This window comes from Actinomyces oris (assembly GCF_006546825.1).
GTDB classification, from domain to species: Bacteria; Actinomycetota; Actinomycetes; order Actinomycetales; family Actinomycetaceae; genus Actinomyces; species Actinomyces oris.
In genome coordinates this window covers 1-56268 of the sequence record NZ_VICC01000006.1, presented here as the reverse complement: position 1 = coordinate 56268, position 56268 = coordinate 1, and the positions used below count along the sequence as shown (strand labels likewise).

At 67.7% G+C, this 56268-nt stretch carries 55 protein-coding genes and 1 tRNA gene (1 of these 56 only partly in view); 17 read left to right on the top strand and 39 right to left on the bottom strand.

The genetic code is table 11. The annotated features are described in order from the left end of the window. A protein-coding gene (gene aspA / locus FK267_RS07730; protein WP_141406850.1) for an aspartate ammonia-lyase crosses the window boundary here: on the bottom strand, window positions 1-837 show its 5' portion. 642 nt of this gene lie to the left of the window's left edge; only the first 837 of its 1479 coding nucleotides appear in the window; its start codon is at window positions 835-837; its stop codon lies off the left edge, out of view. A 264-nt stretch (window positions 838-1101) separates the two neighbouring features. On the opposite strand from aspA, the gene FK267_RS07725 reads away from it, so the two are divergent. The 4 genes from FK267_RS07725 to FK267_RS07710 all read left to right on the top strand — a co-directional run bounded on the left by FK267_RS07725 (window position 1102) and on the right by FK267_RS07710 (window position 4752). Beyond that, window positions 1102-2301, top strand: a complete 1200-nt coding sequence (locus tag FK267_RS07725) for a PucR family transcriptional regulator (RefSeq protein WP_198498147.1) — start codon at window positions 1102-1104, stop codon at window positions 2299-2301. Between the two features lie 261 nt (window positions 2302-2562). Further along, on the top strand, window positions 2563-2814 hold the full coding sequence (locus FK267_RS07720) for an acyl carrier protein (protein WP_070513247.1): 252 nt from the start codon (window positions 2563-2565) through the stop codon (window positions 2812-2814). 8 nt (window positions 2815-2822) lie between these two features. Continuing rightward, complete coding sequence (locus FK267_RS07715; RefSeq protein ID WP_141406848.1) at window positions 2823-4076, top strand: beta-ketoacyl-[acyl-carrier-protein] synthase family protein; 1254 nt, start codon at window positions 2823-2825, stop codon at window positions 4074-4076. A 175-nt stretch (window positions 4077-4251) separates the two neighbouring features. After that, window positions 4252-4752, top strand: a complete 501-nt coding sequence (locus FK267_RS07710) for a DUF3145 domain-containing protein (protein WP_004564722.1) — start codon at window positions 4252-4254, stop codon at window positions 4750-4752. A 97-nt stretch (window positions 4753-4849) separates the two neighbouring features. On the opposite strand, the gene def is transcribed toward FK267_RS07710, so the two are convergent. The 5 genes from def to FK267_RS07685 form a co-directional block, all read right to left on the bottom strand. Further along, window positions 4850-5341 carry a peptide deformylase gene (gene def, locus FK267_RS07705; protein WP_004564721.1) on the bottom strand — a complete coding sequence of 164 codons (492 nt, stop codon included), beginning with the start codon at window positions 5339-5341 and terminating at the stop codon, window positions 4850-4852. A 165-nt stretch (window positions 5342-5506) separates the two neighbouring features. Further along, window positions 5507-5581, bottom strand: a tRNA-Asn gene (locus tag FK267_RS07700). A gap of 90 nt (window positions 5582-5671) precedes the next feature. After that, window positions 5672-6238, bottom strand: coding sequence for a hypothetical protein (locus tag FK267_RS07695; protein WP_004564720.1), 567 nt, complete (start codon window positions 6236-6238; stop codon window positions 5672-5674). 50 nt (window positions 6239-6288) lie between these two features. Further along, window positions 6289-8304 carry a DNA primase gene (dnaG, locus tag FK267_RS07690; protein WP_141406847.1) on the bottom strand — a complete coding sequence of 672 codons (2016 nt, stop codon included), beginning with the start codon at window positions 8302-8304 and terminating at the stop codon, window positions 6289-6291. Between the two features lie 68 nt (window positions 8305-8372). Beyond that, complete coding sequence (locus FK267_RS07685) at window positions 8373-9692, bottom strand: deoxyguanosinetriphosphate triphosphohydrolase (protein ID WP_141406846.1); 1320 nt, start codon at window positions 9690-9692, stop codon at window positions 8373-8375. 189 nt (window positions 9693-9881) lie between these two features. On the opposite strand from FK267_RS07685, the gene FK267_RS07680 reads away from it, so the two are divergent. From FK267_RS07680 to FK267_RS07660, 5 genes are all read left to right on the top strand, one after another. Then, a complete protein-coding gene (locus FK267_RS07680) occupies window positions 9882-11108 on the top strand; it encodes a glycosidase (RefSeq protein WP_141406845.1) in 1227 nt (408 codons plus the stop codon). Window positions 11109-11220: 112 nt separating this feature from the next. After that, window positions 11221-12507 (top strand): sugar ABC transporter substrate-binding protein, encoded by a 1287-nt coding sequence (locus FK267_RS07675; RefSeq protein ID WP_081379390.1) that lies wholly within the window; start codon window positions 11221-11223, stop codon window positions 12505-12507. Between the two features lie 90 nt (window positions 12508-12597). Then, a complete protein-coding gene (locus FK267_RS07670) occupies window positions 12598-14172 on the top strand; it encodes an ABC transporter permease subunit (protein WP_141406844.1) in 1575 nt (524 codons plus the stop codon). Between the two features lie 27 nt (window positions 14173-14199). Beyond that, window positions 14200-15129 carry a sugar ABC transporter permease gene (locus FK267_RS07665; protein ID WP_070513228.1) on the top strand — a complete coding sequence of 310 codons (930 nt, stop codon included), beginning with the start codon at window positions 14200-14202 and terminating at the stop codon, window positions 15127-15129. Window positions 15130-15327: 198 nt separating this feature from the next. Beyond that, window positions 15328-16341 carry a LacI family DNA-binding transcriptional regulator gene (locus FK267_RS07660; protein WP_075379005.1) on the top strand — a complete coding sequence of 338 codons (1014 nt, stop codon included), beginning with the start codon at window positions 15328-15330 and terminating at the stop codon, window positions 16339-16341. 43 nt (window positions 16342-16384) lie between these two features. Here FK267_RS07660 and FK267_RS07655 read toward each other — a convergent pair whose 3' ends face one another. Together FK267_RS07655 and FK267_RS07650 are read right to left on the bottom strand one after the other, a co-directional pair. Continuing rightward, window positions 16385-17635 (bottom strand): glycerate kinase, encoded by a 1251-nt coding sequence (locus tag FK267_RS07655; protein ID WP_141406843.1) that lies wholly within the window; start codon window positions 17633-17635, stop codon window positions 16385-16387. 40 nt (window positions 17636-17675) lie between these two features. Then, window positions 17676-19064: a dipeptidase gene (locus FK267_RS07650; RefSeq protein ID WP_141406842.1), complete on the bottom strand. Its 1389-nt coding sequence runs from the start codon at window positions 19062-19064 to the stop codon at window positions 17676-17678. A gap of 41 nt (window positions 19065-19105) precedes the next feature. Here FK267_RS07650 and FK267_RS07645 point away from each other — a divergent pair, with 41 nt between their 5' ends. Next, a complete protein-coding gene (locus FK267_RS07645) occupies window positions 19106-19714 on the top strand; it encodes a DUF3043 domain-containing protein (RefSeq protein ID WP_075379002.1) in 609 nt (202 codons plus the stop codon). A 43-nt stretch (window positions 19715-19757) separates the two neighbouring features. Here FK267_RS07645 and FK267_RS07640 read toward each other — a convergent pair whose 3' ends face one another. Further along, complete coding sequence (locus tag FK267_RS07640; protein WP_004564709.1) at window positions 19758-20813, bottom strand: quinone-dependent dihydroorotate dehydrogenase; 1056 nt, start codon at window positions 20811-20813, stop codon at window positions 19758-19760. Between the two features lie 150 nt (window positions 20814-20963). Here FK267_RS07640 and ypfJ point away from each other — a divergent pair, with 150 nt between their 5' ends. The 3 genes from ypfJ to FK267_RS07625 all read left to right on the top strand — a co-directional run bounded on the left by ypfJ (window position 20964) and on the right by FK267_RS07625 (window position 22992). Beyond that, entirely contained in the window at window positions 20964-21872 is a 909-nt protein-coding gene (ypfJ, locus tag FK267_RS07635) for a KPN_02809 family neutral zinc metallopeptidase (protein ID WP_004564708.1), read from the top strand. Between the two features lie 192 nt (window positions 21873-22064). After that, a complete protein-coding gene (locus tag FK267_RS07630; protein ID WP_141406841.1) occupies window positions 22065-22574 on the top strand; it encodes a flavodoxin family protein in 510 nt (169 codons plus the stop codon). A gap of 58 nt (window positions 22575-22632) precedes the next feature. Beyond that, window positions 22633-22992, top strand: a complete 360-nt coding sequence (locus FK267_RS07625) for a hypothetical protein (RefSeq protein WP_141406840.1) — start codon at window positions 22633-22635, stop codon at window positions 22990-22992. 96 nt (window positions 22993-23088) lie between these two features. Here FK267_RS07625 and FK267_RS07620 read toward each other — a convergent pair whose 3' ends face one another. The 5 genes from FK267_RS07620 to FK267_RS07600 form a co-directional block, all read right to left on the bottom strand. Then, the gene (locus FK267_RS07620; protein WP_141406839.1) at window positions 23089-24615 is read right to left on the bottom strand and encodes a polyamine aminopropyltransferase; all 1527 of its coding nucleotides are present in this window, start codon (window positions 24613-24615) and stop codon (window positions 23089-23091) included. Window positions 24616-24625: 10 nt separating this feature from the next. Next, a complete protein-coding gene (locus FK267_RS07615; RefSeq protein ID WP_075378997.1) occupies window positions 24626-24871 on the bottom strand; it encodes a DUF350 domain-containing protein in 246 nt (81 codons plus the stop codon). A gap of 52 nt (window positions 24872-24923) precedes the next feature. Then, entirely contained in the window at window positions 24924-25682 is a 759-nt protein-coding gene (locus FK267_RS07610) for a hypothetical protein (protein WP_141406838.1), read from the bottom strand. Then, window positions 25679-26026 carry an S-adenosylmethionine decarboxylase family protein gene (locus tag FK267_RS07605; RefSeq protein ID WP_141406837.1) on the bottom strand — a complete coding sequence of 116 codons (348 nt, stop codon included), beginning with the start codon at window positions 26024-26026 and terminating at the stop codon, window positions 25679-25681. Before FK267_RS07605 ends, FK267_RS07610 begins: the two co-directional genes overlap by 4 nt. Before the next feature lie 111 nt (window positions 26027-26137). Further along, entirely contained in the window at window positions 26138-26887 is a 750-nt protein-coding gene (locus FK267_RS07600) for a hypothetical protein (RefSeq protein WP_141406836.1), read from the bottom strand. A gap of 190 nt (window positions 26888-27077) precedes the next feature. Here FK267_RS07600 and FK267_RS07595 point away from each other — a divergent pair, with 190 nt between their 5' ends. Together FK267_RS07595 and FK267_RS07590 are read left to right on the top strand one after the other, a co-directional pair. After that, entirely contained in the window at window positions 27078-27917 is an 840-nt protein-coding gene (locus FK267_RS07595; RefSeq protein WP_141406835.1) for a MerR family transcriptional regulator, read from the top strand. 74 nt (window positions 27918-27991) lie between these two features. Then, complete coding sequence (locus tag FK267_RS07590; RefSeq protein WP_141406834.1) at window positions 27992-28387, top strand: DUF488 domain-containing protein; 396 nt, start codon at window positions 27992-27994, stop codon at window positions 28385-28387. Between the two features lie 28 nt (window positions 28388-28415). Here the strand turns inward: FK267_RS07590 and FK267_RS07585 are convergent, their stop codons facing one another. The 11 genes from FK267_RS07585 to FK267_RS07535 all read right to left on the bottom strand — a co-directional run bounded on the left by FK267_RS07585 (window position 28416) and on the right by FK267_RS07535 (window position 39834). Continuing rightward, a complete protein-coding gene (locus FK267_RS07585) occupies window positions 28416-28811 on the bottom strand; it encodes a metal-sulfur cluster assembly factor (RefSeq protein ID WP_004564698.1) in 396 nt (131 codons plus the stop codon). Between the two features lie 51 nt (window positions 28812-28862). Then, a complete protein-coding gene (sufU, locus tag FK267_RS07580) occupies window positions 28863-29339 on the bottom strand; it encodes a Fe-S cluster assembly sulfur transfer protein SufU (RefSeq protein ID WP_009406112.1) in 477 nt (158 codons plus the stop codon). 2 nt (window positions 29340-29341) lie between these two features. Next, window positions 29342-30694: a SufS family cysteine desulfurase gene (locus FK267_RS07575; RefSeq protein ID WP_141406833.1), complete on the bottom strand. Its 1353-nt coding sequence runs from the start codon at window positions 30692-30694 to the stop codon at window positions 29342-29344. A gap of 161 nt (window positions 30695-30855) precedes the next feature. Beyond that, window positions 30856-31605, bottom strand: a complete 750-nt coding sequence (sufC, locus tag FK267_RS07570; protein WP_004564695.1) for a Fe-S cluster assembly ATPase SufC — start codon at window positions 31603-31605, stop codon at window positions 30856-30858. Window positions 31606-31673: 68 nt separating this feature from the next. Next, window positions 31674-32933: a Fe-S cluster assembly protein SufD gene (gene sufD, locus FK267_RS07565; protein ID WP_141406832.1), complete on the bottom strand. Its 1260-nt coding sequence runs from the start codon at window positions 32931-32933 to the stop codon at window positions 31674-31676. Between the two features lie 92 nt (window positions 32934-33025). Then, complete coding sequence (gene sufB / locus FK267_RS07560; RefSeq protein ID WP_004564693.1) at window positions 33026-34465, bottom strand: Fe-S cluster assembly protein SufB; 1440 nt, start codon at window positions 34463-34465, stop codon at window positions 33026-33028. Next, entirely contained in the window at window positions 34462-35196 is a 735-nt protein-coding gene (locus FK267_RS07555) for a helix-turn-helix transcriptional regulator (protein ID WP_009747484.1), read from the bottom strand. Before FK267_RS07555 ends, sufB begins: the two co-directional genes overlap by 4 nt. Before the next feature lie 413 nt (window positions 35197-35609). Further along, a complete protein-coding gene (locus FK267_RS07550) occupies window positions 35610-36530 on the bottom strand; it encodes a glycoside hydrolase family protein (RefSeq protein ID WP_141406831.1) in 921 nt (306 codons plus the stop codon). A gap of 20 nt (window positions 36531-36550) precedes the next feature. Then, entirely contained in the window at window positions 36551-37723 is a 1173-nt protein-coding gene (locus tag FK267_RS07545; RefSeq protein WP_232622566.1) for a glycoside hydrolase family 32 protein, read from the bottom strand. Between the two features lie 295 nt (window positions 37724-38018). Then, window positions 38019-38990 carry a carbohydrate ABC transporter permease gene (locus FK267_RS07540; protein ID WP_232622565.1) on the bottom strand — a complete coding sequence of 324 codons (972 nt, stop codon included), beginning with the start codon at window positions 38988-38990 and terminating at the stop codon, window positions 38019-38021. Between the two features lies 1 nt (window position 38991). Continuing rightward, window positions 38992-39834, bottom strand: coding sequence for a carbohydrate ABC transporter permease (locus FK267_RS07535; RefSeq protein ID WP_232622564.1), 843 nt, complete (start codon window positions 39832-39834; stop codon window positions 38992-38994). On the opposite strand from FK267_RS07535, the gene FK267_RS13645 reads away from it, so the two are divergent. Then, on the top strand, window positions 39833-39970 hold the full coding sequence (locus FK267_RS13645; protein ID WP_232211259.1) for a hypothetical protein: 138 nt from the start codon (window positions 39833-39835) through the stop codon (window positions 39968-39970). The two genes, FK267_RS07535 and FK267_RS13645, sit on opposite strands and share 2 nt — an antisense overlap. A 57-nt stretch (window positions 39971-40027) precedes the next feature. On the opposite strand, the gene FK267_RS07530 is transcribed toward FK267_RS13645, so the two are convergent. The 14 genes from FK267_RS07530 to FK267_RS07465 all read right to left on the bottom strand — a co-directional run bounded on the left by FK267_RS07530 (window position 40028) and on the right by FK267_RS07465 (window position 55538). Further along, window positions 40028-41302 carry an extracellular solute-binding protein gene (locus FK267_RS07530; protein WP_249039342.1) on the bottom strand — a complete coding sequence of 425 codons (1275 nt, stop codon included), beginning with the start codon at window positions 41300-41302 and terminating at the stop codon, window positions 40028-40030. Between the two features lie 100 nt (window positions 41303-41402). Then, on the bottom strand, window positions 41403-42467 hold the full coding sequence (locus FK267_RS07525) for a LacI family DNA-binding transcriptional regulator (protein ID WP_249039341.1): 1065 nt from the start codon (window positions 42465-42467) through the stop codon (window positions 41403-41405). Between the two features lie 216 nt (window positions 42468-42683). Beyond that, on the bottom strand, window positions 42684-43388 hold the full coding sequence (locus FK267_RS07520) for an NUDIX domain-containing protein (RefSeq protein ID WP_075378988.1): 705 nt from the start codon (window positions 43386-43388) through the stop codon (window positions 42684-42686). Window positions 43389-43470: 82 nt separating this feature from the next. Beyond that, entirely contained in the window at window positions 43471-44628 is a 1158-nt protein-coding gene (locus tag FK267_RS07515; RefSeq protein WP_141406827.1) for a glycosyltransferase family 4 protein, read from the bottom strand. After that, window positions 44625-46271: a murein biosynthesis integral membrane protein MurJ gene (murJ, locus tag FK267_RS07510; protein WP_141406826.1), complete on the bottom strand. Its 1647-nt coding sequence runs from the start codon at window positions 46269-46271 to the stop codon at window positions 44625-44627. Before murJ ends, FK267_RS07515 begins: the two co-directional genes overlap by 4 nt. Continuing rightward, a complete protein-coding gene (locus FK267_RS07505) occupies window positions 46271-47188 on the bottom strand; it encodes a hypothetical protein (protein ID WP_141406825.1) in 918 nt (305 codons plus the stop codon). The genes murJ and FK267_RS07505 overlap by 1 nt, the downstream gene beginning before the upstream one ends. Before the next feature lie 104 nt (window positions 47189-47292). Next, entirely contained in the window at window positions 47293-48228 is a 936-nt protein-coding gene (locus tag FK267_RS07500; protein ID WP_141406824.1) for a copper transporter, read from the bottom strand. Between the two features lie 58 nt (window positions 48229-48286). Beyond that, a complete protein-coding gene (steA, locus tag FK267_RS07495) occupies window positions 48287-49492 on the bottom strand; it encodes a putative cytokinetic ring protein SteA (RefSeq protein WP_141406823.1) in 1206 nt (401 codons plus the stop codon). Then, window positions 49489-51297: a DNA repair protein RecN gene (gene recN, locus FK267_RS07490; RefSeq protein WP_141406822.1), complete on the bottom strand. Its 1809-nt coding sequence runs from the start codon at window positions 51295-51297 to the stop codon at window positions 49489-49491. The genes steA and recN overlap by 4 nt, the downstream gene beginning before the upstream one ends. After that, complete coding sequence (locus FK267_RS07485; protein WP_141407168.1) at window positions 51294-52253, bottom strand: NAD kinase; 960 nt, start codon at window positions 52251-52253, stop codon at window positions 51294-51296. Before FK267_RS07485 ends, recN begins: the two co-directional genes overlap by 4 nt. Window positions 52254-52378: 125 nt before the next feature. After that, window positions 52379-53251 carry a TlyA family RNA methyltransferase gene (locus FK267_RS07480; protein ID WP_075378982.1) on the bottom strand — a complete coding sequence of 291 codons (873 nt, stop codon included), beginning with the start codon at window positions 53249-53251 and terminating at the stop codon, window positions 52379-52381. Window position 53252: 1 nt separating this feature from the next. Then, window positions 53253-53507, bottom strand: coding sequence for a hypothetical protein (locus FK267_RS07475; protein WP_141406821.1), 255 nt, complete (start codon window positions 53505-53507; stop codon window positions 53253-53255). A gap of 85 nt (window positions 53508-53592) precedes the next feature. Then, the gene (locus FK267_RS07470) at window positions 53593-54693 is read right to left on the bottom strand and encodes an HAD-IIA family hydrolase (RefSeq protein ID WP_141406820.1); all 1101 of its coding nucleotides are present in this window, start codon (window positions 54691-54693) and stop codon (window positions 53593-53595) included. Further along, window positions 54690-55538: a hypothetical protein gene (locus FK267_RS07465; RefSeq protein WP_141406819.1), complete on the bottom strand. Its 849-nt coding sequence runs from the start codon at window positions 55536-55538 to the stop codon at window positions 54690-54692. The genes FK267_RS07470 and FK267_RS07465 overlap by 4 nt, the downstream gene beginning before the upstream one ends. On the opposite strand from FK267_RS07465, the gene FK267_RS07460 reads away from it, so the two are divergent. Beyond that, entirely contained in the window at window positions 55506-56102 is a 597-nt protein-coding gene (locus FK267_RS07460) for a hypothetical protein (protein ID WP_141406818.1), read from the top strand. The genes FK267_RS07465 and FK267_RS07460 overlap by 33 nt on opposite strands. Window positions 56103-56268 lie beyond the last annotated feature (166 nt).

Below are 56268 nucleotides of genomic sequence, written 5' to 3'. Positions count from 1 at the left end.
CGAGACGTAGGCACCCGTGTCACTCGTGGCTTCCAGCAGGTCATGCGCTCCTCGAATGTCCAGACCGGTGATCTCCCGCAGACGCCCGACAACAGTGCTCTGATAGTCCGGAGGGGTGTTGAGCCCCGTGCCGATCGCCGTGGCCCCGAGGTTCACCTCCAGAAGCAGGGCGGCATTGTTGTGAAGCCGGCTAACCTCCTCCTCCAGCAGAACGGCAAAGGCCTCGAACTCCTGCCCCAGGCTCATCGGAACGGCATCCTGAAGCTGAGTACGCCCCATCTTCAGAACATGGACGAGCTCGGTTCCCTTAGCTCGCATCGCCGCGATGAGTCGCTCGAGCTCCTCGATGAGCGAACCGACGAGGGCGAACAGTCCCAAACGGAATCCGGTCGGGTAGGCGTCGTTCGTCGACTGGGACTTGTTGACATGATCGTTGGGATTGATGATGTCATAACGGCCCTTGGCGTATCCCAGGTACTCCAGCGCGAGGTTGGCGATCACCTCGTTGGTATTCATGTTGACGCTGGTCCCAGCACCCCCCTGGAACTGGTCGACCGGGAACTGATCGAGGCAGCGCTCAGCAACCAGCACCTGGTCACACGCCCACACGATCGCACCAGCGACCTCCGGGTCAAGAGCCCCCAGATCACTGTTCGCTAACGCTGATGCCTTCTTCACCTGCACCATGCCGCGAACAAAGGCCTCTTCGTCGCCAACCACCGATCCAGAGATCTGGAAGTTCTCTATCGCACGTAGCGTGTGGATTCCCCAATAGGCTTCTAATGGAACTTCCCGTGCACCAAGAAGATCTTCCTCTGTGCGGGTTGCCTTCGTCATCCTGAGCCTCCGAGTTGTCTAGCTAGGCACCTGCTTGCGCACATCCATGCTGGCATACGACGTGCACGTTCAGGTCATTGCAGATTCACATACCATGGCTTCCACAATGGTTACGCTATTGTAACCTGCCTAATCCACTCCGCCTCGACGACACACCACCCGCAGTTATCCCCGTATTTTCAACACAAACTCGTGTCGGATCACACGCCGCACCAATCGAGAACCTACTGTCCTCAGGATATTCCAGTCGGTAGCATCCACAGTATGGATGAGTTGAGCGCTCCGGGAGTGTCTGCACTGCGACAGGCGCAGGACACCATTATTGAACACTCACTGGACCGCATCAGTTCGGCCCACGATTTCTACCGCACCCTGCCTGAAGGATCGCGCGACCAGATCGCGGCGGTGGCCCGCCTGGGCGTCACCATGTTCGTCGACTCGGCGGAGAACCCCTCGACACCGCTGACCCCCTCGCAGATCTTCTCCGTGGCTCCTGCTGCCCTGACCGGTGTCATCACGCTGGAGCAGACCCTGGCTCTGGTGCGCACGGTCCTCGACGTTGTTGTTGACGAGGCTCCTCGTGTCGTGCCGGAGGAGGACCATGACACCGTCCGCATCCTCGTCCTGACCTTCGGGCGTGACGTCGGCTTCGCCGCGGCCGAGGTGTACGCCCGGGCGGCTGAGGCCCGCGGCGCCTGGGACGCCCGGTTGGAGTCCGTAGCGGTCGACGCGATGCTTCATGACGCCCCCGAGGATGCCGCGACCCGGGCCGGAACTGCCGGTTGGAACGGGACCGGGCCGGTGGCGGCCATCGCCGCCAAGACCACTCTGGATGCGCTCGGCGTCTCCAGGCTGCGCCACGAGTGCCGCAACCTGGCCAGCGACTGTCTGGTATCCGTACGCGGCGACTCCGTCCTCATCGTCCTGGGCGACAGCCAGGCGGCTCACCCTGGGACATCCAAGCACTCCGGCCGGGAGGCCACCCCTGAGCAGCTGGTGGACCAGGCGGCCATGCAGGTGGCCGGCGGCCTGGGCGGGTCAGCCGTCGTCGGCCCGGTGGTTCCAGGGATCTCGCACGCGGGTCGTTCGCTGCGCTCGGCCCTGGCCGGGCTGCGCGCGCTGCCCGGCTGGGCCGAGGCTCCCAACCCGGTCCACGCCGACGATCTCCTTCCCGAGCGCCTTCTGGCCGGCGATGAGCTCGCCTGTGAGCAGATCCTCAACCTGGTGCACGCCCCCCTGCATGAGATGGGCGACCCCTTCGAGAGCACGGTGGCCACCTATCTGGCCCTGGGCGGCAGCCTGGAGGCCACTGCTCGGAACCTGTTCGTGCACGCCAACACGGTGCGCTACCGCCTGGGCCGGGTCAGCGAGCAGGTCGGCTGGGACGCGACGAACGCCCGTGACGGCCTCATGCTGCACATGGCAATCATCGTGGGCCGACTCGCTGTCAGCCGAGAGGCCTGACGCGCCGCGCCCTAATACGCACCCTCGTCCACTCCTTCACGACCGGACCCGTCCGTCACCCTCGGACAGGTCCGGTCGTGGCGCTATGACCGTGCCCCTGCCGCAAGCCGGCCCCTGTGGCGCATCGATGCAGGAGCACCCCTTCTCATCTGGGACAATGGTCTGACCTGCGGCGCAGCCGCCGGCGAAGCACAACCATCATCGAGTCACTGCGCCGTCACGGAACCTGGATGCTCCGTCACGGCGCCCGAAGGAGCCACCATGGCTGAGCAGAGCAAGGACGACGTCCTGTCCGTCATCACCCAGATCGTCAGTGAGGAGTCCGGCGTCGCCGCCAAGGACATCACCCGCGAGACCGCCTTCGCCCAGGACCTCGACGTCGACTCACTGGGTCTGCTGACCATCGCCACACAGGTCGAGGAGCGTTTCGGCGTAGCCCTGGACGACTCCCTCATCCCGACCCTGCCCACTGTTGGAGCGCTGGTCGACCTGGTGACCTCCAAGAAGGCCTGACGACACACATGAGCCCGGAAGCCGAGTGCCGCCCTGACGACGTCGTCGTCACCGGACTGGGGACCATCAATCCTCTGGGCGCAGACGTCGAGTCCACCTGGAGCGCCCTGAACGAGGGCACCTGCGCGGTTCGCACCCTCGAGCACGAGTGGGTCGAGAGCCATGACCTGCCCGTGCGGATCGGCGCCCCCCTGGCGGTCGATCCTGCCGAATCACTCCCGCCGCGCCAACTGCGCCGTCTCGACCGCGCCAGTCAGTGCGCGCTGCTGGCCGCCCGCCAGGCCTGGGAGCAGGCAGGGGCCCCGCAGGTCGCCTCACAGCGTCTAGCGGTGTCCGTCTCCCCGGGTATGGGGCCGGTCCTGTCGGTCATGGAGGCCTGGGACACCCTGAGGGACAAGGGGCCCCGGCGGGTTCTGCCGACGGCGGTCCCGGCGCTCATGCCCAACGCCCCGGCGGCGGCCGTCGGGATCGAACTGGGGGCCCGCGGCGGCATCCATGCTCCTGTCTCAGCCTGCGCGTCGGGAGCCGAGGCCATCGCCTACGGTGCGGATCTCATTGCTCTGGGGCGGGCTGACGTCGTGGTGGCCGGGGGGACGGATGCGGCCCTCCACCCGATGACCGTGGCCGCCTTCGCTGCAATGCGGGCCCTGTCGACACGCAACGCCGACCCGCAGACCGCCTCCCGCCCCTTCGCCCCGGACCGCGACGGCTTCGTCCTGGGCGAGGGCGCCGGGCTCCTCGTCCTGGAGCGCGCCGCGCATGCCAAGGCCCGAGGAGCCCGGATCCTGGCCGTGATGGCAGGCTCCGGGGTCACCGCCGACGCCTACGACGTCGCACGTCCGGAGCCATCTGGCGCGGAGCAGGAGCGAGCCCTGCGGCTAGCCGTGGAGCGCGCGGGCCTTGACGCCGCCGCCGTTGGGCACGTCAATGCTCACGCCACCTCGACGCCGGCCGGCGACGTCGTCGAGGCCGGTGTCCTGGCCAGGACGGTTCCGAACGCGGCGGTCAGCGCCACGAAGTCCGCCACCGGTCACCTCCTGGGTGGGGCCGGGGGTCTGGAGGCGGTGCTGACCGTCATGGCCCTGCAGGAGCGCTGGGCCCCGCCCACGCTGCTGCCGGCCGGAGTGGATCCAGAGCTGGCCCAGCTCGGGCTGGACGTTGTTGGGCCGCAGGGCCGGGACCTGCCCCAGCTGACGGCGGCGGCCAGCACCTCCTTCGGCTTCGGCGGGCATAACGTCGCCCTGGTCTTCACCCGCCAGTAGCCATGCTCGGGCCGGAGGCCCCGTGCGCCCCCGCCTGTGACCCACGGCGCTGGACCCGGCCGGTGCAGTCAGGCACAATAAGCCGTGCATGCCGCGTACGTCATGACATGAGCCCGGTTGTGGGTCGAGACCGTTGGGGAAGGCGAATCTCGAAACCAACCAGGAGGCGATACTCATGATCGGTGCCTACACCCGCGGTGTACTTTTCGTGCATTCAGCACCTCGGGCGCTCTGCCCCCACATCGAGTGGGCAGCGGCCGAGGTGCTCGGTTCGCGTGTCCACCTGGACTGGACCGAGCAGCCTGCGGCCCAGGGCATGATGCGGGCCGAGACCAGCTGGGTGGGGCCCGCTGGAACAGGAGCCAGCCTTGCCTCCGCCCTGCGCGGCTGGGCGAACCTGCGCTATGAGGTGACCGAGGAGGCGAGTGTCGGCACCGACGGCGGCCGCTGGTCCCACACCCCGGACCTGGGCATCTTCCACGCCCAGACGGATGTTCACGGCAACGTCGTCGTCCCCGAGGACCGGATTCGTGCCGCGCTCGTCTACGCTGCTGATCCTGACAGGATGCGCCGCGAGCTCGACCTGGCTCTGGGCCAGGCCTGGGATGACGAGCTCGAGCCCTTCCGCTACGCCGGAGCCGGCGCGCCCGTGCGCTGGCTGCACCGCGTCGGCTAGGAACGCCGAGCACAGGACGCCTCATCGCCTGCTGAAAGCCGGGTGGGGCAACAGGTCTCGCAACCTGTTGCCCCACCCGGTTTGCGTCCTGGGGACGTTACAGTCCCTGCGCTCGCAGCTCCTTCATCGCCTTGGCCCGGTTCTTGCGGTCGAGGCGGTCGAGGTAGAGGTGGCCCTCCAGGTGGTCGCACTCGTGCTGGATGCAGCGGGCCATGAGCTCCTCCCCCTCGACGACGACCTCCTTGCCGTCCAGGTCCACTCCCTCAGCACGGGCGTACCAGGCCCGCTCCGTGGGGAACCACAGACCCGGCACTGACAGGCAGCCCTCGTCCCCGTCCTGGTACTCGTCCTTGGAGACCTCGACGATCTTGGGGTTGAGGATGTAGCCGATCTCACCGTCGATGTTCCAGGAGAAGGCGCGCAGACCGATCCCGATCTGATTGGCGGCCAGGCCGGCCCGGCCGTCCTCATCGACCGTCTCGAGCAGGTCCTCAACCAGGGCCTTGACGGAGTCGTCGATGTCAGTGATCCAGTCGCACTCGGTGCGCAGGATCGGGTCGCCGATGATGCGGATGTCGCGGTATGCCATGGCGGCATCCTCCCATGACCGCAGCGACGCGGTCATGTTCGACCCATCTCGTGATCTGCTGCTCGCACACCGCACCGGCACCATCGAGAACAGGCCACCTGGCCCCAGGGCCGAGTACGTGAAAAAGGAAGAGTCCCCGGCCTGATCGACCGAGGACTCCCCTGGTGGCTCCTGCGGCTGGACTCGAACCAGCAACCGTCCGATTAACAGTCGGATGCTCTGCCATTGAGCTACGCAGGAATGCGTTTGACGCGCAGTGAACTTTAGCAACATCCCGCGGCGACGTCGAATCCGGTGAAGCACAGGAAACGCTGATATTGCAAGGACATCCTACCGTGTGGGCAGGCCCACACCCTCACGGACGCGGTTTTCCAGCTCTCGAAGCGTGCGGCGATCCTCCGCCTCGTCGACCTGTGAGATCAGTGGCCGGGTGACGGAGTAGAGCTCGCCATCACTGCCCCGACGCACGCTGGCCGTGGCCGTGGCGCCGCTGGGGAGTGTGGCCACGGCGCTGTGGATGATGGCGGCCTCGACCCGTTGGCGCAGGGCCTTGGCGAAGGGGGCCACGTCCGCTGAGGCGTAGGCATCGCCGTTGCGGACTCCGGCCGGGACCTTCAAGGCAAGGTCCTCGCGATTCTGCTGCGTCCACCTCAGGGTGAAGACGCGGTCCTGGCCGTCCCAGCTCCCCTGCTCCACCTCGTCCCAGGGGTGGGTCTCGGGCCCGCTGCGCCCGTTGAAGACCACCAGGGAGCTTGCCGTGGCCACCGCCCATGTCGAGCCCTCCGCGTCCAGGGGAACGGCCCCCAGGGCGGGCTCGCGCAGCTGTTCGCGCATCTCCAGCGGAAGCGTGGCGGTGGAGCGGGTGGATGTGCCTTGACGACGGCGCAGGATCGGCATGACCGCCAGGCTACCTGCACCTGCTCGCCGACGTGGGCCGCCGCCTGGTCTCAGGTCCCCTGCCTGATCTGCATGCGGCGCTGCTCGAGGGCGGCGATCTGTGAGAACAGCTCGCGGTAGCCCTCCTCCTGCGGTGACATCCGCCGGTGGCGTGAGCGCATCTCGACCAGCCGGCGGTTGATGCCCATGACGGCCAGGGAGTCGAGCACGCCCTTGGCGTAGCGCTCCAGACCGGAGGCGTCCACCTCGGTGCCCCGTCCCCGGATCGTGGGCAGGGGCAGCGGTGCCACGGCGAGTTCGGTGATGGCGGCCTCGACCAGGCCGATGGCGCCGTCGCGCACCTGCTGGAGCCAACGCAGCGTGGCCCGGCGCTGCGCCTCCTGCTCCCCCATGCCCGCGGCCACTGCCTGCTGGACCAGCCCCGGCACCTCCCCAGTGCCTCCGGCGGCGGCGACGGCCTCGTAGACGGCCCGGTGGGTGAGCTGGCCGAAGGAGTCGGCCCCCAGCTCGTCTGCGCCGGCTTGGTGGGCCGCCACCGGGAACTGGATGATGACGGCCAGGGCCTCACGCTCGAGCTGCTCAACAGGGTCGGTCACCGGCGGCAGCCCCCGCATGGGGGCGGCAGCATCGGGACCGGCAGTCTCATCGGCGGGCCACTGGCCGCCCCGCGCCGTGCTGGGCTGGGCCCCTCGCCTGCTTGCGGCCTGGACTGCGGCGTGGACCTCGGCATCGGGCAGGCCCAGCCATCCGGCCAGGCGCCGGGTGTACTCGCGCTTGAGCGCCCGGTCCCGGATCCCGGCCACCACCGGCGCCGCCGAGCGCAGCCCCCGGACGCGGCCTTCGGAGGTGTCCAGGTCCAGGTGGGACAGGGAGGTGCGGATGACGAACTCGAACAGCGGCACCCGTCGGGACAGCAGGCGCGGGATGCCCGAATCCCCCTCCTTCATGCGCAGGTCGCAGGGGTCCAGGCCGCCGGGGTCGACGGCCACGAAGGTCTGGGTGGCGAAGCGCTGGTCCTCGGCGTATGCACGCAGCGCGGCCTTCTGACCGGCCGCGTCACCATCGAAGGTGAAGATGACCTCGCCGCCACGGGCCTCGCGCCCCTGACCGGTGACCACCCCCGCTGCCGGGTCGTCCACATCCCCTAGCAGGCGGCGCACGACCCGCACGTGGTCCGCACCGAAGGCGGTCCCGCACGTGGCCACGGCGGTGGTCACCCCGGACAGGTGTGCGGCCATGACGTCGGTGTAGCCCTCGACGACGACGATCCGGTGGGAGCGGGCAACCTCCCGCTTGGCCAGGTCCAGCCCGTAGAGGACCTGGCTCTTGTGGAAGACGGGGGTCTCGGGGGTGTTGAGGTACTTGGGGCCTTGGTCCTCCTCCAAGAGCTTGCGCGCCCCGAAGCCGACGGTGGCTCCGGTGACGTCCCGGATGGGCCAGATGAGGCGGCCGCGGAAGCGGTCGTAGACGCGGCGCCCGTCCTGCCCGCCTCGGCTGCACAGGCCGGAGTCGACCAGCTCGGCCTCGGTGTAGCCGGAGCTGCGCAGGTAGCGGGCGAGGTTGTCCCATCCGGCGGGCGCGTAGCCGACGCCGAAGTGCGCGGCGGCATGGCGGTCGAAGCCCCGGGACGTGAGGAAGTCCCGCCCTGGCTGTGCCTCCGGGGTGGCGAGCTGCTCGCGGAACCAGGCCTCGGCCAGGCGGTTGGCGTCCATAAGGCGCTGCCGAGTGCCCGGCTCGACCCCGCGCCGCACCGCGCCGCCCTCCTCGTAGCGCAGCTGGACCCCGGTGCGGTCAGCGAGGTACTCGACGGCCTCGGCGAATCCGAGGTGGTGGATCTTCTCGATGAAGGTGATGACGTCACCGCCCTCACCGCAGCCGAAGCAGTGCCAGTAACCGAGCTGGGGGCGGACGTGGAAGGAGGGAGTGCGTTCGTCGTGAAAGGGGCACAGCCCCTTGAGCGAGCCGACGCCGGCGCTCTTGAGGGTCACGTGCTCACTGACGACGTCCTCAAGCCTGGCGCGCTCGCGCACCGCCTCGATGTCCTCACGCCTAATCAGTCCCGCCACAGGGCCATCGTAGGCGAGGGCACCGACATCCTGCGCCAGGGCTTGAAGGGGCTCCCCGACCAGTACCGCTAGACCTCGGAGAACATGCCGCACAGCCGGGCGTGCCAGGCCCGCGCGGAGGTGTCCGTCAGGGAGGCGATCTGGTCGACCACCACCCGCAGGCGCGCATCGTCGTTCTCAGCCCGGTGCCAGACATCGAGCAGAACCGGGTCGATTCCCTTCCCGCCGCCGGTCATGAGGACGTCGGCGAGGTCGAAGATGAGAGTGCGCTGGCGCAGGTAAACCGGCTCGTGCTCCCTCGGCTCCATGACGTAGCGCACGGCGATGCCCTTGAGCAGGAGGATCTCCGCGGCCGTCTCCTCGGGGATGACGAGCTCGGCCTCGTAGCGAGTCAGGGGCCCGTCGCCGTAGGTCTGGCGGGTGGCGGAGGCGACCGCGGAGACGAAGCGTCCGATGATCTCGCTGGTGAGGTTCTTCAAGTGCGCGGCGTCGGCCACCGAGCCGTTGTAGGAGCGGATCCAGTAGGGCCGGCCGGCCAGCCTGTCGAAAGCCGCCCCAAGGGCGTCGGCGCTCAGGTCGGTGCCGTACCAGGCCCGGGTGGCCTCGAGCAGCTCATCGACCTCCTTGGGGTCGGTCAGGCAGGCCGGGTCCAGGCGCCCCAGGGCGATCGCGTCCTCGACGTCGTGGACGGAGTAGCCGACGTCGTCGGACAGGTCCATGATCTGTGCCTCGATGCAGCGCCTGCCCTCCGGGGCCCCCTGACGCATCCAGGCGAAGATCTCGGCGTCGTCGTCGTAGGCGGAGTACTTGCGCGCACTGCGCCCGCTCGGTCCTCCCGGCCCCCTCCCCTTGAGCCACGGGTACTTCGCGACGGCATCGAGGCTGGCCCGCGTCAGGTTGACGCCGACCGGCCTCCCGGCCGCATCAAGGGTCTTGGGCTCCAGCCGGGTGAGGATCCGGAAGGTCTGGGCATTACCCTCGAAGCCCCCGATCTGGCGGGCCACGACGTCGAGCGCCTTCTCACCGTTGTGCCCGTAGGGAGGGTGGCCCAGGTCATGGGACAGGCAGGCGGTGTCGACGACGTCGGGGTCGCATCCCAGCGCCTGCCCCAGGGCGCGCCCCACCTGCGCCACTTCCAGGGAGTGGGTGAGCCGGGTGCGCACGAAGTCGTCAGCAGCGGGCCCCAGCACCTGGGTCTTGGCCCCCAGGCGCCGCAGCGCCGAGGAGTGCAGGACCCGGGCCCGGTCGCGTTCGAAAGGGGTGCGCTGGGGATTCTTCGCCTGCTCGTGAACGAAGCGCTCCACGTCCTGCACCCGGTACCCGGACAGGTCAAGGGCGTCTCGTCCGTCGATACGCACAGGTTCGGATCCAGATTTCTGCGCTGACATAGTCACAAGGTAGCGCAGAAGCGGGTTACGATGGTCGTCACCATTCCGACACCTCCGACACCATCCCAGGGGAGCACCGGTACCCGATCCCTCCAGCTTGTGGTCACCACGCACCCTCCTCACATCGATGAATCACTTCTTGGACGTCAAGTCCCCGGGCGCACACCCGGTGGAAGGGAGACACCTGCCGTGACCACCACCACAACCCTCGTTCACCGACCCTACGACGGTCCGGAAGAGTGGTGGCGCCACGCACTGGTCTACGAGATCCCCTCACCTGCCCTGGGAGCAGCCGAGCTGGACCACACCGATCCCATCATCAAGCACGCCCGCTACCTGGGCATGGACGCGGTACTCATCCGTCCGAGTCTGCTCGACATCGACACCGAGATGGACTCGATCCGCCGCTTCGTCGACGAGGCCGGGGAGCAGGGGCTGCGCACCATCGTGCGCATCTCCGGTGCGCTGGGTCCGATCACGGGACCCTACGCCACGCAGACCACCGGCTTCGTCACCGGCCTCGAAGGCGCCGCTGACGACCTGCTGCGCCGTTCGGAGGCCTACCTGCAGGCCGGTGCGGCCGGCATCGACCTGGGCACGATCGTGCCTCCCCAACTCACCAGCGGAACCCGGCTGGATCGACTCAGCACCTACTGCGCCATGCTGCACGGCCAGCTGGCCGAGTACGTCGACGAGGGCATCATCGGTGCCGACGTGACCGCCGACTACCCGGAGTCACTGCGTCATCACCTCCAGGACGACTGGGTGCACCACTTGCGCGACGACTGTCTGACACTGACACGGTGGAACGCCGAGTCGCTCACGTCCCACCTGACCCGGTCGCTGGACGAGCACGACCGCTTCGGGGCACCCCCCACCTGGCGATTCCTGCCTCCCCACATTCTCTCCGAGCACCTGGATCCGGGCGACGGGCAGCGCTGGTACTCCGTCAACCGCGATGAACGGCTGCGTCGAGGGCTCGCCCTGCAGGCCATGATGCTGGCCCTGCCCGGCTCGCTCTACCTACGTCAGGGCGATGAGATCGCCCTGTCCGACTCCGACAAGCCAACCGCTCCCCTGGAGCTGGCCGACATGGTGGCTGAGCACACGCAGGTGCAGTCCTCTCAGTTCGGCTCTCCGACTGCGACCGTGCGCCACGCGGCCCACGTGCGGCACGAGTACAACCTGGCCTGCGCTCCCCTGGCCTTCGTCACCGGGCTGGAGTGGTGCCCGCCCCAGACCCTCTCCTTCCTGGTGCGTGGCGTCCTGGTCGTCGTCAACACTTCCGACTCCCCCGTCACCTTGCCGGCCGAGGCCAAGGTTCTCCTATCCTCCCAGCCCCTGCGCCAGGAGGAGGGGCGTCTACTCGTACCCCCGGCGACGACGACGTGGCTGGAGGCCACAACCGTTGCCTAGGGCACACGGATGCAAGTTTCATTAGTCTCTTGCAATCTTTGCATAAGCCGATTAAATTATGGTGCTAGGCGAGGAACTCCTCGCTGCGGATCTGATTCGAAGGAGAATCCCTGTGGCACCCACCCGCCGATCCTTCCTGACGATGGCCGCTCTGGCCTCCACCGTGCCAACGTTGGCCGCCTGCTCCGGCTCGCGCAATACTGCGGGTACGGCGGCCTCGGGCGGCGCTGCCTCACAGGCATCTGACGCCTCGGCAGGCGACTCCGATACCGATCTGGTCATCTGGGCGGATCAGAAGAAGGCGGACTCCCTCAAGGAGATCGCCAAGACCTGGGGCAAGCAGCAGGGCATCTCGGTGGCGGTCCAGACCGTCGCCAATGACTTGCAGCCCAACTTCATCACCGCCAACCAGGCCGGCAACGGCCCTGACATCGTCCTCGGCGCACACGACTGGATCGGCAACCTGGTGCAGAACAGCGCGATCCGGCCGGTCGTTCTGAGCCCCGAGGCCGAATCCAACTACTCCGACATCGCGCTCAAGGCGGTCACCTACGACGGCCAGATCTACGCAACGCCCTACGCCGTCGAGTGCCTGGGCCTGTTCGTCAACAAGGCACTGACCTCAGTGACCCAGCCGGCCAGCATCGAGGAGATGATCGAGGCCGGCAAGGCGGCCGGAACCGAGCTCGTCCTGTCGCAGGTCGTCGACGAGAAGGGCGACGCCTACAACATGGAGCCGATCTACACCGCCGCCGGCGGCTACATGTTCGGCAAGAACCCTGACGGCTCCTACGATCCCAATGACCTCGGTATCGGCAAGGAGGGATCCATCAAGGCCGCGGAGAAGATCCGCCAGCTCGGCCAGCAGGGAGTCCTCAGGAAGTCGGTCACGGCCGCCAACCACATTTCCTTGTTCACCGATGGTAAGGCTCCCTACCTCATCTCGGGGCCATGGGCCCTGGCGGACATCAAGAAGGCCGGTATCGACTACCAGCTCACTCGGATTCCGGGCTTCAAAGACATCAAGAACAGTCAGGCGAGCCCCTTCGTCGGAGTCAACTGCTTCTATGTCGCCTCCAACGGGAAGAACAAGGCCTTCGCCGAGACCTTCGTGGCCGACGCGGCCAAGGACATGACCTTCGCGGCATCGATGTTCCCCACCAACGAGCTGCCCCCGGCCCAGAAGGACCTCGCGGACAAGCTCAAGGCGGAGCACCCCGACATGGTCACCTTCACGGAGCTCTCCGCCAAGGCCGACCCCATGCCCGCGATCCCCGCCATGTCCTCAGTGTGGGAACCCCTTGGACGCGCTCAGGCCAACATCGTCGCGGGTGCCGATCCCGCCAGCACTATGACCGGGGTCGGCCAGACCATCAAGGCGTCGATCAAGGGCTCGTAAACCGCCTCGACGCCGAAGAGCGGAACGCTTCTCCACGCACCCGGTTATTCCTCATACTGCTTTCCCACTTCTGGAAAGGACCCGCAGATAATGACGTCCGCATCCACCACCCCGAGGGAGAAGACCACGACCATCAGAGGTCTCGTCGGTCGCATCATGGTGCTGTCCCTCACGCTGGTCGCAGCGATCTACCTCGTCCCTCTTCTTATCGCCTATCGGATGTGGTTGTGGCTGGGAATCGTCGTCCTGACCACGGGGGCCATGTTCCTGCTGTACTCGACCAAGAGGTTCGTACCCGCCAAGTACCTCTTCCCCGGCACGTTCTTCCTCACCGTCTTCCTCATCATCCCCATCGTGCTGACCATTCAAACCTCTTTCACCAACTTCGGGGACGGGTACCGCGGGACCAAGGAGGAGGCCATCACCTCCATCACCAACAACTCCATGGTCCGCACGGAGGACTCTCCCACCTATGGTCTGTCTGTCGCGACCGACGGCGACGTCACCAAGGGCCCCTTCTCACTGTTCCTCGTCAATCCGCAGACCAAGGAGGTGCTGCGGGGAAGTGACGGGAAGAAGCTGGAGAAGGTCGACGCCAGCACCGTCACCGTCGACAACGGCGTGGTGACCAAGGCGGAGGGATACACGATCCTGTCCCCCAGGGAGATCAACACCGCCTACGAGGACATCAGCGCCATGTCGGTTCCCTTCACGGACAAGACCACGGTCAAGGTTCAGGGCATCAGGACCGCTTTCGAGGGAACCAAGCGGATGGTCTACAACAAGTCCTCCGACACCATGACCAACACCGCCACCGGGGACGTCTACTCGGTCAAGAAGGTGGGGCTGTCCGAGCACTTCGTCAACGCCGAGGGAGAGAGCCTGGCCCAGTCCTGGAAGCAGAACGTGGGACTGGCCAACTACTCACGGCTCTTCACTGAGGGCAACCTGGCCTCCCAGTTCCTCAAGGCCTTCGCATGGACCATCATCTTCGCCCTGGGCTCGGTGCTGCTCACCTTCGGCCTCGGTTTCTTCCTGGCGCTGACCCTCAATGATGATCGCATCAAGGGTAAGAAGCTCTACCGCTCCTTCCTCCTGCTGCCCTACGCCGTACCCGGCTTCATCTCGCTGCTCGTGTGGTCGAACTTCTACAACCAGGACTTCGGCCTCATCAATCGGATGATGCACCTCAGTATCCCGTGGCTGTCCGACCCGACCATGGCCAAGATCGCCGTCCTGCTCACCAACACGTGGATGGGCTTCCCCTACATGTTCATCGTGTGCACCGGCGCTCTGCAGTCCATCTCCGGCGATGTCAAGGAGGCGGCCAAGATGGACGGCGCCAGTGGCATGCAGGCCACATGGCGCATCGTCACCCCACTGCTCCTGGTCGCCGTCGCCCCTCTGCTGGTGAGCACCTTCGCCTTCAACTTCAACAACTTCAATGCCATCCAGCTGCTGACCGAGGGTGGACCCTTCCCGGCCGGGGAGTACACACGCGGCGGAACCGACATCCTCATCTCCATGGTCTACCGCATCGCCTTCGGCCGTGCCGGCTCGGACTTCGGATTCGCCTCGGCCGTCTCCGTGGTCCTGTTCGCCGTCACCGGCGTCCTGGCCGCCTTGCAGTTCCGAGCCACCAAGAAGCTCGAAGACGTCAACTGACCAGCCGACCTCGGAAAGAACATCATCATGAGCACCTCATCGCAGCCCGTGTCCCGGTCCGCATCGAACAGTTCCGAGGACAGCGTCGTCATCGAGAATCACATGCCGTTCTCACGCTGGTTCCGGGAGATCGGCTGGAGACACGTCGTCGGCGTCATCGCCCTGGTCTTCGCCGCCTTCCCCGTTCTCTACGTCATCTCCGCCTCTCTCAACCCCCTGGGAACGGTGGCATCCACCGGGTTGATCCCCACCAAGGTGAGTCTGGTCAACTACCAGAACCTGCTGTCGGGGGCGCGAGGCCCATTCCTGCGCTGGTACCTCAACACGATCATCATCTGCACAGTGGTGGCCACCGCTCAGGTCTTCCTGTCCCTGCTGGGGGCCTACGCCTTCTCCCGGTTCCGCTTCACCGGACGCCGTGGCGGTCTGCTCGCCCTGCTCCTGATTATGATGTTCCCCGCGATCCTGTCCATGATCGCCATCTATACGATGATCTCCGACATCGGCCAGGTCGTCCCCTTCCTCGGCCTCAATACCCTGGCCGGCTACAGCCTGGCGCTCATGGGCGGAGCACTGGGGCAGGTGTGGCTCATCAAGGGAACCTTCGACACGATTCCCCGCGAGCTCGATGAAGCCGCCATCATCGACGGCTGCACGCACTGGCAGGTCTTCCACATCATCCTTCTGCCCACGCTCAAGCCGATCATCGCCACCACCTTCCTGCTGGCCTTCGTGGGTGTCATCAGCGAGTTCCTCCTGGGCTCGATCATTCTGACCGACAACTCCCAGAAGACGCTCGCAGTGGGGCTCTACGGCATGCTCGTCGGCGACCGCTCCAACAACCTGGGCATCTTCGCCGCCGGGGCGGTCCTCACCATGGCCCCGGTGATCGCTCTGTTCCAGTACCTGCAGCGCTATATCGTCGGCGGATCGATCTCGGGTGCGGTCAAGGGCTGATCGGGGCCGGGCGCCTTGACGCATCCTTCCCGTCCCATCAGCCGGGAATCAGGGGCCGACGGCGCCACACCTCACCGTCCCGGATTCCCACAAACGGGACATGACCTGCGATGATGGTCAGTCGAGGGACGCGACGTTCCGCTGTCGGTTCAGGCGAGTCAGCCCCTCCATCCTGACCGTTCTTCGTAGGATTCACTCATGCCACAGAGACTCACTCTCACCGACATCGCCGACCAGGCGGGCGTCTCCACCGCGACTGTCTCCCGTGTGCTCAATGGAAAGTCCAACGTGGCTGACTCGACCCGTCGGCAGGTACTCGCTGCGCTCGACATCCTGGGCTACGAGCGGCCCGAGTCGGTGCACCAGACCTCCCGCGGTCTCATGGGGTTGATCGTGCCTGAGTTGAGCAACCCGATCTTTCCGCTGTTCGCCCAGCAGATCGAACAGCTCCTGGCACCCTCCGGGCACACTCCCCTGCTGTGTACCCAGACCCCCGGCGGTATCAGCGAGGACGAGTACATCGAGATGCTCGTGGACCGCGGTGTCGCCGGCATCATCTTCGTCTCCGGACGCCACGCGGACACCACCGGTGACGTCACCCGCTACCAGCGTCTGCGTGAGCGGGGCGTACCACTGGTGACGATCAACGGCAACGCGCCGACCATCAAGGCACCGGGCTTCGCCACCGATGACCGCCGGGCGACCCGCATCGCGGTGGATCACCTCATCGCCCTGGGGCACCAGCGCATTGGCCTGGCCATGGGGCCAATGCGCATGGTGCCGGCTCAGCGCAAGCGCTCCGGCTACGAGGACGCCATGGGCGAGGGCCTTCCCGAGGAGCCGCTGCGGATCGTGGAGACGCTCTACACCTACGAGGGCGGGGTCAGCGCAGCATTGCACCTGCTGGAGCAGGGCTGCACCGGCATCGTCTGCTCCTCGGACGTCATGGCCCTGGGTGTGGTCCACGGAGTGCGCCAGACGGGCAGGTCAGTGCCTCATGACGTCTCCGTCATCGGCTACGACGACTCGCCACTCATCCCCATGACGGACCCGCCGCTGACCACGGTGCGTCAGCCCGTGGAGTCCATCTGCCGAGCGGCCGTCTCCACGCTCCTCGCGCAGCTCAACGGGCAGCGCCCGGCCGACACCGAGATGCTCTTCGCCCCCGACCTCATCGTGCGCAACTCGACCGCCGCGGCCCCCATCGACTGAGCCCCGGTTGGCCGGCAGCGGCGCGCTGACGCCAGTGCTCCGGTCAGCGCGACCACGTGCGGGCCAACCGGGAGCCGAGGTCTACCAGCCGTGCCTCCAGCCCGTGGAAGTCAGTCGCTTCCCAGGGCTCGGCGGCGTGAGCCTCCTGCAGTCCGTAGGCGTTGGTGACACCGGCTGCGGCCAGCTCGCCGCGACTGACGGCGCAGCGCCCGCACACCAGGATGCACGGCTGTGCCTGTGAGGCGGCCTGCTGGCCGACGACGCCCACGACGCCGTCGGCCAAGACGTCGTAGAGCTCTCCCCAGGCCGAGACCACCAGGTCCTGCCCGTAGGCGGCCTCGCTCAGACTGACGAGCTCAGCCATGACTCGCGCCCCGGGCCGCGCCCAGGCTCCCAGGGCCCGCAGCAGCAGGGCGCTGCCCCCGCCCGCCCCGGTCCCCCAGGTCGACACGCTCAGGCGAGCCGTCCCTGCCGAATCCGCCGCGTGCGCAGAGGCGGACGGCCCGGCGTCGCCGAGTGCAGAGACGACAGGCAGACTCCTGCGTACACCGAGGCCACCGGGATCGAGGTCCTCAGCCGCCCTGACGCTTTCCATTGCCTTGGCGCAGGCGCGGCGGTCCAGTTCCTGGGCCCGCTCCGGGCTGATGGAGGTGATACTCGTCAGTGCCGCCCCGGCACCGTTCATGCCTCCCAGGGAGATGTCGTCGGCCAGGGCCAGTCCCAGGCTGCGATGCGACAGCAGGTCCTTGGCAGCTCGCAGGCCTCCGAGCGCGTCCATGGCTCCCAGGCCCCCGTCGTGGACGGCGGAGCGCGACATCCCCACCACAAGCGTGTCCAAGGGGCCGGTACGGCTCAGGGCTGCACCGATGACTTCTCCCAAACCGGAGGTGCTGCCCTCCAGCACCTCCTGGGCCGCCTCATCGGGCTCTGAGGGAAGCGCCAGGAGACGGGCGGCGTCCAGGAACCAGGTGGTCGCCTCTGCGGGGTGCCGGCTCCCGGATCGTGAAGGCCTGGGAACCAGACGCACCAGGTCGACCTCTCTGACCTGTCCGAGCGGGCCCCGCCCCTGAATGACCTCCCGGGAGGCGACCTGATCGGGGGCGATCACCTGCGCCGAGCCCGGTCCGCCGTCCGCCATGGGCAGCAGGGTCAGGGAGTCATGGGGGCGCGCCGCCCGCCAGCCACGCGCCAGACAGGAGGCGACCCGGCCCGGGGCAAGACCAGTTCCCGAGCCCGCCAGAGGCACTCCAGCGGGCTCGGGCCACAGCCCGCCAGGGGCGAGGAGAACCTTCACGTGTTCGTTCTCCGGTGGCGGGCGCGTTGAGCACTGGCCGTCATGAGCCGATGGCGCCGCTCAGACGGGCCAGGAGGAGGGCCTCGGCAACCACGATGCGCTCGAGCTCGCCCAGGTGCATGGACTCGTTCTCGCTGTGGGCGCGAGTATCGGGGTCCTCGATCCCGGTAACGAGTACCTGGGCACCCGGGAAGGTCTCCTTGAGGGTGGCGATGAAGGGGATGGAGCCGCCCTGTCCGATATTGACGGCCTCGGTATCCCAGGCGGTGGACAGGGCCCAGTGAGCGGCCTCGGAGGCGGGCGTGACTTCGGAGCCGTCGAAGGCCGGCCCGGCTTCACGGCCGGTGACGGTCAGCCGGCCCCCGAAGGGCACGTGCTTCTCCAGGTGGGCGACCAGGGCCTCCTGGGCCGCGGCCGGATCCTGCCCAGGAGCGATGCGCAGCGAAAGCCGGGCCGTGCACGAGGGGGTCAGGACGTTGCCGGCCAGCTCCAGGGGCGTGACGTCCATGCCGATGAGCGTCAGCGAGGGCTTGGTCCACAGCCGGGCAGTGAGGTCACCGGTGCCGGAGAGCTCGACGCCGTCGAGAATGCCGGCGTCGGCGCGGAAGTCGGCCTCCGGGTAATCGGGGAAGTCGGCGTCGGCCTGGGACCGGCTGACCAGTCCGGCCACGGCGACGTCACCGGCGTCGTCGTGGCAGGAGGCGATCAGTCGGCACATGGCGGTGGCGGCATCCAGCACGGGGCCGCCGTACATGCCGGAGTGAAGCGCGTGGTCGAGCATGTCGAGACGGACGTCAACCTGGACGACGCCGCGCAGCGAGGTGGTCAGGGACGGGATGCCGACCTTCCAGTTGGAGGAGTCGGCCACGACGATGACGTCGGAGGCCAGGCGGTCGCGGTGAGTGGTCAGAAAGTTCTCGAAGGAGGGGCTGCCTACCTCCTCCTCACCCTCAATGAAGACCGTCACGGAGCAGGGCAGCTCGCCGTCGGCCAGGGAAGCCAGGATGCGCAGGGCGTGGGCGTGGGTGATGACGCCGGCCTTGTCGTCAGCGGTTCCGCGTCCGAACAGCCGCTCCCCGCGCCGCTCGGCGGTGAAGGGGTCGGCCTGGTCCCAGCCGGTCGGGTCGCCGACGGGCTGGACGTCGTGGTGGGAGTAGAGCAGGACGTGCGGGCTGCCCTGGGGGCCGGCCTTGTGGGCCAGGACGGCGGGCCGACCGGGGGTGCCGTCAGGGGCGGGCACCGAGAGGATCTCGGCATCCAGACCGCTGTCGCGCAGGAGCGCGGCCACGGCCTCGGCGGAGCGCTGGACCTCGGACTGGTCGTGGCTGGAGGCGGAGACCGAGGGAATCGCGACCAGATCCGTCAGGTCGGAGACGACGGTGGGCATGGAGGTGTGCACGGCGGTGCGCACGGCATCAACGGTGATCATGGTTTTCAGGGTATCGCGCCGCTGCCGCTAGTCTTGGCACCGTGAGCCTGTTCAAGAAGCGCAGCCAGACCCCTGAGCCGGAGCCCGTGGCCGAGCCCTCCCCCAAGCCCGGAGGCAAGGGACGCCCCACGCCCCGGCGTAAGGACCAGCAGGCCAAGAACCTGCACCCCGTGGTCCCCAAGGACCGTGCGGCCGCCAAGCGGGAGGCGCGAGCGGCCCGTGACGCCGCCTGGAAGCGCCAGAACGAGGCCATGGTCACCGGTGAGGAGAAGTACCTTCCCTCCCGTGAGAAGGGGCCGATCAAGCGCTACATCCGCGACTTCGTTGATGCGCGCTTCAACCTGGGCGAGTACTTCATGCCCCTCATCTTTGTCCTGCTCATCATCTCCTTCGGGTTCAGCCGCATCCTGCCCCACTACCCGCTCGTCAGCTTCTACACAGTGCTGGCGATGAACGGATACCTGCTTCTGGCGATCGCCGACGCCGTCTGGTGCTGGGCGCGCCTGCGTCGCCGCCTCATCGCGAAGTTCGGTCAGGAGAAGGTCAAGGACGAGGGGACGATCCTTTTCTACGTCATGTCGCGCTGCTTCATGCTGCGGCGCTGGCGCCGTCCCGCCGCCCTGGTCAGTCGGGGCCAGTACCCCTCCTGATCCGCTCCGGGGCAGCTGTGGGGCGGCGCCGGTCGCCCGGGGCTCAGGCAGTCGCCCGGGCGGCGGAGCCCGTGGCCAGAGCCCGGTTGATGCGCCCCGGCCAGGCGGGACCGTTGTAGATGAAGGCCGTGTAGGCCTGAAGCAGGTCCGCACCCGCGTCGAGCATGAGCTCGGCGTCCATGACGGAGGAGATGCCTCCGACGCCGATGATCGTGGGCTCCTGCCCCAGCCCGCGGCGCAGGCGGCGCACGACCTCCAGGGCGCGGGGCAGAAGTGGGGCGCCGGACAGGCCGCCCTCCCCCAGGTCGTGGTCGATGGTCGTGTTGGTGGCCACCACCCCGTCGAGGCCCATGTCCAGGACCATCTGCGCAACAGCGTCGATGTCCTCGTCAGCCAGGTCCGGGGCGATCTTGACCAGGAGCGGGACGTGCCGCCTGGCGGCGCGGTCGGCGGCCTCGCGCACCGCCTCGAGGATCGGTCGCAGCGTCTCAACGCTCTGCAGGCTGCGCAGCCCGGGGGTGTTGGGGCTGGAGACGTTGACAACGAGGTAGTCGACCCAGCGGGCCACTGCCGCGGCCGAGTAGCGGTAGTCCTCCACCGCCTCCTCAAGCGGGGTCACCTTGGTCTTGCCGATGTTCGCGCCGACGACGATGGATCGCCCTCGAGGGGTGCGGCGCAGTGCCCGCAGGCGCTTGGCGGCCTCATCCGCCCCGGAGTTGTTGAAGCCCATGCGGTTGCGCACGGCGCGCATCTGCGGGTAGCGCCACATGCGGGGCTTGTCGTTGCCGCCCTGGGGGTGGGCGGTGAAGGTGCCGACCTCGATGAAGCCGAAGCCGAGCATGTCCAGGCCCTCGACGGCCTGTCCCTCCTTGTCCATGCCCGCTGCGAGCCCCAGGATGCCGGGCACGGGTCGGGCGAAGGGGCCGCCCTGGTTGGCCGAGGGCACGGGGAAGACCGGCCTGCGCCCCCACATCTGGCGCACTACGTCCCTGACGAGGGGAACCTTGCCGGTGATCTCGATCGCGTCCAGGCACACGTCGTGGATCAGCTCGGGGTCGATACGGGTCAGCACGGTCTTGTACAGCAGGTCGTAGAGCACGGCATCAGGCTACCCCGACCAGGCCTTCCAGGGACTGTGCAGGGTCCCGCCGTTATTCTCCTCGGTGTCCCCGCTTCGCGCCGGTGACGGTGTCACGGTAGCGTGGGCTTCGTCCGAGCCTCATTGCAGGCGTGTTCTCAGAGGTGGCCAGTGTCCTTCAACCGCGATATCCAGCTCGACCCCAACCGGGTCCAGACCCGTTCCGGCGGAGGTCGGGGCGCCGTGATCGGTGGCGGCTCCATCCTGACCGTCATCGCCGTCGTCCTCATCTCCCAGCTCACGGGAGTGGACCTGACCTCCATGCTGGGAGCGCAGCAGCAGACCGGGACGACGACGTCGACGGCCTCATCGATCGACACCTCCGTCTGCACCAGCGGGGACAGTGCCAACAAGTACACCCAGTGCCGCATGGTGGCCACCGCGGAGTCCCTCGACGCGGTGTGGACCGAGCAGCTGCCGGCCCAGGCGGGGCTCAAGTACGCCAAGCCCGAGTTCGTCCTGTGGGACGGCACCCAGATCTCCTCGGCCTGCGGCAACGCCTCCTCGGCGGTCGGTCCCTTCTACTGCTCAGGGGACCGGACGGTCTACTTGGACATGAGCTTCTTCTCCGAGATGGAGCGCTCCCTGGGGGCCGCTGACACGCCCCTGGCGGAGGAGTACATCGTGGCCCACGAGTTCGGCCACCACATCCAGCACCTGACCGGGCAGATGGCCAAGGCCGACCGCTCGGGCAGCGGTGCGACGTCGGACTCGGTGCGACTGGAGCTTCAGGCGGACTGCTACGCGGGGATCTGGGTCAACCACGCCTCCTCCACCCCCGACCCGGACACCGGCAAGCCCTTCCTCAATCGTCCCAGCAGTGAGGAGATCAAGGGCGCGCTGGGCGCGGCCGAGGCCGTGGGCGATGACCACATCCAGGAGCGGGCCAAGGGGCACGTCGACTCCGACACGTGGACCCACGGATCCTCCGAGCAGCGTGTGCGCTGGTTCACCACCGGGATGAACTCCGGCTCAGTGCAGGCCTGCAACACCTTCGCCGTCGACGCCTCCCAGCTCTGAGACACGCCGGGGCGACGCCGTTCGTCGCCCCGGATCGTCCTTCCTCCCCACCGATCCTCTCGGTCTGACGGGGCCCGCTGCCTTGAGAGCGGCGGGCCCCGTTTGCGTGCGACGTGGCGTCACACCCGACAGTGGACTCGTGACCCCGCGCTACCCAGCGACATCACCGGTACCACCCCTCAGGAGGACACCATGACCAGGGCGCTCATCATTGTCGAGTCCTGCTTCGGCAACACCCGAGCCATCGCTGATTCCGTTGCCGCTGGGCTGATCGATGGCGGAGTCGACGCTCAGGTCGTCGACGTCGATGAGGCTCCAAGCTGCCTGCCCGCAGACCTGGATCTGCTCATCCTGGGAGCCCCCACCCACAACCGGGGCCTGCCGACGGCGGCCACACGGGCCAAGGCCTGTGCGCAGGCGGGACCAGGCAAGGCATCCCACGGGATCGGTGGGTGGCTGGAGACCACGGTGATCCCGGCATCCACCACCGCTGCCGCCTTTGACACGGTCATCTCCAAGGGCTGGCTCAGCGGTTCAGCGGCCAAGGCGATCGCCAAGGCGCTGCAGCGTCATCAGGGCAGGAGGACGGCCTCGGTCAGAAGCTTCGTGGTCACGGCGAGCAAGGGTCCGCTGACCACCGGCCAGGAGACCGACGCCCACAGCTGGGGACGCGAGCTCGCGGCTTCGGCGAAGACCGGATAGCGACAGGCGCCGCCGCGACAACGACTGCACATCGCATCATCGGAAGGAAAGCAACAACATGACAGCAACGAATCAGGACAAGTCGGCCCGGCAGCAGCTGAGCGGACGAAGCATCGCCGGAGCGTGCCTGGCCGTCTGTGGTCTCCTCGTCATCATCTGGGGAGCGACACTCGAGTCGGTCAGCGTCACTGACCCAGGCTTCATGTCCTTCGCCGTCAGCAGCCTGGTGATCGTCGCAGCCGGGGGATGCCTGGCGACAGCCCTTCCTCGCGCTGCTCGTGTCACACTCATCTGGCTGGCAACACTGGCGGCAATGCACTATCTGTTCATCATCGGCATGGCAGTCATCATGTCCCTCATGAGCTGCGTGATGATCGGCGGAATCGCCGCCTGGCTGTCCATCAGAATCTTGAGATGAGGTGAGGCGGCCGCCGCGATGCGGCAACAGGGTGACGGCGAAGTCGCTTCGGGACGATTCAGACCGAACCGGCTTCGCCGTCTCTTCCCAGGCGGTTCAGTAGTAGCGCCACTGCCGCATGTCTTGGTTGTAGACCTCGACGATCCGCGGATGCAGGAGGGTGGAGGGCTCCATGAACTCGGTGCGGGCCGGCTTGGTTCGCATGATGAACTCCAGGGTCTTCCGGTCCTGGTAAGTCAGGCCTTCGGGCAGCGGCTGGCTGATGAGGTTCTGCGGCGTCCTGGTGGACAGCACGAAGCCCCACTCCCCGAAGGAGGGGACATTGGTGGAGAAGGGCAGGATCTGTCGATCCGGCTGAGCGGCGGCGACGGTGCTGGCCACTGTGGAGAAGGCGTGGGGTGAGAAGAAGGTGGAGGTGGCCTGGGTGACCATGACGCCCTCGGGTGCCAGCCGCGCCTCGATGTTCCGATAGAACTCGGTGGAGTAGAGCTTGGCGAGTTTCTCGTTGGAGGGGTCGACCAGGTCGATGAGAGCGACGTCGTAGGTCGCTTTGGAGTTCTGGACGTAGGTGAAGGCGTCGTCGTTGACGACCTTGACCCTGGGGTCGGACAGGGAGGCGTGGTTGAGGTCCTTGAGCAGGCGGTTATTCCGTGCCAGCTCGGTGACGTCAGGGTCGATGTCTACGATGGTGACGTCCGTGACGCTGGGGTAGCGCAGGATCTCCCGGGCCAGCAGGCCGTCGCCGCCGCCGAGCACGAGCACGTGGGCGGGTTCCTTCACCGAGGTCATGGCACTGGCGGACAGGGTCTCGTGGTACCTGGCCTCGTCCAGGCTGGAGAACTGGAGCTGGCCGTTGAGGTACAGGCGCAGGTCGTCCTGGTACTGGGTAAGGACGACCTTCTGGTAGGCGGTCTGCTGGTAGTAGACGATCGGGTCGTTGTAGGTCAGCGCCTCCACGCTGCGCTCGATGCGGTTGGCGGCTGCGAACATGCCGACCAGTGCCACGACGGCGGCGGTGGCCGCCCACAGGATCTTGCGCGGTGTGCGCACCTGGAGCAGGACGAGCAGTGCCACCAGCACGTTGAGGGCCCCTACCAGGTAGGCCCCGCGCATGAGGCCGAGCTGCGGGAGGAGCACCAGGGGGAAGACCAGGGAGGCCACCAGTGAGCCGAAGTAGTCGATGGCCATGACCTTGCCGAGCAGCTCGCTGGTCGAGCGGCGCCCGAAGGCGGCGAAGGTCCGCACCAGCAGCGGGATCTCCAGGCCGATGAGGATGCCGATGGTCAGGCTGATGCCGCCGAAGACGACCCAGTGCAGGCGGGTGCGCCCAAAGGCCAGGTACAGCAGGAGGACGGAGTTGCCACCGATGAGGCCCAGGAGCACCTCGCTGACACCGAAGACGACTGCCGGCGCTGCACGGAAGCGGTTGACCAGCAGCGAGCCGATGCCCATGCCGAACAGGGTGATACCGGTGGCCAGACTGAAGCTGAGCACGGAGTCGCCCAGGAGATAGGAGGCGGCCGTGCCCAGGATGAGCTCGTAGATGAGCCCGCCGATCGCGGCGAGCAGCGCCGCAGTGAACAGGGCGACGTTCTCCCGTCGCCCGATTCGGCCGTGGGTCATGGTGTGCGGCTCAGCTCAGGATGGTGGCGGCGATGATGATGGCGATGGCCAGCGCCGTGCCGGCGAAGGCGACCCCCAGGCCGATGTTCTGGTCCTCGATGAGCTCACGTCTGAGGTCGAGGTGGAAGATGCGGTTGACGAGCAGCGCGAACACCATGAGCAGAACCACTCCGAGCACCGCGTAGACGACGGTGCTCAGCAGTGACTGCCAGTTGAGGTCGACCGATGAGTGGTGAGCGATGGTCATGAGCGACATGTCTTCTCCTTCGTGTGTGACCGTCGAGGGGATTGAGTCAGTGGGCTCCAGGTCATTTTCCGACGCCGCCGCCCCCACCGCCGTAGACCGAGCGGTTCCGGAAGGGGACGCCGCCTCCTGAGGGAAAGAAACCCTCATCGTCATCGATCAGCTCGGCAAGCACCAGAACGACGAACATCAGGACGATCCAGAACACGGGTGCCCAATCGCTTCTACTCGCCGCGGGGAACCACCGCCACAACCTTCGCACGAAACCGGGTATCCACCACGGCCGGGTCACGGGCCTACCGAAGACCTTGTACTGCTTCGAGGAGGACAGACCTGTTTCGCTGTAGATCTCTCGGGCATGGAGGCGATGCGCATCGACCACCATGGTGGAGATCGAGCCCTGCGCTTCCACCACGCGGAGCTCGGCACACGTCGTCGCGGTGAGAGCCCCCTGGGAATGATCGATGGCCCCGGTCTCGTGGTCGATCTCAGCACGGCGCACATTCGTGACCTCGACGGTGCACGGCCGGCCGCGGACTCTCAGCTTCCGGCTCCAACCGACCTCGAGGGTGAGCGGGTCAATCGCCGGCTGAACAGGAACCGGCTCGTGAAGTACCACCTTGTTGGTGTCTCGACGGATCTCCAGCCAGAGCTCTTTACCCTCGTCATCGATCAGGCGCCACTGCTCCCGCTTGACGAAGCGCCGGCTTCCCTGATCCCGTCGCTTCAGGACAACTCGTCCCATGACGGTGTAGGAGCGGCGCTTCTTCCTCAGGGAACCGCGAAGCGTCTCACCGACTCTCAGATCGCCTCTGACACTCACAGCGTGATCTCCGAGCTGGTCACCTGCTGGGCCCGCAGGCGCTTGCGCACCAGCTCCCCCACGGCCTCGATCTGGGCGGGGGTCAGTGTGCGACAGCTGGTGAGCGTCACGTAGCCGGTGCCGGACTCGGGCCAGGTGTGAGCGGCGATATGCGACTCGGACAGAATGATGACGGCGCTCAGTCCCTGGGGCTCGAAGCGGTGGTGAGCGCTGGAGACGGCTGTCAGTCCCGCCGTCTGGGCGGCGCCGAGGAGAATCGACTCCACGGTGGACAGGTCGTTAAGCGCATACGGCTCGGCGCCACTGATCTTGTAGCTGACAGAACACAGGCTCACCGCACTCACGCGAGCACGGTAGCAACGAGGCAGGCAGCCGACAAACGGGCTGAGGTCCCCATCCTCGCTCTCCCGCCGTCAACAACGCATGGTGGGAAGCCCACCACCGATGGGGCGGGCCTACTTACCGACTCCACCTCCGCCGCCTCCGTAGACCGGGCGGTGACGATAGCTCCGTGAGGAGCCCGAGTGCGAGGTGCTGGTGGGATCGGCGTCGCCATTGGAACGGCCAGGGTTGGAGCAGGCGGAGAACAGTCCGCCGACGAGCACGATACTGACGAGGGCGGCGACGACCGCGCATCCGATGTTCCGGCCGGTTCTTCCGGGGGCAGATCGGCGGTTGTACAGGACGCGCCCGAAGAGCTGCTTCTGCTGCGCAGTGGACAAGGAGGTCTTGCGGTATGCCAGGAGGTCACGGAAACGGTGGCTGTCGATGGTCAGTCTGCTGGTCACGCCGGCCGGGTCCGTCAGCCGCACCTCGGCGTAGGTCATGGTCTCGCCGATGTTGAGTGGGCACACCGGGGAACCGACGACATTCTCAAGGGTGCCGGTAGTCACCTCCTCGACCATGCCCCGGTGCAGGACGCCATTGATCGTCAGCGGCATCGTCTGGCCGACGGTCAGGGCCCACGGCTCGATCGTCTCCTGGAGACGAACGGGTTCGTAGAAGAGGACCTCGCCGGGATCGTGATCGATCTCGACCCAGGTGTCGGCGTTGCTGGCCCCAATGAGCTGCCACTCCTCCCAGTAGTAGAAGCAGTGGTCCTGGGAGTCCCATTCCTTGAAGAGTAGACAGCCTGTGACTGACAGGGCGCCTGCACTGCCCTGGAGCAGGTCGCCAACCTGCAGGTTGCCTCGCGTGCCGTTCACCAGGACCCTCCCGCCTGCGGAGAGCAAGACGGGGCGCCGCTGCCGCCGTCGGTACCTGATCCGCCTGTCATCACGCGGGCACAGTAGCAACGCGGGCATGCCCCGGCAAACGGATCGCACTCCCCATGATCCGGCCCCACTATGTGGATCCGAACGGCTCAGGATCCGGGTGCCGTGTGAGACTGTCCCCATGCGCGTTGCCGAGATCGCCGTGCTGACTGGGACAACCGTGCGCACGGTGCGCTACTACCACTCGCTGGGTCTGCTTCCAGTTCCCGGAGAACGGGGCGGCTGGCGCGACTACGACCTGAGCCACGTCGCCCGGCTCTCCCGGATCCGCTGGCTGGTCCAGGCCGGTGTGTCCCTGGAGACCATCAGGCGCGTTCTCGACGAGCCTGAGACGACCGACGTCGAGCAACCCGACGACGCGCCCGCAGCCGAAACGGTTGAAGCCCGCGCGGCGGCAGGCTCCGTGGTCGAGGACCTGGCCGGGGCACTGGCCGCCGTGGAGGATCACCTGGCCGAGGTCGCCAGGCAGAGGGACATGCTCGCCGGCCTGCTGGAGCGAGCCAAAGCCGGTTCGACGGTCTCACCGATGTCCCCTCGTATGGCGGCCTTCTTCGACCGGCTGGAGCAGGCCGCTGCCGATGAGGCCACCCGCTGCGCCGTGCGCAAGGAGCGGGACCTGACCGACCTGGCCTGCTATCGCGGCCAGATGCCGCCGGAGGCGGAGTTCCTCTTCGTGGACCCGGATCCTGACTACGACGCCGAGTCACTGGCTCTTTACTCCCAGGATCCGGCCGAGCTGTCAGAGGCGCAGATCGAGCAGCGCGCCCAGGTCATGGTCTCCCGGATGGAGGCCCGGCTGCCGCCTGAGCGTCTTGCAGCCCTGGCCAGCAGCGTCGACAGCGATGCGGTCCGGGGGCTCTTCGGCCTCATCGGAGCCACGGGTTACCCCGATGCGCGGCTCACCCGGGCCTTGGAACGGGAGTTCCTCACCGCGATCGACCGATGGCGCCTGAGTCGGTGAGCGCCGCTCGCACGCCCGGTTCACTGCGAGCCGATGGGACCGCACCGACGGATGGGGCGAGTAGCGTCGCTGGTATGAGTCAACGCCTTCCTTCATCTGACAACGTGGTTCTCAAAGGCATCCGTGAGGAGCCCAGTGCCGAGGACGGAGCACGGGTCCTGGTGGACCGGCTCTGGCCCCGTGGCGTGTCCAAGGAGCGCGCCGCTCTCGACGAGTGGGCCAAGGACGCCACCCCCACCACCGAGCTGCGGCGGGCCTTCCACAGCGGGGACCTGCCCTGGCCCCAGTTCGTCGAGGCCTACCGGGCCGAGCTCACCGAGAGGCCCGAGGCGGTCGCCGCCGTCGAGCACCTGCGTCACGAGGCCCTGACGGGGCGCGTGACGCTCCTGTTCGCCGGCCACGACCACGTCCACTGCCACGCGCGTGTCCTGCGCGAGGCGGTCCTCGGTGTCGAAGAGGACCTGACCTGACGGCGGCCTCGAAGGAGACGAAGGAAACTCAGACGTTGAAGCCCAGGGCGCGCAGCTGCTCGCGGCCCTCAGGGGTGATCTTGTCCGGCCCCCACGGCGGCAGCCACACCCACTGGATGCGGACCTTGTCGGCAATGAGGGACAGGGCCTGCTGGGCCTGCTCCTCAATGACGTCAGTGAGGGGGCACGCGGCGGTGGTCAGGGTCATGTCGAGCACGACGGTGCCGTCGGGCTCGATCGATACCCCGTAGAGCAGGCCGAGGTCGACGACGTTGATACCGAGCTCGGGGTCGATGACGTCGCGCAGGGCCTCCTCGACGGCGGCGACGTCGACGCCCTCGGTGCTGGCGACGGGGGCTGGCGGCTGCTGGGCAGCCATGGGGTTGTCGGCGGCTGCCGGCATCCCGCTGGGGTTGTCACTCATGGCTTCTTCCTTCTTCCTCACGGGTCGGACAGTGGTGTCAGGACAGTTGATCTACTCGGCGCCGTTCGGCTCAACGGTGGGCAGGGCGACGCCGGACTTGGCCAGGGCGTCCTTGAGGGCCATCCACCCCAGCAGGGCGCACTTGACGCGGTTGGGGTACTTCGAGACGCCCTCGAAGGCGGCCCCGTCCTCCAGGTCATCCAGGACGGCGTCGTCGACGCCCTTGCCGCGCGAGTGCATGAGGGTATCGAAGTCCGCCTCGAGGCGGGCCACGGTGGCCAGGTCGGCGCCGTTGACGAGGTCGTGCATGACGGAGATGGAGGCCTGGGAGATGGAGCAGCCGTCCCCCTCCCAGCCGATGGCCTCGATCTTGCCGTCCTTGACGCGCACCCCCAGGGTCACGTCGTCACCACAGGTGGGGTTGACCTGGTGGCTGGTGGCGTCCGGGGCGTCGAGGGCGCCGGAGCCGTGGCGCTCGCGGGAGTGGTCGAGGATGACTTGCTGGTAGAGCTGGTCGAGTTCGTTCATGCTCACCTCTGGAAGTAGCGCCGGACGTCGGCGATGGCGGACAGGAAGCGGTCCACCTCCTCGGGAGTGGAGCAGGCCCCGAAGGACAGGCGCGAGGAGGCGTGGATGCCGAAGTGCTGGTGGATGGGCTGGGCGCAGTGGTGGCCGGTGCGCACGGCGACGCCGGCGGCGTCGAGGACCTGGCCGACGTCGTGGGGGTGGACTCCCTCGATGGAGAAGGCGACCACGCCCAGGCGGTCGGTGGTATCGGTCGGGCCGACCAGGCGCAGCCCGGGGGCCTGGGCCAGGCCCCCGAGCACCTGCTGGGTCAGGGCCTGCTCGGTGGCGTGGAGCCGGTCCAGGCCGATCCGGGCCAGGTACTCCACGGCAGTGCGCCATCCCGCGGCCTGCGCCAGTGGCTGGCTGCCGGCCTCGAAACGGGGCGGGCCGCTCATGAAGGTCGACGACTCCATGGTGACGATCTCAATCATGGAGCCGCCGGTGAGCACCGGTGGCATCGCAGCCAGGAGCTCCTCGGTGGCCACGAGCGCGCCGATGCCGGTGGGGCCGAGCATCTTGTGGCTGGAGAGCACCATGGCGTCCACGCCCGCGGTCTTCAGGGCGCCGAAGTCCAACGGGAGGTGAGCAGCGGACTGGCAGGTGTCCAGGACAACGAGCGCACCGACCTGCTGGGCGCGCGGGAGGATGAGGTCGAGTGGGCTGATCGCACCGGTGACGTTGGAGGCGTGAGTCAGGGCCAGGACGCGGGTGCGCTCGGTGATGACGTCCAGGGTGGCGGCATCGATACGCCCGTCCTCGGTCAGGTCCAGCCAGCGCAGGGTGGCGCCGGTGCGGGCGCACAGCTCCTGCCAGGGCACGAGGTTGGCGTGGTGCTCAGCGCGGGTGACGACCACCTCGTCGCCCTCTCCGATGATGAGGCGCCGAGCCGGGTCATCGGCCGCGGCGGGCCCTCCGCCGCGGGCCGCCGACCGGCCCTGGCTGGCGTGCCCGATGGCCAGAGCCACGAGGTTGATGGCCTCGGTGGCGTTCTTGGTGAAGACGAGCTCACTACCGCGCGCCCCGACGAAGGCGGCGACGGCGTCGCGGGCGTCCTCAAAGGTGGCGGTGGCCTCGTCGGCGAGCTGGTAGGTCGAGCGCCCCGCCGCGCCGTTGGACATGCGGTAGAACTCGGCCTCCGTGGCGATGACGCCGGCGGGTTTCTGGCTCGTGGCCGCCCAGTCCAGGTAGGCCAGTGCCTGACCGTTGCGGGCGGCCCGCTCCAGGTAGGGGAAGTCGGCGCGGATCGCGGCGACCTCCTCCGCGTTGAGCGCGCCGGTCGAAGGCGCCCCGGTGAGTGGGGCCGTGGACTGAGTCATGACGTGCCTTTCCGATTCGGTGCGGGGCGGTTCTGGGCATGGTCGCCGACGGCGGGGCCTGAGGTCATGAGGAACCTTAGTCCCCCTGCCTCAGCGCCGGGGCCGGCGACGGCGCCTTGTTGCGCGGCGCGCCGTCGTCGGCCCCGGCACGGTGAGGACTGTCAGGCCAGGTAGCGGTCGTAGCCCTCTTCCTCGAGGCGGTCGGCCAGGTCGGGGCCGCCGGCCTCGGCCACGCGCCCGTCGACGAAGACGTGGACGTGGTCGGGCTTGATGTAGCGCAGGATGCGCGTGTAGTGGGTGATGAGGAGGAAGCCGGCGTCGGTCTCGTCGTGGAGGCGGTTGACGCCCTCGGAGACGATGCGCAGGGCGTCAACGTCCAGGCCGGAGTCGGTCTCGTCCAGGACGGCGAAGCGGGGACGGAGCAGCTCCATCTGGAGGATTTCGAAGCGCTTCTTCTCACCGCCGGAGAAGCCGGCGTTGACGTCGCGCTGGGAGAAGGCGGGGTCCATCCGCAGGTTCTTCATGGCCTGGTTGACCTCGCCGACCCACTGGCGCACCTTGGGGGCCTGGCCGTCGATGGCGGTCTTGGCCGTGCGCAGGAAGTTGGCCACGGTGACGCCGGGGACCTCGACGGGGTACTGCATGGCCAGGAAGAGGCCGGCGCGGGCGCGCTCGTCCACGCTCATCTCCAGCAGGTCGACGCCGTCGAGGAGGACCTCGCCGTCGGTGACCTCGTAGTCGGGGTGCCCGGCGATGGAGTAGGCCAGGGTGGACTTGCCTGAGCCGTTGGGGCCCATGATGGCGTGGACCTGGTTGGAGTCGATGGTCAGGTCGACGCCCTTGAGGATGGGCTTGGGGCCGTCGTTGGTGGCGACCTGGACGTGGAGGTTCTTGATCTGCAGAGTGCTCATGCGACGTTTCTTTCAGCTGGGTTGTGGTCTGGTTGCGGGTGGGCGGACCGTCGTGCGGGTCCGGCCTGTCACTCGGCTGCCGGCTCGGCGGCGGGGTCCTGGTCGGTGCGGGCGGTGATGAGTCCGGTGAGCTCGAGCTCCTTCTCGATGGCGGCCATGAGGCGCTCCTCGACCTCATCGACACCGATCTCGGCGACGATCTCGTTGAAGAAGCCCAGGACGACGAGGCGACGGGCCTCGGTCTCGGGGATGCCGCGGGCACGCAGGTAGAACAGCTGCTGGTCGTCGAAGCGGCCGGTGGCGCTGGCGTGGCCGGCCCCCTCGATGTTGCCGTTCTCGATCTCCAGGTTCGGCACGGAGTCGGCCTTGGCCCCCTCGGTGAGGACCAGGTTGCGGTTGAGCTCGTAGGTGTCGGTGCCACGGGCGGCCTGGCCGATGAGGCAGTCCCCCACCCACACGGCGTGCGCGCCCTCGCCCTGGAGGGCGCCCTTGTAGGTGACACGCGAGTAGCAGTGGGGCTCGGTGTGAGCCACGTAGGGGCGGTGCTCCTGGTGCTGACCGGCATCGGTGAAGTAGACGCCGTAGGCGTCGATGTGCCCGCCCTCGCCGGAGAAGCCCAGGTCGGGGCAGATGCGCACGTCTCCGCCGAGGCTGACGACGACGTGCTTGAGGACGCCGCGGTCACAGACCTTGACCCGGTGGTTGGAGGCATGGACGGCCCCGTCCTCCCAGCCCTGGACGGTCACCAGGGTGAGCTCGGCGCCGTCGGCGACCGTCACCTCGACACCCTGGGTCAGGGCGGCGATGCCGGTGTGGTCCAGGACGACGGTTCCCTTGGAACCGGCCTCGGCAGCGACGAGGATGTGCTGGGCGGTGGGGCGGGCGAGCTGTGCGTCCTGGCCGATGATGTTCAGTCGGGCGGCCCGCTCCAGCTGGGCGCCGGGCTCCAGCGTGAGCACCGTGGCGGTCTCTGTGCCGTTCCAGGCGGTGACGCCGGTGCGGTCGACCGGGGCACCCACGGTGCCGATGCGGGCATCGCTGCGCGCGACCGTCTCCAGGCTCACGCCGTCGGGCAGGTCCGTCTCGATACGGACACCGGCATCGCTCTGGCCGGCGGTGGCCGCGCGGATGGCGTCGAGGTCGAACAGCGGAGCGAAGCGCTTCATCGGCGTGAAGCGCCACTCCTCCTCACGGCCGCGCGGCACCGGGATGTCGGCGGGGTCGAAGGAGGTGGGGCGGTCGGCGCGCGAGGAGACGTAGCGCGGCCCGCCGTGGGAGTGGGCGCCGTCGAGCGTGGCGCTCGAGTGGTCGGTCGAGAGTTCAGGCATGTGGAGGTGCTCCTTGGCCGGTAGCAGGCCGGTGTGATGAGGTGTGGGTCGAAGGCTGAGTGGGCTGACGAGGGAGGATCCGCTGCGGTGGGTCAGCCCACCGAGTTCTCCATCTGCAGCTCGATGAGCCGGTTGAGCTCGAGGGCGTACTCCATGGGCAGCTCCCGGGCAATGGGCTCGACGAAGCCGCGCACGATCGTGGCCATGGCCTCGGTCTCGGTCAGCCCGCGCTGCATGAGGTAGAAGAGCTGGTCGGCGCTCACCTTGGAGACGGTCGCCTCGTGGCCCATCTCGACGTCGTCGGTGCGCACGTCGACATAGGGGTATGTGTCCGAGCGGGAGATCTCATCGACCAGGAGCGCGTCGCACAGCACGTTGGACTTGGAGTGCCGGGCGTTCTTCATGATCTGCACCAGTCCGCGGTAGGCGCTGCGGCCACCGTGGCGGGCGATCGACTTGGAGACGATGTGGCTGGAGGTGTGGGGCGCCATGTGGACCATCTTGGCGCCGGTGTCCTGGTGCTGGTCCGCGCCGGCGAAGGCGATGGACAGGGCCTCGCCGCGGGCGTGGGGGCCCATGAGGAAGACGGCCGGGTACTTCATGTTCCGCTTGGAGCCGATGTTGCCGTCGATCCACTCCATGGTGGCGCCCTCCTCGCAGGTAGCGCGCTGGGTCACCAGGTTGTAGACGTTGTTGGACCAGTTCTGGATGGTCGTGTAGCGCACGCGGGCGTTCTTCTTGACCACGATCTCCACGATCGCCGAGTGCAGGGAGTCGGTGGAGTAGATGGGGGCGGTGCAGCCCTCGACGTAGTGGACGTAGGAGTCCTCGTCGGCGATGATGAGCGTGCGCTCGAACTGGCCCATGTTCTCGGTGTTGATGCGGAAGTAGGCCTGGAGCGGGATCTCGACGTGGACGCCCTTGGGGACGTAGATGAAGGAGCCCCCGGACCACACGGCCGTGTTGAGGGCGGCGAACTTGTTGTCGCCGGCGGGCACCACGGTCCCGAAGTACTCCTTGACGAGCTCGGGGTACTCGCGCACGGCGGTGTCGGTGTCCACGAAGATGACGCCCTGCTCCTCCAGGTCACCGCGGATCTGGTGGTAGACGACCTCCGACTCGTACTGGGCGGCCACGCCGGCCACCAGGCGCTCGCGCTCGGCCTCGGGGATGCCGATGCGGTCGTAGGTGTTCTTGATGTCCTCGGGCAGGTCGTCCCAGGAGTTGGCCGGCCGGTCCGTGGAGCGCACGTAGTACTTGACGGCGTCCATGTCGAGCTGGGAGAGGTCCACGCCCCAGGTGGGCATGGGCTTGCGCTCGAAGGTGGAGTAGGCCTTGAGACGCTTGGCCAGCATCCACTCCGGCTCTCCCTTGATGGCGGAGATCTCGCGGACCACCTGCTCATCAAGGCCTCGCTTGGCCTTCTCACCGGCCTCGTCGGAGTCGTGCCAGCCGAAGTCGTAGCTCGTCGAGATCGAGTCGATGATCTCGTCGTCGGTGCTACGCGTGGTCTCGGTTGTCGGCAGTGTCATCGGGTTCCTTCCATTCGCTTGGTCTCAAGGCCTCGCGTCTTAGCCGCCGCCCGAACCGCGCGCTTGCGCAGCGCGGGCATGGCGATCGGAATGTGGGTGGTACAGACGTGCTCGCCTCCGGCCAGGGTGGCCAGACGCTGGACCGGGACGCCCACGAGCCGGGAGATGGCCTGGGTCTCGGCGTCGCACAGCTCGTGGAACTCCCCGGCCACGTCGCGCACCGGGCAGTTGCCCTGGCACAGCTGGACGGCGAAGGACCCGTCCCCGACGTCGCGCACCGAGGCCGCGTAGCCGTCGAGAGTCAGGGCGTCCGCCAGGGCGCGGGCCCTCTCCGAGGGGTCCTTGCCGGCCGCCTCGACGACGGTGGCGTAGCGGCGCTCGAGGTCGCGGCCCCTGGCCGCGGCGAAGGAGTCGACCGCCTTGTCACCGGCCACCTGGGACAGGTAGTGCAGGGCGCGGTTGGCCAGGTCGGAGTAGCCCTCCGCGAAGGAGGTGCGGGCCTTGGGCGTCAGGACGTAGTGCCGGGCCGGGCGACCGCGGCCGCGCTTGCCCGTCTGGGCCGGCGTGTGCACCTCGATCTGCTCAGCGTCCTCAAGGGCGGTGATGTGCCTGCGCACGGCGGCCGGCGTCAGGCTCAGGACCTTGGCGAGCTGCGCCGCCGACACCGGTCCCTTCTCAGCGATGAGGTCGAGAACGCGTGCCCGGGTAGAGTCGTCGTCACTCTGAGTCATGACGGTTCTCCTCCCCTAGTCGCTTCCGACGCCTCACGGCCTGCCCCGTTGCGGCCGGTTCGGCCTTGCCCTGGACCGGCTCCAGGCACTGACCTGCGAGGCGTCGCTGGTCGTTGTGCCACGAGTTTAACCAAGATCTTGCTTGCCGAATTCAACGCTGGCAAGTTCACGACGGAGCGTCGCAAGGTGGGATTGAACACGTCACCTAATCAAAGGTGAGCCTCACTTAGGAACACCTAACTAGTTGTCGAACGGGGCGCGCGGCCTCGCGCACCGTGAACTGCACCGTCACCCAAGGCCACCCACCCATCACCCGCCTAACCAACCTCCCCGATCAGTACAGCTAGTGACGAGCCCGGTCCTGGACCGGCACCTCGATCACCCGCCGTCCAGGCAACCGACGACGCAGCCTCCTAGTACCCACCTCTCGGGAGAAGCTCGACATCAGCCCATGGCAGAAGGTCCGGAACCGCACCGACGAACTCACCGTTGACGATGTCGTCGAAGCCCGTGAAGACCCACGCCCCGTCGCGCAGCTGAAGCAGCTGACCGGCGTAGAGGTGCTCTGGGCGCACGTACCTGGCGCCGTCGATATCCCAGGGCCCCAGCGCCCCCTCCCCCTCGGCGACCCACACCCCGCCCGGACCAGGTTCAGCCTTCATGTCGTCACCGCAGGAGAAGACGAGGAGATGACGGTCGTCAACGCTCCGGCTCTGGGAAACCTCCAGCTGACCGAAGACCGACGGGCTGGTCAGCGGCGGCCCGATCTGCCAGTGGTCCAGGTCATCGGAGACGGCATGACCGATGACGCCGGCACCATAGTGCTCAGCCCCCTTCGCCCTGGCGGTGATGAGCATGTGCCAGCGCCCGTCATGCCTGAAGACAAAGGGATCCCTCCAGTGCTCGGCGCCAGAGACGTCGGTTTCCCTCCTCTCGTACCACCTGGAGTCCGCCTCCAGAGGAACATCGCACGTGCGTTCAAACGTCACTCCGTCAGTGGAGTCAGCCCAGCCGATGCGCTGAACCAGCCCGTCCTCTGCTCGAGAGATACCGGTGTAGAAGACACGCATAGCACCGTCGGGCTTGACGATGGTGGAGCCGGTCCAGATGGCCTTGTCGTCGAACGCCGGCCCGTCGGAATGCACTAGGGCATCGGGCAAAAGTTGCCACGTACGTGCATCGCTGGAAACGGCGTGCCCCATGGAAGCACGGAAGTGCCGCCGCTCCGGGTCGTGTAACGCACGCGACGCCCGCAGGAAGAAGAGGTGATAACGATCGCCGTCGTCACAGATCCAGTGGTCCCACAGCCAGTGGTCATTCAGTGCGAGTGCCATGTGATCGGTCTCCTCAGGGGTCAGACGGTTCTAAGGGAGAGGTCGGAGAACACCGCGCTCCCGTTATCGGAGTAGAGGGCCAAGCCATGATCGCCGGCGGCGGGATAGACCTGGTTGGACAGAACGGTGTGGCCCGCATTGACGAAGACCTCGACACTATTGCGATCAACGACCACAGTGAGGTGCACATGACGGGCGGCGGGGTCGATAGGCGCCTCGGACTGCGTATACGGAGCGAAGGGCGCCGATATGCTCTCGCTCGGACCTCGGTCGACATAGACGCGGCCATTAAAGACGCCGACGTTGGTGTGCCGAGTTCCGTCTGAGCTGCGCAGGACTTCTATGCCTACGTTAGTTGCATTTGTCCAGGCAATGTCAGTGGTTAGAACGTAGGCCTCAGTTGTGACGTCGAGTACCCGGCGGCCGTTGACATTGACGTCGCCCAGGGACTTCTGCGAGAGGAGACTGGTCGCGAGCACAGGTTCGGGAGCGCTCAGCAGGCTGTACCAGCCGCCGGGCTGCCGACAGAGTCGGATTTCACGAACGACAGAGTACTGACAGTTGTACCCATCGGTGTCGAGAGTGGGAACGTGTCTGGCGGCGTACTTCCAGTTGTTCATCCAGGCGACAGCATGCCTCACGTTCTGGGGTGAGTCGGCACTTGGCCAAGTAACAGCCGCATACCAGTCATACCCATGATCGAGCCACTGCGGTCTGAGGTTGTCTGTCACGAACCGAGTTCCATCCCAGTTCCCTATCCAGTACGCGTAGGTGCCGAGCGATCCAGCTCCCCATCCGTCCATTGAGGCGCCGAGGACCCAGTGGCTGGTTCCGTCATCGGCAATGATGTGGAATAGGTCAGGGCACTCCATGCCTCCGAGATCGGTAGCCCCAGGTGTGAGGTAGTCGAAGTTGGAGGTCCACCGCCAGTGGTGTAGGTCAGTGGAGACGTAGAATGAGAGATACTTACGCCGACCGATGACGCACACCCATTGGCTGCGCACCTCGTCTCGGACAACCTTCGGGTCACGGAACCACCTGGCATTATCGATCTCCTCATCCGTAAATGCATTATCAGCATTCGGGTTCGGAATGACTGGTTCGGAGAGCATCGAAAAGCTGCGCCCGCCATCCGTTGACCAGTGAAGATACTGGGCCTGGCGAGTGAGGTCGCCGTGGGGCACGTGCGTCACGAGAGCGACGGCTGACAGCTGCGCTTGCAAACGTTGATGTTGCCATGCCACAGGCTGTTCCAGCGGCTGTGGCGACGACCACTCCGGCCGCCGTCCTCAATATGGTCCTTCGGCTAAAGCCGGGGTCTTCAGTGGTCACAGGTCTCTCCTTTGAGATCAAGGCTGAGATATTCAGACAGGCATGACCTGAGCAGCGGAGCCGCTACCGGACACGAAGGCAGTGGGCAGTGCACGCTTACGTAGCAGGGCCGAGATTGGAACACACCCCATGATCCGCTCGCTAAGCACCCCACCCTCAGCCTTTGACGGCGGTACCTGCCAACGACGCTACGAACGAGCGCTGGAACAGAACGAAAATGATAAGAACAGGCAGAGTGATGAGTGTGCCGTAAGCCATGATCTGCCCCCATACCGGGTTGAGTTGGAAGAAGTACTGCATACCGACACTCGCGGGCCGCATAGACTCCTCCTGGATGACCATGAGCGGCCACAGGTAGGAGTTCCACGCCGGCAGCATCGTGATGATGGCGACTGTAGCGAAGGTCGGACCAGACAGTGGCACGATGATTCGTGAATAGATCACCCACCAGGACGCGCCATCAACGCGGGCCGCCTCGTCGATCTCCTTGGGGATATCACCAAAGTGCTGGGCAAACAGGAAGATGGAGAGTGCATTGGCAACGAAGGGCAGAATCTGCACCTGATAAGTGTTGAGCATCCCCTGTTTGACAAGAAAACCGTCAACGACCCACTGCAGCGATGGCAACTTGGCGACCCAGTATACGAGCGGCACAGCGATGGTCTCGAAAGGAACCATGAGGGTGGCTAGGACAAGCGAGAGCACGATGTTCTTGCCCCTCCAGCGCATACGCGATATCGCAAATCCGATCATGGAGTTGACAATGAGGCCGAGTAATACTATCGCAACGGTCACGATAAGCGAGTTTGTGATAAACCGTACAGCCGGAACCCGCTCGAATACTCCGGAGTAGTTATCCAGTGATAGGTGACCGGTCGGAAGGAACGCCTTAAGGGAGCCGAGATCAGCGAAGATCTGGTGGTCTTCTTTGAAGGATGAGAAAACCATGAACAGCAGCGGGAACACAGCGACGCACGAGGCGACGACAAGGCCGACGTACGTCAGCACCCTGGATTTTTTCCTGGTGGCGGCGCGGCCATGGCGACGCAGGCTCCTTTCGGGAGCCTCGAGGGCATCGACGGCTGTAGTCTCAGGTACTGCATCGGTCCTAGTTGTCTCAGTGAGCATGTCAGTCCTTCTCCCTGGTGAGCCAGCGCTGGATGAGACTGATGAGCAGGACGGCAATGAAGAATATGAGTGAGATGGAGCTGCCGTACCCCATGTCCTGCTCACGGTATCCCCTGCGCACCGCGTGGTAGACGATTGTCGAGGTGGCATCTTGGGGACCTCCGGATGTCATAACGTCGACCTGGACGAACAGGCCCAGCGCAGCAATCGTGATGGTGACGAGGATGAAGACCATCGTCGAATGCAGCCCCGGCCATGTTATGTAGCGGAAGCGCTGCCAACCGTTGACGCCGTCGAGGTCAGCGGCCTCGTAGAGAACCGGGTCAATCATTTGCAGGCCGGAGAGCCAGATGATCATATGGAAACCGACCGCTTGCCAGATTGACAGCACGATAATGGCAGGCATCGCGGTGCCAGGGTGGTTGAGCCAGGCAATGGTGGACCACCCGCCGCCAGTGACGGTGTTGAGCATCGAGTTGAACAGGCCATTGTCCTGATAGAAGAAGCTCCACAGGATGGAGACCACAACCATGGAGGTCACCACGGGCATGAAGATCATTGTCCGGAAAGCAGTGACTCCCTTGACCTTCTGGTTGACAAGAATCGCCAGCGCTAGGGCAAGGATGGACTGGAAGGGCACGACAACGAGCGCGAACAAGACAGTATTCGCCAGAGACCGGGTGAAGGTCGGGTCGTCGGTGAACGCCCGTACGAAGTTCTCCATCCCGATGAACTGCGGAGGGTTGGGGGAGATGAGACGCGTATTCGTGAAGGACAGGATGAAGGTAAGCAGGATCGGAATGCCCATGAAAAGCAGGAGGAGCAGGAGGGCCGGCGAGCTCATGAGCCACGCCGTCCTAGCCTCTCTGCGCAATGCGGCGGTCCTGCCGCGGCGCCTCATGGTACTGGGGGCTGCCATATCGGTTCCCTTCCCGGCGGCGCACTCTTACGCGCACGCCGGATCGGTGCTGGTGGTGTAGGAAGGTGGAGCGGCTGTTGACCGGCCGCACGATCAGGTACTCAGTAGCGCACTTGGCCTACTTGGCCTTGTAGCCATCGTTCGACTTGATATCCGCGTTGATGTCCTTGACGGCCTGGTCAAGGGTCGACTTGACATCGGAACCGGAAACGATGTCCCGAGCGGCCTTGTCGAAAGTCGATGAGATGACCTTGTATCCGGGTGTCGCAGGACGCAGGAGGGCGTACTTTTTACCGATCTCGTAAACAGGTTCCAGCGGCTTGCCCTCGCCGTAGTACTTCGTCTTCGGGGTGGCCGACTCGATTGACGGGAAGTTGCCGATTGCGTCGGAGTACTGAACGAGGTACTTGTCCTGCATGAGGAACTCAATGAACTTGTTCGCAGCGTCGGCGTTCTTCGAGGAGGAGGACACACCCCACTGCCAGGAGCCGCCGCCTACGTGAGCACCCGCGCCGAAGTCGACAGGGGGGAGGATGAGGACCTCGTCCTCGCCGAAGGTCTCCTGGGCCTTGAGGACCTTCCATCCGCCGGCATAGACGAGCGGCACCTTGCCTTGAAGGAAGTCCTGGCCGTCCTTGGCCGGGGTCTGAGAGGCGTAGTTGGAGGTGAACAGCGAGCGGAACCAGGTGCCCCACTCGACGGCCTTGTCCCCGTTGAGGAAGCCCTCTGCGGTCTCATAGCTCTTGCGGTCAATGAGGTCGCCACCGAAGGACTGGAGCATGGGAGCGTAGGCGTAGGGCCACCACTCGGCGGTGTCCCACACCGACATGTCAATGGCGTAGCTGAAGCCGTCGAGTTTTGAGAGCTTGTCGAGGGCACCCATGAACTCGTCCTTCGTCCACGGCTTGTTGACCGTGGGGATGGTGACACCGGCTTTGTCGAAGGCCGACTTACGTCCAAGGAAGCACAGCGAGGTGTCGTAGGGGCCGACGGAGTAGAGCTTGTTGTTCCAGACCCCTTTAGCGGAGTCGATGATCTTTCCCTGGAGATCCTGCGAGATTGTCAGTGGCGAGAGGTATCCGGCCCAGGCCCAGTTGGACATGATCGGGCCGTCAAGGTCGAGGATGTCGGGCAGGTTGCCGGAGACTGCGGCTGAGGCAATGGCATCGTTGTAGGACTCCTGCGGGAAGGACTTCACCGTGACCGGGGTGTTGGGGTTCGCGGCGTTGAAGTCCTTGACCGCGCTGTTGACGACGTCGAGCTCCTCCTTGTTGCCTCCATTGTGGGTCCAGAGAGTCAGGCCGCCCGCCCCCTTTCCGGACTGAGAGGAGCATGCGGCAAGCGTGGTCAAGGCGGCGGCGCTGGCGCCAAGAAACATACGGCGGGTGGTCATCATGATGGCACTCCTTTGTGTATCAGCGTGAGTGGTGGGGAACTGACTCCACCCATCGGGCGGAGAGCTGGTGGGGCCGACCTCGTGTGCGGCGCCCGAGCTACGGCAGCGAGGTGGTGGGAGGCGCCGTGGAGGCTCGCTCGATGAGAGGGCAGGGGAAACGAGTGACGTCCGGGAGCTCGGCTGTACGGCCCGCTGCGAGCTCGCGAGTGAGCCACTCGGCCATCTCCCAGTGCGGCAGGCGCATCGTGGTGAGCCTGGGATCAAGGTTCGTAGAGATGAGCGCAAGGTCGTCGAAGCCGATAACAGAGAGGTCGTTGGGAATGGAGATCCCCAGGCGTACCGCCTGCCGGAAGACGCCGGCCGCCAGGGCGTCGTTGTAGCAGAAGACGGCGGTCGGACGATCAGGCCGGTCGAGGAGACGGCGGGCAGTGGCGTCGACGCTGTCGGGATCGAGTCCCCCGGTGACGAGGAGCGACTCGTCCACCGCCAGCCCGGCCTCTCGAAGGCTGTGGCGGTAGGAGTCGGAACGCTCACGCACAGCGATGCTCTCGGCGTCGTCGTGCCCAAGGTAGCCGATACGGCGGTGGCCGAGGTCGACGAGGTGGGCAACGGCATCGCTGGCGCCTTGACGCTCATCGGGAACGACACCAGGAACCCCAGGGCGGTCAGCAACGCCGTTGAGCACGACGACATCCTTGATCTGCTCAGGAACCGGAACAACGCGGTGATACATCGAGGCAATGACCACCTGGCCGACGCGCCGGGCGACCATTTCGCGGACTGCCTCCTTGGCGGCGACGCCGTCGTGTCCTGCGTCAGTGAGAAGGACGGACCACCCGAGGCTCTGGCTGGTGGACAGAACAGCGTCGATCATGGAGACGGCGTAGGGCGTGGACAGGACACGCTCGCCGATGACCCCGATCGTACGGGTTCGACCGTTGCGCATACCACCGGCAATGGCGTCACGGACGTAGCCGAGCTCGTCAGCGGCCATACGGACCCGCTCAGCCTTGCGCTCGCTCACGCGTCCCTCGAACTTGCCGGAGAGCACGAGGGAGGCCGCAGCCTTGGAGACACCAGCCGCGGCAGCGACATCGGCGAGAGTCGTCATCGTCTCCCCTCCCCTCTTCTGGTCGGGAGGCCCGGCATCGGTACCGGACACAGAGAGATCATGACTCAGAACACGCTCATGAGTCAACCGGTTAACCACATTGAGCCAAGTCGATTAATCGATTGACGTTCAAGGTGTTCTTCACCTGAGTCAGGCGGCCCTCGCTCGCCATGGCGGGCAGACTCGCCGAATCCTGGCCACTATCTTGCCCAGGAACGCCGGTCCGAAAGTGCTCCCACTGGTGACAGACAAGTACTTTGACTCGTCTTACAGGCTCTCCGGGCTGCGCAGCCAGGGGGCGTCAGCGGGACGCAGTCCCACCCAGCCGCGGGTGCGCGCCTGGGCCGTGGCCAGGACTCCGAGCACCGTGGAGGGGTTGTGCAGGCGGCCGCCCATGACGGCGTCGAGGGCCTCGTCCAGGCGGACCCAGGTGGGCACGAACTCGGCCTCCTCGTCCTCGCGGACGGTGCGCCGGTCCTCGGGCAGCAGGCTCAGGTCCTGGGCGAGGAAGATCCGGGCCCCCTCAGTGGTGAAGCCGGGCGAGGCGTAGAACTCGGCCAGCGTGTGCCAGGTGGCCGCCTCGTAGTCGGTCTCCTCGGCGAGCTCTCGGGCGGCGGCGACAGCCGGTTCCTCCCCCGCCACGTCGAGCAGTCCCGCGGGGATCTCCCACAGGCAGGCGCGCACGGGATGACGGTACTGGCGAATCATGAGGATCTCCGCGGCACCGTCGGCCTGGGAGGATGCCTCGCCCTCGCGCAGGGCGACGACGGCGACGGCGTCATGGTGGACGACGACCTGACGGGACACCGGCTCCTGACCGGGCCCCAGGCGCACCTGGTCGGCGTCGACGGCGAAGATCGGCCCGCTCCAGACCCGCTCGCTGGAGACCAGCTCCCGCCCAGGTTCGCGCGTGTCGGCGAGGCTGTTCTCCAATCCATCGCCACTGCGGGTGCTCGTCACCGGATGATCCACGATTGGCTCCTCATTCTCGCTGCCGGCGTCGTCGCTGCTGGGCGCTCGGGCACCACGATGCTACCGCTCGGGACAGGGCGGCTCAGTGCAGGTCGAGGACCGTCTGTCGCAGCTGGGCCGCCAGGTCCTCGAGCCCGGGAAGGCCTCTGGCCGCCGCCTGCGCGCGCTCAGCGGCGCGGGTGCGGGCCTCGGGGTCGCTCAGGAGGGTTCGAACTGCCTCCGCGACGGCCTGGGCCTGAGGGTCCACGAGGACGGCTCCTCCTCTGGCGGTCACGGCGGTGCCTCCGACGTCGGTGGCCACGATCGCGGCGCCTGCGCGCAGAGCCTCCTGGATGGTGAGGGGCTGGCCCTCCCACAGGCTGGTCTGGACGACGACGTCAGCGACCTCCATGAGGGCCGGGGCATCGCTTCGCCGCCCCAGGAGGGTGACCGGGAGCTGTTCGGCGGCGATGCGCTCAGCGGCCTGCTCGCGGCCGGGACCGTCCCCGGCGAGGGCCCAGGTGAAGGCGGTCAGCCGGCCGGCGTCAACCTCGCGGGAGAGGATCGCGGAGGCCTCGAGCAGCAGCGGCAGGCCCTTCTGGGGAGCCAGGCGGGCGACGGTCAGGAGGCGGGCCCCGCTTCGCGGCCAGGCATCCTCCGCCGCGGCCGCGTCGGAGGCGCCCGGTTCAGCGGGCTGCTGGGGTGGCACCGCGGGGATGATGGCGAGCTCGACGTGTGGGGCGCCGAGATCCTGGGCCCGTTCAGCCAGGTCGGGGCTGACCGCCAGGACGAGGTCGGCGCGCCGGGCGATGAGCCGCTCGAGCCTGTCCCCCACCAAGGTGGTCAGGCGCCCCCCGACGGTGAGGTTGTGGAGGGTGACGACCAGCCGCGTGCGTCCGCGGCGGCGTCGTCCCAGGGCCAGGGCGGCCAGGGCCCCGGCTCGCAGGCCGTGGGCGTGAAGGACGTCGGCGCGCCGGCCCAGGCGACGTAGCCTGGCCACGGCCAGGGTGTCGTTGAGGCTGGGGCGGGGGCCGATCTCGAGTGGCTCGGCGCGAGCCGGCTCGATATCCAGTCCGTCAAGGACCGCGGCGGGGGCCTCAACAATGACGTCGTGGCCGTCGGCGGCCAGGAGGCGGGCGCAGTCAGCCAGGTGGGCCCGCACCCCTCCGGCAGCCGATCCGCACACCTGGAGGATCCTCCGGCGCCCGACCTGCGGGTCCTGTACGGCACCGGGCTTATTCGTGGCGTCGACGTCGCTCATGGTTGCTCCTTGTCGTCCTTCGTTGTCACCGTCGGCCTGCCACCACGTACCGATGCCAGGAGGCTGCGGTCAGCCAGGTGGATGACCACCAGGACGAGGGCCGCGGCCACAGCGGCACCGATCACGGCGGTGATGACGGCCAGGGGCAGGGAGGTGACGCGGGTGGTCGCCTCTCGGACGGCCAGCCCGAGGACGAGGGCCACGGGCAGCCCCGCACCGAGCGCGGTCAGGGTCGCGCGCAGCACCCGGCCCCCCATGACTCGGGCCAGAACGATCAGCAGGCTCGCTCCCGCCACCGTCATCCCAATGGTCGTGCCCATTCCCAGGGCCACGAGGGTGGCGCGCCCGTCCCCACCTGCGGGCGCCATGAGGCGCACGCAGGCGGCACAGGCCACCGCCACGGTCAGCCAGCCGGCCGCGGTGGCGTGAGCGGCGGGCCGAGAGCGGTCGGCGGCGAACAGGACCCGGGTGACCTGGTAGATGAGGGCGTAGCCGATCAGTCCCGGAGCCAGGACGGCCAGCGCCTGGCCCATCCCGTCGACCTGCTTGAAGGAGAAGAAGCGCTCGGCGGCGGCGCTGGCGGCCAGCAGCATGGCGGTTCCGGCCACGGCGACGGCGGTGACCAGGGCCGTGGAGGTGGTCACCAGCCTCCTGACGTTCTCCTCGCCTGTGCCACCGGGACTGCCCGCCGACAGCTCGCGGGCCTCGAAGGCGGCGGTCAGGCGGGGGTAGAGGACGGTGGCCACGGGGACGGCCAGCACCGCGTAAGGAAGGACGTAGACGGCCTGCGTGTACTGATAGACCGCAGCAGTTCCGGTCTGCCCACCCCAACGGGCCATGGCCAGGACCACCAGGACGCTCACCTGCTGGGCCAGGATCGTCCACACCCCGGCCCCGCCGAGCCGTACCGCCCGCCGGGCCTGGGCTCCCCCGAGTCTCAGGGTGGGGCGCAGTCCCAGCCCCAGCCGGTGGACCGGCCACAGCAGCGGCAGGCTGAGGGCGGCCACCCCGAGGGTCGTCCCCCAGCCCAGCACCTGGAGGGCGAGGCTGGAGGCGGTCGCGTCGTCGTCGCCGGCCAGCACCCCGTAGAGGCCGTAGGTCGCCATGACCACGAGGCTGGAGAGCATCGGTGTCAGAGCCGGCCAGGTGAAGCGGTTGTGAGCCTGGAGGACGCCGGTGAGGACGACGGCCACCCCGTACATGGGCACCTGCAGGGCGAACATGCGCAGGAAGGAGGCGACGAGCTCGTGCTGGAGCGCCGGGTCCACGCCCTGGGAGGTGGGGAACAGGGAGGCGATCGGTGCGGCCAGGACGATGAGCCCCAGGGACAGTGGGGTCAGCACGGCCAGGACCAGACCGAGCAACCCCGAGGCGGTGGCGGTGACCTCCTCGCGCTTGCCCGCGGCGATCGGGGCGGCCAGGAGCGGAACGACGGTGGCGGCCAGGACCCCGCCGACGACGACCTCGTAGAGGGTGTTGGGCAGCTGGTTGGCCGTGGTGTAGGCGCCCGCCACCGTTCCGGTGCCGACGGTGGCGGCCTGGACGAGCCAGCGCAGGAACCCCAGGACGCGGGAGACGAGGGTCAGGCCGGCGACGGACCCGGCCACTGAGAGCAGTCCGTCGCGGCGTTGCTGGGTCGTCATCAGGGGCGGCGTCCCAGCCCGTCGAGTGCGGCCAGCACGGGGGTGTCGGTGATGACGCGGGAGAAGGAGACCTTCTCGCTGGCCAGGATGAGGCTCACCCCGCTCAGGGCGGCCCCGGCGCGCACCGCGGCGTGGGGGTGGCAGGCCAGGGCGGTGCCCAGCAGGGCGCCGACGGCGTTGGCCCCGGTGTCCCCCAGCATCGTGTTCTCCAGGAGGTCCTCCGGCAGGGCTGCGAGGCTGACTCCCAGGGTGCCCGCGGCCAGCATCCGGGTGGGCTCGCCGTCGCGTCCGGGGGTGGCCAGCAGCGGGGTGCTCACGATGCAGGCGGTCTTGAGCGCCCGTCCGGGGCGCAGGTCGAGCAGGTTGAGCAGGTTCGCCCAGGCTGCGATGACCACGGCGCTGGACGCGGCGTCGACGGCGCTGGACGCCAGCGGACGTGCGCCGGCGCCCGTGCTTCGGTGGCGGGCCAGGAGGACGCCGCCGACGAGCGCCCCTGAGCCGATGACGGCGATCTTGAGGGCTCCGGTGGTGACGTGCCCGTGGGCGAGGGCGGTGAGGTGACCCTTGAGACCCTTGGCGGGGGTGTCGCCGTCGTGGGCCCCGGCATCGAGGTCGTCGACCAGGCCGGCGCATCCCCCGGCCCCAGCCGCGATGGTGGCGGCCAGTCCTGCCCGTGAGGATGAGCCCGTCCTGCCCCGCAGGAGCCTGCCGGCCTCGATCCCAGTCGTCACGGCGCCGGCTGCTGCCCCGACTCCCCCGCGCAGGCTCACGGTGCGGCCGTGGAAGTTGGTGCGCTCCAGTCTCTGGGCAATGGGCGCCAAACAGGTGGACCAGGACAGGGCGGTGCCCGCCGCCTTGAGACCCGTCCTCGCCAGGTCTCGGGCGCAGGAGCTTACTCGCGTGATCGTGCCAGCCATGGACTCAGCCTAAGGCAGGGCGGGGACCGATCGCGGCGTCGCCACCCATGACGCGGCCGCAGCGTCCGGGCCGGCCGAGTCACCTGCGTCGCTGAGGACAGGGACTACTTGGTCACTGGCGGCATGACTGCCTCGGCCCCCTTGTCGAAGCCGTAGTGCCCGGTGGTTCCCGCACGGGTGGAGGCCAGGGCCAGGGGCGTGGAGACGGAGGCGGCGATCTGGCCGACGGAGTCGATGGTAGTCACCTTCGCCTTCTCGGAGCGGATGATGCTGACGACGCCGTCGTCACCGTCGGCGGAGCCGACGACGACTGTGGGCGCCCTGCCGGCGGTGCCCTCCAGCGCTTTGGCCCAGACCTTGGGGTCCTGGCCCGGTGAGGCCTCGACCGTGGCTCCCTTGCCGGAGGAGGCCTGCGGACGCGGCCCGACGACGACGATCATCTCGGCCGCAGCGGTGGGCGTGGAGTCCACGGAGATGAAGGGAGTGCCGGACTTGTCCACTGTCACCGACAGCATGTCCATGAGGACTCGGGAGGAGTCGTCGTTGGCGGTCAGGGCCTTGGCCAGGGCCTCCCCCAGGATGCCGTTGGCGTCCTTGGAGTTGGTGCTGCCCAGGTGTCCCTGGACCTGTCCGGAGAAGGTGGAGCGGTAGTTCTCCCGGGACAGGTCCACCCAGGTGCTGGTCAGGCTCACCCGGCCGGTGACGGTGGCGCCTGCGTTCTTGAGCTGGGCGGCGATGGCGTCGGCGTCCTCGGCCTTGGCGTCCGGCAGCAGCACCATGGCCACGTTCTTGGAGGCCAGGGTCCCGGGCAGGAGGCTGGTGGCAGCCTGAGTGATGTAGGAGTCCCGCTCGTTGACGGCCGTCTCAGTCTGCTCGAGCTTGGCCTGGGTGGCGTTGCGGTTCTCACGCAGGGCGGTGACCTGGTCGTTGAGCGCGGTTCCCAGGGAGTTCTGCAGCGGGCCGGCACCCAGGACGACCCCGACGGCGAGGGCCAGGAACACGGAGATGAGCGATACCAGGTGATAGCGGAAGTCGATCATGGTTGAAGACCTTGAAGATGACCGTGAGAGGGGCTGCCTCTCAGATGGGCGGGGGTCGTTAGACGGTGGGTGAGTTCGGGGCCAGGCCCAGCAGTGAGCGGAAGAAGTTGACGACGTCGTCCCACACGGCGCCGGACAGGCCCAGGAAGGTCTGTCCACCGGGGGTGGACATCAGGGCGATGGCCAGGGCGACGGTGCCTGCCAGGGCCAGGAACAGCAGCCACCACCCCGAGATGCGGGTGCGGTAGAGCTGGGAGACGCCCTTGGCGTCGATGAGGCGGCCGCCGACCTTGAGCCGGGTCAGGAAGGTCGAGGACATGCCGGCGCGTCCCTTGTCGAGGAACTCCAGCAAGGTGGCGTGCGTCCCCAGGGCCACGATGATCTCGGCGCCGGCCTCATCGGCCATGAGCATGGCGATGTCCTCGCTGGTGCCGGTGGCGGCGAAGACGTGGTGCTCGACCCCGAGCTCCTCGACATGGGCCAGGCCCGGGGCGCGTCCGTCGCGGTAGGCGTGGACGACGATCTCGGCGCCGCAGGTCAGTGCCTTGTCGGATACGGAGTCCATGTCGCCCACGATCAGCGTCGGTTTGAAGCCGGCGTCCAGGACGGCGTCGGCGCCTCCGTCGACACCGATGATGACGGGTTTGTACTCGCGGATGTAGGGCTTGAGCGCCTGCAGGTCCTCCTTGTAGGAGTAGCCGCGCACGACCACCAGGACGTGCTTGCCGCTCATCTGCGTGGTCAGCGAGGGCATGCCGACGCCGTTGAGGAGCAGGTCCCATTCCCCGCGCATGTACTCCATGGTATTGGCGGCGAAGGCCTCCAGCTGGACGGACAGGCCCTTCTGAGCCTCGTCCATGGCCTCGGCGACGGTCTGCTTGGTCTGGACCGATCCCTCGGCGATGACCTGTTCCTTGCCCTCGACCCGCACCGAGCCGTCCTCGACGGTGATGCGTTGGCCGTCGTGCAGGCGCATGATGTCGGGGCCCAGGTCGTCCACGAGCGGGATTCCAGCGTCGAGGAGGATTCCGGGGCCGAGGTTGGGGTAGCGCCCGGAGATGGACGGTGCGGCGTTGAGGACCGCGGAGGCGCCGCACTCCACCAGCGCTTCCGCGGCCACCCGATCGAGGTCGGTGTGGTCGATGATGGCGATCTCCCCGGGCTGGAGACGCTTGGTGAGCTTCTTCGTGCGCGCATCGACGCGCACGACACCGCTGGGATGCTCGGAGACGGACGCAGACTTTCTGCGGAAGGGATTCCTCACGGCTCGGATTGTCCCATGTCTGCTTCCTGGAGAAGCTCAGCGGCGTGCCGGACCGCGGTCTGGGAGTCCTCGTGGCCGGAGAGCATGCGGGCCAGCTCTCGTTGTCTCTCTTGGTCTTCGACGACGAAGACCTGTGTGCGGGTGCGCCCCGGCTGGGACTTTCTCACATTCCCTGCGACAGCCTCTGAGGGGCCGGGACGGGATTCAGGCTCGGTCACTGTCTCCTTGCGCACCACGAGGTGGGTGTCGGCCCAGGCCGCCACCTGGGCCAGGTGGGTGACGACGATGACCTGGTGGTGTCGCGCCAGACGGGCCAGGCGCCTGCCGATCTCCCGGGCGGCCCGGCCTCCCACCCCGGCGTCGATCTCGTCGAAGACGAGGGTGCGGGTGTGGGTCGAGGGGCGAGCCAGGGCTGCGGCGTCGGCGAGCACCACCTCCAGGGCGAGCATGATGCGGGACAGCTCGCCTCCCGATGCCCCCTTCCCCAGGGGCAGGGCTGGCGCGCCGGGGTGTGAGACGAGTAAGAGGGCGACGCTCTCAAGGCCGGTCGGCCCGGGCTCCTCAAGCCGGTCCAGCTCGACGACGAGCCGAGCGCCTTTCATCTCCAGGCCCTCCAGCTCGGCGGTGACGGCCTGCTCAAGGCGCTCGCCGAGCTGCTGACGCGCCCGGCTCAGCTCGGAACCAACACCGGCCAGCTCCTCGTCAGCGGCGGCCAGACGCTCGGCCAGGACGGTAGCGGTGTCCTGGGGGCCGTCGATCTCGGCCAGGCGCGAGGCGGCGCGCTGCCCCCAGGCCAGGAGGGCGTCGACGTCGTCGAGCTGCTCCTGAGGCCCGCCGATCTCCCGGCAGGCGCGGGCGAGCTCTCCTCGGCGGTCCTGGACCTGGGCGAGGCGAGCCGGGTCGGCGCTCAGTGAGGACAGGTACCCGCCCAGCTCGGCGGCGATATCGGCTGCGTCGATGCCCAGTCGCTGGGTGCGTGTGGCCAGTTCGGCCAGGGCGGGGTCGCGGTCGGACTCGGCGGCCAGGCTGCGGTGGGCGTGGGCGATGAGGGAGACGACGTCGGGCGCCTGCCCGGTGGCGGACTCCTCCCCGCTGAGTGCGGTGCGGGCCCCGGTGGCGGCCCGGCGCAGGTCCTCGGCGTGGTCGAGTCTCTCGGCCTCCGCCGTCAGGTCCCGGTCCTCACCGCTGCGGGGGGCGACCTCCTCCAGGGCCTCGAGCCAGGTGCGCAGCTGGGCGACCTCGACGGCTCGAGCCTGAGCGGATGCCTGCCACTCCTGGAGCTCCTGGTCGGCCTGTCGGCGCGCCTGGTAGGCCCGGGCGTAGCGGCGGCACAGGGCGGCGTGATCCTGGCCGCCCAGTGAGTCCAGGGCAGCGCGTTGGGCCGCGGTCGAGCGCAGTCGCAGCTGGTCTGCCTGGCCGTGGACGGAGACCAGCCGGCCACCGACCTCGCTGAGGACCGAGGCCGGCACGGAACGCCCTCCCAGGTAGGCGCGGGAGCGTCCGGAGGCGGGGACCGTGCGGGAGGCCAGGAGGAGGTCATCGTCGAGATCGCCCCCGGCCTCGACGACGCGGGCGGCGACACGCGAGTCCGGGTCGACCAGGAACGCGCCCTCGACCAGGCTGCGCTCGGCACCGGTGCGCACGATGGTGGTCTCAGCCCGTTGCCCCAGCAGCAGTCCGAGCGAGGTGAGTACCATCGTCTTGCCGGCGCCGGTCTCACCGGTCAGGGCGGTCAGGCCGCGGCTGAGGGGAAGATCGGCCTCCTCGATGACACCGAGGTCCTCGATGTGCAAAGACTCGATCACGCCGTGCCTCCCGAGGAGTCCGGCCGGCTTCCGCCTTTGGTGCTCGTGTCGGCGGAGGAGACCATCGGCTGGTGCAGCGCGTCCTCCTCGGGTGAGTAGGCCTCATCGGCGCTGCTGGAGGCCCGCCACCCCTCCACGGGCAGGTCGAACTTGCGCACCAGGCGGCTGGCGAAGGGGGCCTGGTTGAAACGTGCCAGCCGCACCGGACGCTCCGCCCGGGTAACCCGGATCCTGGCACCGACCGGCACGTCCAGGCTGCGTCTGCCGTCGCACCAGATCTCGGCGCCTCCGAAGCCCACCCGCTGGACGACGACCTCCATGCAGGAGTTGGGGCCCAGGACTAGGGGGCGGGTGAACAGGGCGTGCGCGGCCACGGGAACCAGGAGGAGCGCCTCGACCTCGGGCCAGATGACGGGGCCCCCGCAGGAGAAGGCGTAGGCGGTCGAGCCGGTGGGGGTGGACATGATGAGGCCGTCGCAGCCGAAGGAGGAGACGGCCTGGCCGTCGACGCCGATGGCGACCTCGATCATGCGGGCGCGGTCGCGCTTCTCCAGGGCCGCCTCGTTGAGTGCCCAGTCTCGCGTGACCGTCCCGTCAGGACAGATGACCTCCACGTCCAGGGTGGTGCGGGTCTCGACCGTGTAACGGCCGGCGACCAGGTCCGCGACGACCTGCTCGATGCCGTCGGGGTCGGCCTCAGCCAGGAAGCCGACGTGGCCGGTGTTGATGCCCACCAGGGGGATGTCCCGTTCGCGGGCGATCTCGAAGGCGCGCAGGATCGTGCCGTCGCCGCCGAGCACCAGGACGAGGTCGACGTGGTCGGTGCAGTCCGGGCCGACCGGCTCGACACCTCGGGCGCGCAGCGCCTCAGAGGCCCGAGCCACGGCGGTGGCCGTGGGAGCACTGGGCCTGGGGACGGGGACGGGCTTGTCGTTGAGCTCGCGCTGCAGCAGCATGACGCGCGAGATCGTCCGTCCGTGCTGCTCCGTTCCCGGCTGCTGCGAGGGCCAGCGGAGACCGGCAGGGTCGGCGGGGTCGGCCGGCCGCGCCGCAGCACTGGTGTCTGAGGGGCTCAGCTTGCTCATGGGTGGGTCCTTGTTCTGCGTCGTCGTGTACCGCCCGCCGCGGGGCCGGCGGCGACGGCGTCCTCGATGCTGGAGCGCAGCTCGTCCCCGTTCAGGTCCCCGGGGCAACCGGCGCGGGAGGCGTGCATGCTCAGGAAGTACTCAACGTTACCGGCCGGTCCTGGCAGAGGGGAGGCGGTCACGGCCTCGACTCCCACGCCCAGGGAATGGGCCCGCTCGGCCACCGTCATGACGGTGTCCACATGGAGCTCTGGGTCGCGCACCACTCCCCCGTGCCCGATCCGGTCCTTGCCCACCTCGAACTGGGGCTTGACCATGAGCAGGAGGTCGGCGTCATCGGCCGCGGCGCGCAGCAGCGGTTCGAGGACCAGGGTCAGGGAGATGAAGGACAGGTCTCCCACGACGAGCTCCGGGGCGGGGGCGACGACCTCGGGATCCAGTGTGCGGATGTTCGTGCGGTCCAGGGCGGTGACGCGGGGGTCGGAGCGCAGCGACCAGGCCAGCTGGCCGTATCCGACGTCGACGGCCACGACGTGCTCAGCACCGCGGCGCAGGAGGACGTCGGTGAAGCCACCGGTCGAGGCGCCGGCGTCCAGGCAGCGGCGTCCCTCGACGCGGGGTGCCAGGCCGCGGCGGCCCAGCGCGTCCAGCGCGCCGGCGAGCTTGTGGGCACCGCGGGAGACGTAGTCGTCTCCGGAGGGCACCAGGATCTCGATGGCCTGGGCCGGGTTGACCTGACGGGCGGGTTTGGTGACGACCTCGCCGTCGAGGGTGACGTGACCGTCGGCGATGAGCGTGGCGGCATGGGTGCGGGAGCGGGCCAGCCCGCGGCGCACGAGCTCTGAGTCGATGCGGATGAGCCTGGCCATATCAGCCTTCCGCCTTGTGCAGGACGGAGGCGAGGTCCTCGTGAATGGCGGCCAGGGCGGCTGCGCGCTCCTCCAGGGGCATCTGAGTGATCTGGGCGAGCTCATCGGTGTGGTCGTGGAGGCCTTGGGCCGCCGTCAGAGCGACGTCGGCTCGCGGGGGTGCAGGCACCGGCGGCCGATGAGCCGGCCGGTATGCGGAGTCCGCCGTCGCCGGCGTCTCCTCCCCGACGTCGGTTCTCGACTCGTTGCCGCTCATTCCTGACTCCCATCGGCATTGCTCGCGTTGGCGCTGTGGTTCCTCATCTCCTCCGGTAGGAGCCTCACCGGCCCCAGCCGGGATCTCAGGGCTCAATCACCTCGATCTCGGGCACCTCCAGCGTCGCGGCCTCACCCTGGCGGTCCTGAGCGTCTGCCCAGTCCCAGGCGGCCACGGCCAGCGCCCGGTAGGAGTCCAGGTCGATACGCACCGCACTGCCGTCCGGGGACGTCACAGCGCCAAAGTCCTGAAGCTCGAGCCGGGAGCCGAGGACTCGGGCACTGCGGTTGCCGACCCGCCACCACACCTGGCCGTCGACCTCGACTCGCACGGGCTCGGGGTGGGGCTCGGTCAGGCCACGCAGGTCGGTGTGGAGGAAGCTGGGACGCTCGGTGGCCGGCGCGCAAATGACGTCTCGCGCGTCGGAGACACCGGTGAGGACGTGGAGCCCCGGGATCCCGGCGGCCCGGGCCCCGACGTGGTCAGTGTTGAGCCGGTCGCCGACCGCCAAGGGCCTGGTACCACCGGCCCGTTTGAGGGCACGCGTGTAGATGCCTGGGAAGGGCTTGCCCCCGGCCAGGGGCTCCTTACCGGAGGCATGGACGATGGCGGCCACGAGGCTGCCGTTACCCAGGGCGAAGCCCCTCTCGGTGGGCAGGGTCGCATCAAGGTTGGTGGCCACGTGCAGGGCCCCGGCATTGATGGCGTAGACGCCCTCGGACAGCAGCGCCCAGTCGACCGCCGGGTCCCAGCCCTGGACGACGGCCACGGGCGCGTCCTGCGCACTGCTGGTCACCTGGAAGCCCTCGTCGAGGAGGGCCTGGCGGACGCCGTCGCCGCCGACGACGAGCACCATGGAGCCCGGTTCGACATGCTCGGTGAGCATGGCGGCCGCGTCCATGGCGGCGCTGAAGACCTCCGACGCCTCGGCGATGATGTCGTTGTCCGCCAGCTTGTCCACGACCGTCTGGGGCGCCCGTGAGGCGTTGTTGGTGACGAATGACAGATGCATTCCGGCCTTGCGGGCGGCGTTGACGTTGTCCGCCGCGTGGGGAACCCGGGCCTGGCCGGCGAAGCAGACGCCGTCGAGGTCCAGCAGGGCGACATCGTAGGCGGCGCACAGGGGCTGTTCGCTGCCGAGCAGGGTCGCAGGGGCGGCGGTATCAGAGGCCTGGGGCATGGTCATCGGGGCTCCTCAGAGGTGCTGGCGGAAGACGTCGGCGTGTCCGGTGCGTCCTGAAGCAGCTCGGCCATCTCGGCCTCGACGCGCTCGGCGAAGGACTGCGACCACTGAGCGTCCTCATCCTGGTTCACAGGCTCGTCGTACTCCTCGAGGTCCGCTGACGCCTCGTCCTGAGCCGGCTCTCCAGGAGCCTGTGAGGTCTCGGTCGTCTCGCTCACTGCATCACCGATCGTGTCCCCGTCGGAATCCGTGGCGGACTGAGTGCCGGAACTCTCCGGGGTGCTCTCCTCGTGGGCCTCGGAGTCATAGTCGTCCTCGATGTCGAAGACCTCGACCTCGTCCTCCTCGACCGGCTCTGGACCGATCCGGTCACGGATGGCCTCAGCCTCCCGGTTGCGTCCGAGCTCTGCGAGCCTGTCGGCACGCACAGAGTGCAGGCGTCTGAGGGTGTCACTGTCGGAGGGACGTGCCCTGATGGCGTCCTCGATGATGAGCAGACCGAGGTCGGTCTGGCCCATGTCGTGGCGAAGACTGGAGACGACCATGGCCAGCTCGGCCCGTTCAATGTCGTCGAGCTGGCGAGGGTCTGCCGCTTGAGCGGCTTGGAGGGCCTTGTCGAGGTTACCCAGTGCTCGCTCGCAGTCGACCTCGATGGCCCGGTGCAGGTCGAGGCCGGACAGGCGCCTGGCGGCGCGAATCTCTCGGAGCGCCTCGCTGTAGTGGCCAGCGAGATATGCCGCGATTCCGGCCGTCTCCCGGACGACGGCCACCCGGCCCGCGTGGGAGGCGGCGTAGCGAGCGTGCTCGTAGGCGGCTTGAGGATCGTCGTTGAGGAGGCGCTGAACCATGACCAGGTGCCGGGCAACGTTCTCAGCGTTGGCACGCCCCAGGGCGCGCAGCTCGGCCCTGGCGCCTCGTTCAAGATCAGCCGGCTCGACGTTGTCCGGGACCTTGGGTTCGGGGACGCGCTGACGCTGCGGCGGACGACCGCGACGATCGTCTCGCCTGTCGCGCGAGTCATTCCTCCCGGGGCGGTCGTTGAAACGACCTGGCCTGCGACCATTGCGGTCGCCACGCCTGCTACCGCCCTCACCGTCTCGACGCCGTTCGTCGCGCCAGTCGTCACGGTGCCGTCGATCGCCGCGAGCAGAGTGCTGCCCGCGGTTCGACCGCTGGGAGTGCACCCGAGAGCCGGAGGAATCGTCGTCCTGTCCCGCCCCCCGATCACTGCGACGAGGGCGACCGTCCTCCCCTGTAAAACGGCGACGTGCCCCGAAGCCGTGACGCTCATCGTTGCGGCGACGCCGGCCTGCCTCGCTGTGGTCCGAGCCGTGCTGACGGTCCTGATACGCCATGGTCCTTCTTTCACTCTGGCACTGCCGCCAGTTGCCCTGGTGCTGTCGTTTACCTGAGAGGAGCCTACCTGGGCCGAGGTGCTCAGGCGTAACGGGACTCGGCAACACGTGGTGTGGTGCGTGTCCGAGCGGTGGGCTTCGGAGGGGCGGGCCGTAGCGTTGTGGAGATTCGAGGCGAAGATGAGCGCTCCGGCAGACAACGGTTCAGCCCCGGGGGTGCTCC

Bases quoted from the DNA above. Each gene is read 5' to 3' on its own strand.
- FK267_RS07715 (WP_141406848.1), top strand. From the start codon at position 2,823: ATGAGCCCGGAAGCCGAGTGCCGCCCTGACGACGTCGTCGTCACCGGA.
- sufD (WP_141406832.1), bottom strand. From the start codon at position 32,933: ATGCCTGAACTCTCGACCGACCACTCGAGCGCCACGCTCGACGGCGCC.
- FK267_RS07470 (WP_141406820.1), bottom strand. From the start codon at position 54,693: ATGACCATGCCCCAGGCCTCTGATACCGCCGCCCCTGCGACCCTGCTC.
- sufU (WP_009406112.1), bottom strand. From the start codon at position 29,339: ATGAACGAACTCGACCAGCTCTACCAGCAAGTCATCCTCGACCACTCC.
- FK267_RS07555 (WP_009747484.1), bottom strand. From the start codon at position 35,196: ATGACTCAGAGTGACGACGACTCTACCCGGGCACGCGTTCTCGACCTC.
- FK267_RS07630 (WP_141406841.1), top strand. From the start codon at position 22,065: ATGACCAGGGCGCTCATCATTGTCGAGTCCTGCTTCGGCAACACCCGA.
- FK267_RS07595 (WP_141406835.1), top strand. From the start codon at position 27,078: ATGCGCGTTGCCGAGATCGCCGTGCTGACTGGGACAACCGTGCGCACG.
- FK267_RS07480 (WP_075378982.1), bottom strand. From the start codon at position 53,251: ATGGCCAGGCTCATCCGCATCGACTCAGAGCTCGTGCGCCGCGGGCTG.
- FK267_RS07500 (WP_141406824.1), bottom strand. From the start codon at position 48,228: ATGATCGACTTCCGCTATCACCTGGTATCGCTCATCTCCGTGTTCCTG.
- FK267_RS07575 (WP_141406833.1), bottom strand. From the start codon at position 30,694: ATGACTCAGTCCACGGCCCCACTCACCGGGGCGCCTTCGACCGGCGCG.
- FK267_RS07725 (WP_198498147.1), top strand. From the start codon at position 1,102: ATGGATGAGTTGAGCGCTCCGGGAGTGTCTGCACTGCGACAGGCGCAG.
- FK267_RS07530 (WP_249039342.1), bottom strand. From the start codon at position 41,302: ATGACCACCCGCCGTATGTTTCTTGGCGCCAGCGCCGCCGCCTTGACC.
- FK267_RS07540 (WP_232622565.1), bottom strand. From the start codon at position 38,990: ATGCTCACTGAGACAACTAGGACCGATGCAGTACCTGAGACTACAGCC.
- FK267_RS07475 (WP_141406821.1), bottom strand. From the start codon at position 53,507: ATGAGCGGCAACGAGTCGAGAACCGACGTCGGGGAGGAGACGCCGGCG.
- FK267_RS07650 (WP_141406842.1), bottom strand. From the start codon at position 19,064: ATGATCACCGTTGATGCCGTGCGCACCGCCGTGCACACCTCCATGCCC.
- FK267_RS07535 (WP_232622564.1), bottom strand. From the start codon at position 39,834: ATGAGCTCGCCGGCCCTCCTGCTCCTCCTGCTTTTCATGGGCATTCCG.
- sufB (WP_004564693.1), bottom strand. From the start codon at position 34,465: ATGACACTGCCGACAACCGAGACCACGCGTAGCACCGACGACGAGATC.
- FK267_RS07620 (WP_141406839.1), bottom strand. From the start codon at position 24,615: ATGACCCACGGCCGAATCGGGCGACGGGAGAACGTCGCCCTGTTCACT.
- murJ (WP_141406826.1), bottom strand. From the start codon at position 46,271: ATGACGACCCAGCAACGCCGCGACGGACTGCTCTCAGTGGCCGGGTCC.
- FK267_RS07660 (WP_075379005.1), top strand. From the start codon at position 15,328: ATGCCACAGAGACTCACTCTCACCGACATCGCCGACCAGGCGGGCGTC.
- FK267_RS07695 (WP_004564720.1), bottom strand. From the start codon at position 6,238: ATGCCGATCCTGCGCCGTCGTCAAGGCACATCCACCCGCTCCACCGCC.
- FK267_RS07505 (WP_141406825.1), bottom strand. From the start codon at position 47,188: ATGGCTGGCACGATCACGCGAGTAAGCTCCTGCGCCCGAGACCTGGCG.
- FK267_RS07590 (WP_141406834.1), top strand. From the start codon at position 27,992: ATGAGTCAACGCCTTCCTTCATCTGACAACGTGGTTCTCAAAGGCATC.
- sufC (WP_004564695.1), bottom strand. From the start codon at position 31,605: ATGAGCACTCTGCAGATCAAGAACCTCCACGTCCAGGTCGCCACCAAC.
- FK267_RS13645 (WP_232211259.1), top strand. From the start codon at position 39,833: ATGAGCCACGCCGTCCTAGCCTCTCTGCGCAATGCGGCGGTCCTGCCG.
- FK267_RS07710 (WP_004564722.1), top strand. From the start codon at position 4,252: ATGATCGGTGCCTACACCCGCGGTGTACTTTTCGTGCATTCAGCACCT.
- FK267_RS07550 (WP_141406831.1), bottom strand. From the start codon at position 36,530: ATGGCACTCGCACTGAATGACCACTGGCTGTGGGACCACTGGATCTGT.
- FK267_RS07585 (WP_004564698.1), bottom strand. From the start codon at position 28,811: ATGAGTGACAACCCCAGCGGGATGCCGGCAGCCGCCGACAACCCCATG.
- FK267_RS07625 (WP_141406840.1), top strand. From the start codon at position 22,633: ATGACAGCAACGAATCAGGACAAGTCGGCCCGGCAGCAGCTGAGCGGA.
- FK267_RS07615 (WP_075378997.1), bottom strand. From the start codon at position 24,871: ATGTCGCTCATGACCATCGCTCACCACTCATCGGTCGACCTCAACTGG.
- FK267_RS07515 (WP_141406827.1), bottom strand. From the start codon at position 44,628: ATGAGCGACGTCGACGCCACGAATAAGCCCGGTGCCGTACAGGACCCG.
- def (WP_004564721.1), bottom strand. From the start codon at position 5,341: ATGGCATACCGCGACATCCGCATCATCGGCGACCCGATCCTGCGCACC.
- FK267_RS07720 (WP_070513247.1), top strand. From the start codon at position 2,563: ATGGCTGAGCAGAGCAAGGACGACGTCCTGTCCGTCATCACCCAGATC.
- FK267_RS07465 (WP_141406819.1), bottom strand. From the start codon at position 55,538: ATGGTTCAGCGCCTCCTCAACGACGATCCTCAAGCCGCCTACGAGCAC.
- FK267_RS07485 (WP_141407168.1), bottom strand. From the start codon at position 52,253: ATGCTGCTGCAGCGCGAGCTCAACGACAAGCCCGTCCCCGTCCCCAGG.
- FK267_RS07670 (WP_141406844.1), top strand. From the start codon at position 12,598: ATGACGTCCGCATCCACCACCCCGAGGGAGAAGACCACGACCATCAGA.
- FK267_RS07665 (WP_070513228.1), top strand. From the start codon at position 14,200: ATGAGCACCTCATCGCAGCCCGTGTCCCGGTCCGCATCGAACAGTTCC.
- FK267_RS07685 (WP_141406846.1), bottom strand. From the start codon at position 9,692: ATGTCAGCGCAGAAATCTGGATCCGAACCTGTGCGTATCGACGGACGA.